The sequence below is a fragment of the Mucilaginibacter sp. CAU 1740 genome, from assembly GCF_039839285.1.
In the GTDB taxonomy this organism is placed as follows: domain Bacteria; phylum Bacteroidota; class Bacteroidia; order Sphingobacteriales; family Sphingobacteriaceae; genus Mucilaginibacter.
This window is the reverse complement of record NZ_JBDOQS010000003.1, coordinates 173015-230685: the sequence shown is the minus strand read 5'-3', so window position 1 is coordinate 230685 and position 57671 is coordinate 173015. Positions and strand designations below refer to the sequence as shown.

General features: G+C 44.4%; 43 protein-coding genes (1 of these 43 cut by a window edge). 24 read left to right on the top strand and 19 right to left on the bottom strand.

Annotated elements, in window-relative coordinates; all coding sequences use genetic code 11:
* The 6 genes from AAFN85_RS08500 to AAFN85_RS08475 form a co-directional block, all read left to right on the top strand.
* On the top strand, positions 1-1051 hold the final stretch of the coding sequence (locus AAFN85_RS08500) for a TonB-dependent receptor (protein ID WP_347526713.1). The gene continues 2447 nt to the left of window position 1, outside the view; the window shows 1051 of its 3498 coding nt (coding positions 2448-3498); its start codon lies off the left edge, out of view; the stop codon is at positions 1049-1051.
* Positions 1052-1067: 16 nt separating this feature from the next.
* Positions 1068-2981: a RagB/SusD family nutrient uptake outer membrane protein gene (locus AAFN85_RS08495; protein ID WP_347526712.1), complete on the top strand. Its 1914-nt coding sequence runs from the start codon at positions 1068-1070 to the stop codon at positions 2979-2981.
* A 37-nt stretch (positions 2982-3018) separates the two neighbouring features.
* Positions 3019-4251, top strand: coding sequence for a DUF4959 domain-containing protein (locus tag AAFN85_RS08490; protein WP_347526711.1), 1233 nt, complete (start codon positions 3019-3021; stop codon positions 4249-4251).
* An 18-nt stretch (positions 4252-4269) separates the two neighbouring features.
* Positions 4270-5499 carry a DUF4998 domain-containing protein gene (locus AAFN85_RS08485; protein WP_347526710.1) on the top strand — a complete coding sequence of 410 codons (1230 nt, stop codon included), beginning with the start codon at positions 4270-4272 and terminating at the stop codon, positions 5497-5499.
* Between the two features lie 664 nt (positions 5500-6163).
* Complete coding sequence (locus AAFN85_RS08480) at positions 6164-9118, top strand: discoidin domain-containing protein (RefSeq protein ID WP_347526709.1); 2955 nt, start codon at positions 6164-6166, stop codon at positions 9116-9118.
* Between the two features lie 130 nt (positions 9119-9248).
* Positions 9249-11528: a glycoside hydrolase family 3 N-terminal domain-containing protein gene (locus AAFN85_RS08475; RefSeq protein WP_347526708.1), complete on the top strand. Its 2280-nt coding sequence runs from the start codon at positions 9249-9251 to the stop codon at positions 11526-11528.
* Positions 11529-11722: 194 nt separating this feature from the next.
* Here AAFN85_RS08475 and AAFN85_RS08470 read toward each other — a convergent pair whose 3' ends face one another.
* The 7 genes from AAFN85_RS08470 to AAFN85_RS08440 all read right to left on the bottom strand — a co-directional run bounded on the left by AAFN85_RS08470 (position 11723) and on the right by AAFN85_RS08440 (position 17178).
* Complete coding sequence (locus tag AAFN85_RS08470; RefSeq protein ID WP_347526707.1) at positions 11723-12322, bottom strand: DUF1684 domain-containing protein; 600 nt, start codon at positions 12320-12322, stop codon at positions 11723-11725.
* 308 nt (positions 12323-12630) lie between these two features.
* Positions 12631-13032, bottom strand: a complete 402-nt coding sequence (locus AAFN85_RS08465) for a nuclear transport factor 2 family protein (protein WP_347526705.1) — start codon at positions 13030-13032, stop codon at positions 12631-12633.
* Between the two features lie 8 nt (positions 13033-13040).
* A complete protein-coding gene (locus tag AAFN85_RS08460) occupies positions 13041-13580 on the bottom strand; it encodes a carboxymuconolactone decarboxylase family protein (RefSeq protein ID WP_347526704.1) in 540 nt (179 codons plus the stop codon).
* 23 nt (positions 13581-13603) lie between these two features.
* Entirely contained in the window at positions 13604-14176 is a 573-nt protein-coding gene (locus AAFN85_RS08455) for a DUF417 family protein (RefSeq protein ID WP_347526703.1), read from the bottom strand.
* A gap of 69 nt (positions 14177-14245) precedes the next feature.
* Positions 14246-15103 carry an AraC family transcriptional regulator gene (locus AAFN85_RS08450; protein ID WP_347526702.1) on the bottom strand — a complete coding sequence of 286 codons (858 nt, stop codon included), beginning with the start codon at positions 15101-15103 and terminating at the stop codon, positions 14246-14248.
* Positions 15104-15375: 272 nt separating this feature from the next.
* Positions 15376-16584 carry an aminotransferase class V-fold PLP-dependent enzyme gene (locus AAFN85_RS08445; protein WP_347526701.1) on the bottom strand — a complete coding sequence of 403 codons (1209 nt, stop codon included), beginning with the start codon at positions 16582-16584 and terminating at the stop codon, positions 15376-15378.
* 315 nt (positions 16585-16899) lie between these two features.
* The gene (locus tag AAFN85_RS08440) at positions 16900-17178 is read right to left on the bottom strand and encodes a GNAT family N-acetyltransferase (protein WP_347526700.1); all 279 of its coding nucleotides are present in this window, start codon (positions 17176-17178) and stop codon (positions 16900-16902) included.
* A 71-nt stretch (positions 17179-17249) separates the two neighbouring features.
* On the opposite strand from AAFN85_RS08440, the gene AAFN85_RS08435 reads away from it, so the two are divergent.
* Entirely contained in the window at positions 17250-18716 is a 1467-nt protein-coding gene (locus AAFN85_RS08435; protein ID WP_347526698.1) for a PLP-dependent aminotransferase family protein, read from the top strand.
* Positions 18717-18791: 75 nt separating this feature from the next.
* A complete protein-coding gene (locus AAFN85_RS08430) occupies positions 18792-20498 on the top strand; it encodes a fibrobacter succinogenes major paralogous domain-containing protein (RefSeq protein WP_347526697.1) in 1707 nt (568 codons plus the stop codon).
* A 62-nt stretch (positions 20499-20560) separates the two neighbouring features.
* Here AAFN85_RS08430 and AAFN85_RS08425 read toward each other — a convergent pair whose 3' ends face one another.
* From AAFN85_RS08425 to AAFN85_RS08415, 3 genes are all read right to left on the bottom strand, one after another.
* Positions 20561-20983: a DUF1801 domain-containing protein gene (locus AAFN85_RS08425; protein ID WP_347526695.1), complete on the bottom strand. Its 423-nt coding sequence runs from the start codon at positions 20981-20983 to the stop codon at positions 20561-20563.
* Between the two features lie 96 nt (positions 20984-21079).
* Positions 21080-21820, bottom strand: a complete 741-nt coding sequence (locus tag AAFN85_RS08420) for a LytTR family DNA-binding domain-containing protein (protein WP_347526694.1) — start codon at positions 21818-21820, stop codon at positions 21080-21082.
* A gap of 3 nt (positions 21821-21823) precedes the next feature.
* On the bottom strand, positions 21824-22945 hold the full coding sequence (locus AAFN85_RS08415; protein ID WP_347526693.1) for a histidine kinase: 1122 nt from the start codon (positions 22943-22945) through the stop codon (positions 21824-21826).
* Positions 22946-23431: 486 nt separating this feature from the next.
* Between AAFN85_RS08415 and AAFN85_RS08410 the strand changes: the two genes are divergently transcribed.
* From AAFN85_RS08410 to AAFN85_RS08390, 5 genes are all read left to right on the top strand, one after another.
* Positions 23432-25894, top strand: a complete 2463-nt coding sequence (locus AAFN85_RS08410) for a TonB-dependent receptor (RefSeq protein WP_347526692.1) — start codon at positions 23432-23434, stop codon at positions 25892-25894.
* Positions 25895-26424: 530 nt separating this feature from the next.
* The gene (locus tag AAFN85_RS08405; RefSeq protein ID WP_347526691.1) at positions 26425-29724 is read left to right on the top strand and encodes a TonB-dependent receptor; all 3300 of its coding nucleotides are present in this window, start codon (positions 26425-26427) and stop codon (positions 29722-29724) included.
* An 18-nt stretch (positions 29725-29742) separates the two neighbouring features.
* A complete protein-coding gene (locus tag AAFN85_RS08400; protein WP_347526690.1) occupies positions 29743-31662 on the top strand; it encodes a RagB/SusD family nutrient uptake outer membrane protein in 1920 nt (639 codons plus the stop codon).
* A gap of 52 nt (positions 31663-31714) precedes the next feature.
* The gene (locus AAFN85_RS08395; RefSeq protein WP_347526689.1) at positions 31715-32941 is read left to right on the top strand and encodes a DUF4959 domain-containing protein; all 1227 of its coding nucleotides are present in this window, start codon (positions 31715-31717) and stop codon (positions 32939-32941) included.
* A 22-nt stretch (positions 32942-32963) separates the two neighbouring features.
* On the top strand, positions 32964-34175 hold the full coding sequence (locus tag AAFN85_RS08390; protein WP_347526687.1) for a DUF4998 domain-containing protein: 1212 nt from the start codon (positions 32964-32966) through the stop codon (positions 34173-34175).
* Between the two features lie 76 nt (positions 34176-34251).
* Here AAFN85_RS08390 and AAFN85_RS08385 read toward each other — a convergent pair whose 3' ends face one another.
* The 4 genes from AAFN85_RS08385 to AAFN85_RS08370 form a co-directional block, all read right to left on the bottom strand.
* Positions 34252-34848, bottom strand: a complete 597-nt coding sequence (locus AAFN85_RS08385) for a hypothetical protein (protein ID WP_347526686.1) — start codon at positions 34846-34848, stop codon at positions 34252-34254.
* Positions 34848-35063: a hypothetical protein gene (locus AAFN85_RS08380; protein WP_347526684.1), complete on the bottom strand. Its 216-nt coding sequence runs from the start codon at positions 35061-35063 to the stop codon at positions 34848-34850. The genes AAFN85_RS08385 and AAFN85_RS08380 overlap by 1 nt, the downstream gene beginning before the upstream one ends.
* A gap of 53 nt (positions 35064-35116) precedes the next feature.
* A complete protein-coding gene (locus tag AAFN85_RS08375; RefSeq protein ID WP_347526683.1) occupies positions 35117-35647 on the bottom strand; it encodes a DUF6886 family protein in 531 nt (176 codons plus the stop codon).
* 64 nt (positions 35648-35711) lie between these two features.
* Positions 35712-36608, bottom strand: a complete 897-nt coding sequence (locus AAFN85_RS08370; RefSeq protein ID WP_347526682.1) for an AraC family transcriptional regulator — start codon at positions 36606-36608, stop codon at positions 35712-35714.
* 237 nt (positions 36609-36845) lie between these two features.
* Here AAFN85_RS08370 and AAFN85_RS08365 point away from each other — a divergent pair, with 237 nt between their 5' ends.
* The 5 genes from AAFN85_RS08365 (at position 36846) to AAFN85_RS08345 (ending at position 46880) form a co-directional block, all read left to right on the top strand.
* Positions 36846-37874, top strand: a complete 1029-nt coding sequence (locus tag AAFN85_RS08365) for an aldose epimerase family protein (protein ID WP_347526681.1) — start codon at positions 36846-36848, stop codon at positions 37872-37874.
* Complete coding sequence (locus AAFN85_RS08360) at positions 37871-39832, top strand: glycoside hydrolase family 97 protein (protein ID WP_347526680.1); 1962 nt, start codon at positions 37871-37873, stop codon at positions 39830-39832. The genes AAFN85_RS08365 and AAFN85_RS08360 overlap by 4 nt, the downstream gene beginning before the upstream one ends.
* A gap of 105 nt (positions 39833-39937) precedes the next feature.
* Positions 39938-41296, top strand: coding sequence for a sugar porter family MFS transporter (locus AAFN85_RS08355; RefSeq protein ID WP_347526679.1), 1359 nt, complete (start codon positions 39938-39940; stop codon positions 41294-41296).
* Positions 41297-41313: 17 nt separating this feature from the next.
* Positions 41314-44652: a DUF5107 domain-containing protein gene (locus tag AAFN85_RS08350; RefSeq protein ID WP_347526678.1), complete on the top strand. Its 3339-nt coding sequence runs from the start codon at positions 41314-41316 to the stop codon at positions 44650-44652.
* A gap of 14 nt (positions 44653-44666) precedes the next feature.
* A complete protein-coding gene (locus tag AAFN85_RS08345) occupies positions 44667-46880 on the top strand; it encodes an alpha-galactosidase (RefSeq protein ID WP_347526677.1) in 2214 nt (737 codons plus the stop codon).
* A 246-nt stretch (positions 46881-47126) separates the two neighbouring features.
* On the opposite strand, the gene AAFN85_RS08340 is transcribed toward AAFN85_RS08345, so the two are convergent.
* Positions 47127-48125, bottom strand: coding sequence for a hypothetical protein (locus tag AAFN85_RS08340; protein ID WP_347526676.1), 999 nt, complete (start codon positions 48123-48125; stop codon positions 47127-47129).
* 150 nt (positions 48126-48275) lie between these two features.
* Positions 48276-49307 carry a hypothetical protein gene (locus tag AAFN85_RS08335; RefSeq protein WP_347526675.1) on the bottom strand — a complete coding sequence of 344 codons (1032 nt, stop codon included), beginning with the start codon at positions 49305-49307 and terminating at the stop codon, positions 48276-48278.
* A gap of 302 nt (positions 49308-49609) precedes the next feature.
* Here AAFN85_RS08335 and AAFN85_RS08330 point away from each other — a divergent pair, with 302 nt between their 5' ends.
* The 4 genes from AAFN85_RS08330 to AAFN85_RS08315 all read left to right on the top strand — a co-directional run bounded on the left by AAFN85_RS08330 (position 49610) and on the right by AAFN85_RS08315 (position 52142).
* Complete coding sequence (locus AAFN85_RS08330; protein WP_347526674.1) at positions 49610-50437, top strand: PAS domain S-box protein; 828 nt, start codon at positions 49610-49612, stop codon at positions 50435-50437.
* A 128-nt stretch (positions 50438-50565) separates the two neighbouring features.
* Positions 50566-50991 (top strand): pentapeptide repeat-containing protein, encoded by a 426-nt coding sequence (locus tag AAFN85_RS08325; protein ID WP_347526673.1) that lies wholly within the window; start codon positions 50566-50568, stop codon positions 50989-50991.
* Between the two features lie 167 nt (positions 50992-51158).
* On the top strand, positions 51159-51761 hold the full coding sequence (locus AAFN85_RS08320; RefSeq protein ID WP_347526672.1) for a DUF998 domain-containing protein: 603 nt from the start codon (positions 51159-51161) through the stop codon (positions 51759-51761).
* Positions 51762-51782: 21 nt separating this feature from the next.
* Positions 51783-52142, top strand: coding sequence for a hypothetical protein (locus AAFN85_RS08315; protein ID WP_347526671.1), 360 nt, complete (start codon positions 51783-51785; stop codon positions 52140-52142).
* 127 nt (positions 52143-52269) lie between these two features.
* Here AAFN85_RS08315 and AAFN85_RS08310 read toward each other — a convergent pair whose 3' ends face one another.
* Positions 52270-52686: a hypothetical protein gene (locus AAFN85_RS08310; protein ID WP_347526670.1), complete on the bottom strand. Its 417-nt coding sequence runs from the start codon at positions 52684-52686 to the stop codon at positions 52270-52272.
* Between the two features lie 118 nt (positions 52687-52804).
* Here AAFN85_RS08310 and purU point away from each other — a divergent pair, with 118 nt between their 5' ends.
* Entirely contained in the window at positions 52805-53629 is an 825-nt protein-coding gene (gene purU, locus AAFN85_RS08305; RefSeq protein WP_347526669.1) for a formyltetrahydrofolate deformylase, read from the top strand.
* 250 nt (positions 53630-53879) lie between these two features.
* Here purU and AAFN85_RS08300 read toward each other — a convergent pair whose 3' ends face one another.
* The gene (locus tag AAFN85_RS08300; RefSeq protein ID WP_347526668.1) at positions 53880-55340 is read right to left on the bottom strand and encodes a glycoside hydrolase family 30 protein; all 1461 of its coding nucleotides are present in this window, start codon (positions 55338-55340) and stop codon (positions 53880-53882) included.
* Positions 55341-55782: 442 nt separating this feature from the next.
* On the opposite strand from AAFN85_RS08300, the gene AAFN85_RS08295 reads away from it, so the two are divergent.
* Positions 55783-56826 carry a quinone-dependent dihydroorotate dehydrogenase gene (locus tag AAFN85_RS08295; RefSeq protein WP_347526667.1) on the top strand — a complete coding sequence of 348 codons (1044 nt, stop codon included), beginning with the start codon at positions 55783-55785 and terminating at the stop codon, positions 56824-56826.
* A 134-nt stretch (positions 56827-56960) separates the two neighbouring features.
* On the opposite strand, the gene AAFN85_RS08290 is transcribed toward AAFN85_RS08295, so the two are convergent.
* Entirely contained in the window at positions 56961-57596 is a 636-nt protein-coding gene (locus AAFN85_RS08290) for a hypothetical protein (protein ID WP_347526666.1), read from the bottom strand.
* Between the last annotated feature and the right edge of the window lie 75 nt (positions 57597-57671).

The following is a 57671-nucleotide window of genomic DNA, read 5'->3' as shown; positions in this document are numbered from 1 at the left end:
TAATTATTCGGACCCTAATGTAACCTGGGAAACATCCAAACAAGCCAACCTGGCCCTGGAGATGACCCTGTTTAAAAATCTGAATATCGTTGCCGAGTTTTATAATTATAACAGGTATAACATCCTGCAAAAACGCTCGTATATTCCAAGTACTTCGGGTTTAGAGGCCGATATCTATGCCAACTTAGGTAAAGCCAATTCAAAGGGTATCGATCTTTCGTTCGATTATAAAAAGAATATCGGTAACTCGTGGATCGTATCAGGTCGTGGTAACTTTACCCTCGCAACCGATAAATACACTTATTACGAAGAGCCGAACTATCCAGAGGCCTACCGTCATTTTGTTGGCCAGCCTATCCGTATTGGATACGGTTATATTGCCGACAGGCTTTTTGTTGACGATGCCGAAGCAGCCGCTTCACCAACGCAAATTTTCTCCACCACTGGTAAAGCCCCCCGTGGCGGCGATATCAAATACCGCGACCTGAACGGTGATGGCATCATCGATAACCGCGACCAAACGTTTATCGGCTACCCTCAAGTACCCGAAATTGTGTACGGCTACGGTGTATCTGCCCAGTACAAAAACTTTGATGTTTCGGCCTTTTTTCAGGGGCAGGCAAGGGTATCCTTCTTTATCAACCCTAATTCGGTTAGTCCGTTTGTGCAAAGTACTGAGCCGTATGTTTACGGTAACACCCAATTACTGCAACAATTTGCCGATAGCCACTGGAGCGAAGAACACCAGGATTTGTACGCAACTTACCCACGTTTGGGTACTACACGTAACATTATCGAAAACAACTTACAGCCAAGTACCTGGTGGTTACGCAACGGGGCCTTCATGCGCTTAAAATCTGCCGAGATGGGTTATACCCTGCCTGCGTCGGTTTCGAAACGGTTGGGCCTGCGCAGCCTGAGGTTGTATGTTAACGGCCTTAACCTGATTACCTGGAGCTCATTTAAACTTTGGGACCCTGAGCTGGGGGGCAATGGCTTTAACTACCCCATTCAAAAGGTATACAATATTGGTTTGAATGTTAATTTATAAGGAGATGAAGAGTATCATGAAATTTAACTATAAACTTTTTTGCCTGCTATTTTTAATGACGGTAGCCGGCTCATGCAAAAAATATCTTGATGTTGTGCCTCCCGATGTAGGTACGATAGATTACGCTTTCAGGAGCAAGAATGAGGCTGAGAACTACTTGTTTACTTGCTACTCATCGGTACAGCAATTAAATGATCTGAACAGGAGTGCAGGCTTCACTACGTCGGGCGAGATCATATTTCCGCTTAACCTGCCCGGCAACCCTATTGATATTACAGGTTTTACGCTGATAACAGGCACACAAAACGTTGGTGAGCCCGGCCTTAACTTTTGGGATGGCCGTGCTAATGGTACCGCGATGTACGTAGCCATCAGGCGCTGTAATACCATGCTGGAAAATATCGATAAGCCGGCCGACCTGACAGCCATTGAAAAGAAACGCTGGATAGCCGAGGTGAAATTTTTGAAGGCCTACTATCACTATTATTTAATGCGGATGTACGGCCCGGTGCCAATTGTTGATGTGAACTTACCGGTTGAAGCATCAACTGCAGAAGTGAAGGTAAAACGCCAGTCGGTTGATGACGTAGTAAACTACGTGGTTGGTTTATTGGATCAGGCCATTCCCGATCTGCCTGCTACTATTGATAACCCTTCGAAAGAGCTGGGTAGGATCACAGCCCCGGCAGCTGCGGCTATTAAGGCCGAGGTATTGATGACGGCTGCAAGTCCGCTGTTTAATGGTAATCCCGATTATGCCAACTTTAAAGATAAAAGCGGTAAAAACCTGTTCCCAACTGTTTTTGATGCTACCAAATGGCAAAAAGCTGCAACGGCTTGTAAAGCGGCTATTGATATGTGCGAGGCTGCCGGTTTGCACCTTAACCAAACATTCATCCCTTCGCCGGCTGTAGCTAATTTGCCCGATTCATTGAAAAGGGTGTTAACTTTCCAAACCGCGCTTACCCAGAAATGGGATACCAACCCGGAGTTGATCTGGTCGTTAAGTAATATCTGGCACGGGCAGGAATATTGCATCCCGAGGTTAACCCAAAAGGCCAACCAAAACGATAACCAGAACCCGGCCTATTACGCGGTGCCTATCTCCACTACCGATCTGTTTTACACCAACAAGGGTGTACCCATCGATGAAGATAAAACCTGGGATTATGCAGATCGTAACCAGCTGCGCACCGGCGATGCCGCTAACTTTTATTACATCAAACAAGGTTATCAAACCATTAAAGCCCATTTTGATCGTGAGCCACGCTTTTACGGCAGCATCGGTTTCGACGGTGGTATTTGGTTTGGCGATGGTATCCTTGACGCCAAAATTGCCCACTACGTACCTGCAAGGGGCGTAACCGCGCTGGCCGGACCGAAAACACTGCAAAAAACAAACATTACCGGTTACTGGCCTAAAAAGCTGGCCAATTATTTAACCGTGTATGATGATGGCTTTACCTGGACGGATTTTTCGATGCCGGTAATGCGCATGGCGGGCTTATACCTGCTTTATGCCGAAGCGCTGAACGAAGCCAATGGGCCAACAGCCGACGCCATCAGTTATGTGGATAGGGTAAGGGCAAGGGCCGGATTGGATGGTGTGGTTAACTCATGGGCTGCTTATTCTAAAAATCCATCAAAGCCAACTACTAAAGAGGGTTTACGTGCCATCATCCACCAGGAGCGCCGTATCGAGCTTTGTTTTGAAGGGCAAAGCGGTTGGGATCTTCGCCGCTGGAAGGAACTGCAAGGTGTGTTAAGCACCCCGCTAACCGGCTGGAGCATTTACGAAGAGCAGGCCATTAACTACTACCGCGCCCGCAACGTGGAGATCCCGGTGTTTAATACCCGCGATTACCTGTGGCCTATCTGGAACAATTCGATAGTGATCAATGATAACCTTGTTCAAAACCCTTACTGGTAGGATTTTTTTGTACAACGATTTTTAAATGAAAGATATTATGAGCAATAATCATATAAAACCGGCCTTCTTTGCAGCTGTGCTGGCGCTTTTAACCGCATGCTTATTTTCATGCTCCAAAAGCGATACTTATAAACTTCCGAACGATACCGATAAAAGCAAGCCCGGCGTGGTTACCAATGTTAAGGTGCGTAACTTTAACGGCGGCGCGGTTTTAACCTATACACTGCCATCATCGCAAAACCTGCTATATGTAGTGGCCGATTATAACATCAACGGCAAAACAAGCCGTCAAACCAAATCGAGCTATTTTTTAGATACCATCAGGGTTGATGGTTTTGAAAGCAGTAAGGATTATACCATTACCCTGCACTCGGTTACAAGGGCCAATGTACAATCAGATCCTATTACGGTTACTGTTCACCCGGATACGCCTTATTACCAGCTGATCAGGAAAAGCCTTACCCTTGCTGCCGATTTTGGTGGCGTGCACTTATCGGCCTTAAATAAAGATAAACGCCCGGTAGGTATTAACCTAATAGCAATAGATCCGGCCAACAATAAATTCGCCATCAGCGACAGGCATTTTACCAGCGCCGATACCATTAGCTATGCGGTGCGTGGTTTCAGCACTACGTCCGCAAAGTTCGGCGCTTTTGTGACCGATCAGTTCGGTAATTCGTCGGATACTTCTATTGTAACACTTACGCCTTTGTATGAAGAGATGCTGGATAAAAAGCTGTTTTTCCCGGCCAATAGTCCAAGTGATGCCTATATAGGCTACGGCGGCATTTTACCTTATTTATGGGATGGGTTCACCAAAGAGGTTGGTGGCGCCGCGCCATGGCAAACTACTATTGGTCCGGTGCAAAAATTGGTACAGGGAACCTTTGGTGTAGGTCGTACTTACAAGCTAAGTCACTTTTTAATGTGGACTCGTGGTTACGGTTATGCCAACCCTAAAGTATTCAGCATCTGGGGATCCAACAAAGATAACCCTGCCGATGCCGTTACGCCGGGAGGCCTTGCCGCCGGAACTACGGCCGGCGATTGGGTGGTACTGGGTACTTACCGCTTCCCTGATCCACCGTCGGGCTTGCCGCAGGGACAAACCAACGCTGCCGACCAGGCCTTTATTGATGCCGGCGTAAACTTCGATTTACCGTTTAACGCCCCTCCTGTAAAATACCTTAGGGTAGTGGTGAAAGAAACCTGGTTTGGGCTGGATTACACCTATATCGAAGAAATGTCGTTTTACGGAATCCCTCAATAACCTAAAAGCCATCAAACAATGAACATCAACATTAAAAATATAGCATGGCTGGTATTATTGCTGGCCGCATGGGGCTGCTCGAAAAAGAACGAGGCCTATAAAGAGCTGATAAAAGGCGGCGAAAAATATTACCCCGGCGTAATATCCAACGCCAATTACAGGGCAGGCAAGCTGCGTACCCAATTGGTATGGAACCCGAGTCCCGACCCTAAAATTGTGAAATACAAAATATACTGGAACAATAAGCAGGATTCATTAACGGTAACTGCCGAAAGCCACGATCCGCTGGATACTGTAAAAGTGATTATCCCCAACCTGGTTGAGGGTACCTATAACTTCATTGTAAATTCGGTTGATAGTGAAGGTCATATTTCTATCGCCAAAACCATTAACGGGGTGCGTGTATATGGTGCTGTTTACGCGGGCGGTATTTTTAACCGCGGTTATAATGCCGATAACCCTTTTACGGTTGATATCACCAGTGGTATAGTTAAACTGAACTTTAACCAGATCACGCTCGATTCGGTGACCATCAATACAAAAACTATTGTAACCTACATCAATACGGCAGGTCAAACCAAAACCACCTTGCTAAAACCCGAAGATTCGATAGTAACTATTAACGATTTTCAGTTTGGTACCGATGTTACCTATCAATCCAGCTACTTGCCGTTCAGAGGCGCTATCGATACGTTTACAGTGGCAACGCCAACGCTTTTCCCAAGAGTTAGGCGGGTAGGCGATATCACAGTGCTGTATGTTAAAAATGCAGGCTATCCATTTCAACGCGGAGATAATGGCAATCAAAAATGGGGTACCCCTAAAGACTGGCAGTATAACAGCAACGTGCTGAACCAGGACGGCGGCAAAGGTGGCGGATGGTCATGGGATAATAACGGCGTGATCCATTTTGAAGCTAAAGACTGGAGCGGCGACGGTGTAAGTAACGGTAAGGTTTACCAAACTATTACCCTGCCTGCGGGTAGCTATGCGTTGGATATAGAAACAGCCGGTTACGGTGGTAACTTCAGTGCTAACGAGATCGTGGCGATTGGTAACTCATTACCGGATATTACCAATCTCGGCAACCCGTTGGCTATTTTCCGCGGCGACCAGAATAATCTGGGTGGTACGCATACGCTCAACTTTACCCTTGGCGCAACTACTACTATTACATTTGGTTGGGTGGTAAACACGCAAAACTATACTTATGTACAGTTCAAAGGTGTTAAGCTAAGGAGTTTGTGATATAATAATGCTTTTTAACGTCCCCTCAGGGGCTCTGGTAGAGGGCTCAGAGGTATGCACCACATGAGGCCTATGGGTTCGCCTTTATCTTTAATTGGTAAAAGATAGTGGGCAAAAATCGGGGCTTTTTGCGAGAGAACCTGAGGGGACAAAAAGCGAACATGGATTTCTACGTTGGCAAGCGTATAGTTTTGCCCCTCTGGGGCAAGGCAAGGTTGTTGGTGTAATATGCTCCAAACCTTTTGCACCTCTGGTGCAACTATATTAATACATAAACGCCTATTCATCAAACTATAAAAATCCCCCAGAGGGGGTAAAGGTTTGTAGAAATAGATAACAAATCGATCCAGAACCCCAGAGGGGTTCAACATACGGTGATTGTTTGAACGTCATTGTTATTTAGGAGTTAGCGTCTCCATAGATAGTCTCACAGGTGATCTGCTGTGGTATATGCAGGGCGATATCGAAGCTATGTATCAGCGCATGGTTATTACATTTTTATTATCAAACACAACAAAGAGATTCAGCAAACAAAAGTATTATCCATCTTTTTATAAGTTTTATCCATTTTGAATATTACCGTACCCATATACATTTACAAAACCAGTATCAATACCCCTAATTAAAATCTACCCCAAAAATCCTACTAAATAATTTAATCCCAATGTTTAAACGTTTTTCTTTATCCCGATTTTTAATTGTCATCCTTACAGGTGTTTGCTCTTTTGCCCATGCCCAAAGCAATGAAGTTTCCCTCAACAGCTCAACCGTGCAACAATGGAAAGTAAAACCACAGGCCGATGTTACCGACGCCTCGCAAATTAAAGATGCCAGCTACAATACTTCCAGCTGGGTTACCGCCGTTGTTCCGGGAACCACCTTCGCATCGTACGTAGCAGCTGGATTAGAGAAAGACCCTAACTTTGGCGATAATATTTATAAAGTTGATAAAGCCAAATATGACCGCAGTTTTTGGTATCGTACCGAATTTGGCATCCCTACAAACTATACTAAAAAAACTATCTGGCTCAACTTCAGAGGTGTTAACCGCAAGGCTGATATCTACCTGAATGGTACTTTATTGGGCTCACTTGATGGTTTTATGCAACGCGGCCATTTCGATATTAGCGTGTTGGCAAACCGCAATGGTAAAAATGTGCTGACCGCATTGGTTTATATCCCAAAACAACCATTGGCCAATGTGGGTAGCCCCAATTATGTATCAAGTGCGGGTTGGGACTGGATGCCTTACGTTCCGGGTCTTAACTCGGGTATTACCGATAATGTTTTCCTGAGCAATACCGGCGATGTAACCATTAAAGATCCATGGATCCGCGCCGAGCTGCCCACCAATGCCCGTGCCGATCTGTCGGTGGCGTTGGAGGTTAAAAACAATGCGGCAAGTTCACAAGCGGCAATTATTAAAGGCATAATTACACCGGGCAATATCGAGTTTCAAAAAAAGGTTTATGTTGATGCAAATGGCAGCACCGATGTAAAACTCACCAAACGCGATTTTGAACAGCTGATGATCAACAGCCCTAAATTGTGGTGGCCAAATGGGTACGGCGAGCCTAACCTGTACAACTGCAAATTGAGCGTTAGCGTAGGGGATGAAGTATCGGATGTAAGGAACATCAAATTCGGTATTAAAAGATATAGCTATGATACCATTGGCCATGTATTGCACCTGGCCATCAACGGTACCAAAGTATTTATAAAAGGCGGCGACTGGGGCATGAGCGAATACCTGCTGCGCTGCCGCGGTGCAGAATATGATTATAAGGTAAAGCTGCACAAGGAAATGAACTTCAACATAATCCGTAACTGGATAGGTTCAACCACCGACGAGGAGTTTTACGATGCCTGCGACAAATACGGTATTATGGTTTGGGACGATTTCTGGCTAAATGCCAACCCTAACCTCCCGGCAGATCTGACAGCATTCAATGCTAATGCTATCGAAAAAATAAAACGCTTCAGAAACCATCCCGCTATTGCCGTGTGGTGCGCGGACAATGAGGGATGGCCTGAACAACCGCTCAGTGCCTGGCTTAAAGAAGACCTTGCCACTTTTGATGGCGGCGACCGCTGGTACCAACCCAACTCGCACGCCGAAAACCTGAGCGGCAGCGGCCCATGGGATGCTAAAGATCCGCGCTATTACTTTACCGCTTACCCAACCGGTTCGGGGGGCAATAAGGGCTGGGGCTTACGCACCGAGCTGGGTACTGCCGTATTCGTGAACTTTGAAAGCTTCAAAAAATTTATGCCGAAAGAAAACTGGTGGCCGCGCAACGAAATGTGGGACCAGCACTTTTTCGGTCCGCGGGCATTTAATGCCGGACCGGATAGTTATGAGGCAAGTGTTACCAATGGTTACGGTGTACCTAAAGGTATAGAAGATTTTTGCCGTAAAGCACAGTTTGTGAGCCTGGAAAGCAACAGGGCCATGTTTGAGGGCTGGCAGGACGCCATGGGCGAGGATGCATCAGGTTTGATGACCTGGATGAGCCAATCGGCCTATCCATCAATGGTATGGCAAACTTATGATTACTATTATGATTTAACAGGTGCCTACTGGGGCGTTAAAAAGGCCTGCGAGCCGCTGCACATCCAGTGGAACCCGCTAACCAATGCCATCAAGGTGATCAACACTACTCGTAAGGATTTGGATGGTTTAACCGCTTCGGCTGATGTTTATAATCTGGATGGTACACTGGTGAAACAATACAGCGTGTCAAAAACTATCGATGCCCCGGCCAACAGTTCCGGCGCAGCCTTCGATCTGAAATTTAACCAATACAAGGCCGATCGGGCAAAAAACAAAAAAGTGGTAAGCTCATCATCAACCAATGGCGATGCCTCGGCTATTAACGATGGTAACTCCGGCACACGCTGGGCCAGCCGTTACAGTGATGGAGAGTGGGTGTATATCGATCTGGGTAAGGAAGAAGTAGTGAACGGTGTTGGCCTCACCTGGGAAGATGCCTATGCAAAATCCTTCAAGATCCAGGTATCAAACGATGCCAACCACTGGCACGATGTGTACAGTACTACCGAAGGCAGGCAAGGTGAACAAAAAATCACTTTTCCGGAGGTTAACGCCCGTTACGTAAAAATGCAGGGTGTTGAGCGTGCTACATACTGGGGCTATTCGCTGTATAATTTTGAGGTGTATGAGGGAGATGTGGCCAACGAAGGTTTATCGGCCGTGCACTTTATCAAACTAAAACTTACGGATAATACAGGTAAAGTAGTATCTGATAATTTTTACTGGAGAGGCAACAAACGTAAGGATTACACAGCGCTAAACACCTTGCCAAAAGTTAACCTGAAAACAGACTATAAAACGGTTAAGGCCGATGGCAAATATTACATCACAGCCCAGGTAACCAATCCGTCATCATCAAAAGCAGTAGCTTTTGGCATACGTGTGCAGGCGGTAAAAGCATCGAACGGTGAACAGATATTACCGGGTATTATGAGTGATAATTATTTCACTTTGTTGAAAGGCGAAACAAAAACAGTGAAGATAGAATTTGATGAGGCGGCGTTGGGGAAAGATGGAATCAAGCTGCTGGCTGAGCCTTATAATAATACTGTTGCTGGAAGATAAGATAAAAAAAAACTACGCAGCCACTCGGATGGAATCAAATGGCTGCGTTTTTTTAATCAACTTTCGCAATCGATTGTAATTTGATGAATCATAATACATTTTAACCCCAGCTATCGCCAATACATTATCAATGAAAATAATAACATTAGGTATACTATGCCTTTCTACGCTGATAATTACCACGTCAGGAACCCTGAAAACCAATCCCGATATTCCCCTGTATAAGGATAAAAAAGCCCCTGTTGCTGATAGGGTAGAAGACCTGCTAAAACGCATGACCCTGAAAGAAAAGGTAGAGCAACTGCAAAACCGCGCATCGGGAAGTGCCGAAGAAATAGACAGGATATTTAAAGGAGAAAGTTACGGTTGCACTCACGAAATGAACCGTAGCGCTGCCGAATGCGCCGATATGTATCAGAAGCTGCAAACCTATATGCTCACCAAAACAAGGTTGGGTATCCCCATTCTTACAGCCGCCGAGGGCATTGAAGGCATCCTGCAAAATAACAGCACCATTTTTCCGCAGGAGCTGGCGCAGGGCAGCACCTTTAATCCGGCTTTAATAAACCGGATGACATCTGCCGCTGGTGATGAAGCGCAGGTGATCGGGATACACCAGATCCTGTCGCCCGTACTGGATATTGCCCGCGAACTGCGCTGGGGTAGGGTAGAGGAAACTTTTGGCGAAGACCCATATCTGAGCGCCGAAATGGGTGTGGCCTTTGTAAAAGGTTATCAAAAAAGCAGCATTACCTGTACCCCCAAGCATTTTATGGCGCATGGTTCGCCGTCGGGAGGGTTAAATTGTGCCAATGTAAGCGGCGGCGAGCGTGAGTTACGGAGCCTGTATATGTATCCCTTTAAAAGGGTAATAGCAGAAACTAACCCGCTGGCGGTAATGTCGTGCTATAGTTCGTACGATGGGGTGGCCATGTCTGGCTCGCCTTATTACATGACAGATATTTTACGTGGGGAGCTGGGCTTTAAAGGTTATGTATATTCCGACTGGGGTTCGGTAGATCGCTTGCAAACTTTCCACCATGCGGTCGATTCGCAGGAAGATGCCGCTAAAATGGCACTGATAGCCGGTATCGATCTGGATATTGATGATGCCTACACCAAACTGGAAGGGATGATAGCCAGCGGCAAACTGGATATGAAATATATTGACCAGGCCGTGCGCCGGGTATTGACCGTAAAATTTAACCTCGGTCTGTTTGAAAATCCTTATGGCGATCCAGCTAAAGTTGCCAGGGTGGTGCATAGTGCCGCAAATGTATCCATGGCGAAAGAAGTGGCAGATGAGAGCGCTATCCTGCTGAAAAACAGTAACAATATCCTGCCATTAAATCTCAGTAAATACAAATCAATAGCCGTAGTTGGCCCCAATAGCGATCAAACCATTTTTGGCGATTACTCATGGACGGATCGTGATACTAAATTGGGTACCACCCTGCTGGCCGGATTAAAAGAAGTGATGGGCAACAAAGGCACTACCCTAAACCATGCCGATGGATGTGATTGGTGGAGCCAGGATAAAAGTCACATTGCCGAAGCTGTTAAAGCCGTTGAGCAAAGCGATATAGCTATCGTAGCGATAGGCACCCGCAGTACTTTTTTAGGCCGAAGCCCAAAAAACTCAACCTCTGGCGAGGGTTTCGACCTTTCATCGTTAGAGTTACCGGGTGTGCAGATGGATTTGCTGAAAGCCATCAAAGCTACCGGCAAACCTATGGTGGTGGTGTTCATAGCCGGTAAACCGTTGGCTATGCCATGGGTAAAAGATAATGCCGATGCCGTGCTGGTACAATGGTATGGAGGCGAAAAACAAGGCCGCACCCTGGCCGATATCCTTACCGGGGCGGTTAACCCTTCCGGGCATTTGAACGTATCGTTCCCGCGCAGCACCGGTAACACTCCATCATTTTATAATCATTATGTAACCGATAGAAATGAACCCTTTGATCAGCCAGGAAGCCCGGAAGAACCTAAAGGACATTATATTTTCGACAGGCCAGACCCGCTTTGGGCTTTTGGTGAGGGCATGAGCTACAGCAACTTTAAATATGTAAGCTGCTCGGTAAAAGATTCGGTATTAAATGCCAACGGAACCATTAATGTTGAGGTAGAAGTTGAAAACACCGGTAACCGCGATGGCAAGGAAGTGGTGCAGCTTTATGTACGCGATAAAGTAAGTTCGGTGGCCACGCCGGTGCAACAGCTTAAGGCTTTTAAAAAAGAGCTGATAAAAGCAGGAACAAGAGTGAAGATTAACTTACAGGTGCCGGTATCCGAATTGGGTTTGTATAATGACAGGATGCAATACTTGGTTGAATCCGGCGAGTTTGATGTACAGATTGGTGGAGCATCAAACCTGATAGCGTTTCATAAAACGGTTACTGTGAGATAAGTGCAAATCGGTAACCTTGCATCGCAATTTGGCTAAAGCCACTCTTTACTATCCATAAAATCCGTCGGTTAAAACCGACGGCAATGAAAAAATTGATTCTCTTTTTTCTTCATTGCCGTTGGTTTCAACCAACGCTGTACAGTCAGCGAGGGAGTAGGGCTTCAGCCCAAATCGCCTTAAAAGGTAAAGTCGTATTAATGCGCCTTCCCAAAATTCTTTTCTCCAGCCGCGATCGCTACATCCAAATTATTCTCATCCGGCGGTTTAGGGCATGAGTAACCGCTGGCAAAGGCACAGTAAGGGTTATAAGCTTTATTAAAGTCGATCACGATGCTGCCGTTTTTGATGTCTTTGGTGGTAAGGTCGATATAGCGGCCGCCGCCATAGGTTTCCTTTCCATTGGTATTATCGTTAAAAGGCAGAAACAGGTAGTTGCTATATGCCGGGTTTGCAGATAAGGCTACGCTTTTGTAAATAGTTAGCTGTAAGGTCTTGTCTTTCAAAGTAAATGAAAGCAGCGCATAACGTACGTATTGTTTGGATGTGCAATCAAAGGCTGGGATCACAAACGGGGTTTGGTTTGTTAGCAGTTCGGCTTTGGCGGTAACCCTGTAAGTACTATCGGCATCGTAAAAGCGGAGATATTGCAGGTCTTCCTGTTTTAGGGGAGAACGCGGATCTTTCAAAAAATCATCCATATAGCTTTTACGGAACTCGGCTATCTGGGCTTTATGATTTTGGGCGAAAGTAGATGTGGTAGTAAGGAGCAGGATTATTGCAGCGAGGTATTTCATTTGATCAGTTATTTGGCTTAAAGTTAATTCGAATGATTGTTTCTTGCAAAGGCGTGGAAGATGTTTGTGTATGCTGCAGATTTTTAGGCACGCAAAGCCGCGAAGACGCAAAGAATTTTGTACATGGTTTGAGAATTTAAGGGCGCAAGGGGAGCAAAGACGCAAAGGAGTTTTATACAAAGTTTATTTCTCAGGTCATCCCGAATTTATTTGGCGAGCCCATTATACAAGCCGCATGCTCAGCAAAGTCGCTTAGCAAGTGGGGTGCTGAAACAAGTTCAGCATGAATTTATTTGAGGTTAAAAGAATCAAATCACTCCCTCAACAAAAAATTGATTGATCCCTTCCACATCACTCAAATGCGTAACTATCCTAATGATCTTGCCGCCGCTGATATCACAAACAATAGCCACATATTCGTCTAAAACAAGATCGCCGCGGGTGGCTGTATTGTGCAGCGAAAGTGCCACGCTGTTAAGTCCGTATAAAATATGGTTCAGTTTAACCATCACCCCAAAATCACGAAGTTGGTTTGCCCTTTTAATAACAGCATCAGCACCAATCGCCGGGCCAGAAAGTAGACTGGTTCCTGGTAATGTCCAGGTTACATCCTCAGCCAATGCCGAGCGCATCAGGTCCCAGTCGCGGTTTCTTAAACCGTTCAAAAATTTGTTGGCCAATTGCTCTTTGAGCTCTTCTGTAGTTTTCATGTTGGCTATTAGTTAATAGGTTCGGCAGCAGGGAAATCAACCGGGATCTCGGTGTTCACAAATACATAGTTGGTGAAAATGCGCACGGTAACCAGGCCTATTAGTTCCATTAAAGCGGCTTCGTCAAAACCGGCTGCGTAAAAGTTTTCCAGGTCGGCGGCATCACCTTTGCCTTTATTCAAGGTGATCGATTTCGCTAAGGCGATGATGGTATTCAGTTTATCATCGGCAGTGTGGCCTCTTCTGATGTCTAAAGTTTCTGCTTTGGTAAAGCCACGTAATATGGCTGCGGCGGTGTGGCCTGCTAAGCAGTAAGCACAACCGTTTACTTCAGATACGATTAACGCTATAGCCTCACGTTCTTTAGCGGTAAATAAACCGGCGTTTAAAGTGCCTTCAAAATCTAAAAAGGCTTTTAACGCATGGGATGAATAGCCAATGGTGGCGTACAGGTTAGGCATTTTGCCTACGCGTTTTTTCAAAGTATCAAACAGTTCCTGCGATTCGGCGCTCACCTCTTCGCGGGTAGGGACATTTATAGTTTTCATGATGGTTTTATTTATTGAGATGATTATTTATTAGTTGATTTACGTTTTAGGTAGAGTTGGGCGGTTTCGTTCATGGTAATGATAGCGCCACCCAGGATCACGATATCCTTAATAACCAAACGGCCACGACCAGATAGGTAAGGGAAACCAAAGTTTACATCGGTTAAATGCGGAACCCAGGCTTCGGGCGTAGTGATCAGGAAGGAGAGCGTACCCAGTGTCATGATGAAGATGAGTCCGCTGCCTATCATGCTTGGTATTGGCGCTACTTTATAAAGGGCTACCAAAATACCCAGTGCTACCAGCATTATGCCCAGGCCTACAGAGAAACCGTAAGTGTTATTCTCGATATTCCATTGGTGATTGGTGGCTATCAGTTCACCTTCTTTATTCTGGTGGGTTTTGTATTCTGTGGGATGGTTGTAGAAGAATGACATTACCGGACTGTTAGCTACAAACGGAACCACGCCATCGGCCTCATAACTGAAAAATTTAAGACCGCCTATCCATAAAAATACGATTACTATGCCGAAACGAATTGCTTTTTTACCAAGCTGATCAAGGCCGGCTATGGTATTTATGATTGAAGTTTTCATACTGTGTTGTTTTTTGATAAAGCAAAACTACAGCAGTACGAGGCCTTACAACATGGACAAATCCGGGTTTCATTTGTACAAATCCGCTACGATGGAAATGCCCGTTTTATCGCGAAAGGTTTGCGGAGATACTTTAGTGAATTTTTTAAATACCCGGCTAAAATAAAACTCGTCCTGAAACTTAAGGTTATAGGCTATCTCCTTGATACTTTGCCGGGTAAGGTGAAGTTGTTTTTTTGCTTCGAGGATAAGCCGCTCCTGGATGAGTTGCGAGGGTGATTTACGAAAATATTTGCTGCAACGCCGGGTAAGGGTGTCGGGCGATACGTTCAGCAACGAGGCGTAATCTGATGGTTTATGCAGATCAAGAAAATGCTGGTTCAGCAACTGTTGGAAACGTTCCATCATCTCGTCTTTCTCGGGCTTATCCTGGTCGGTGCTGATGGCGTTCATTTTAATAGTACTCGCTTTAGCTAAAAACAGTTGGAGAAAAGCACGGAGCACAATATCTGATGGGGATGGCTGCATGAACTCATCATTGATCTGCCCTAACAGCAAATCAAAAATACCAGCCTCGCGGTCGGTGAGCACAACCACCGGATCGAGGTAGATGTTATTGAACAGCAGGCCATTGCAGGCAACTTCCTCGCGGTGGTATTCTATACAATAAAAATCGCTGTGAAACTGGATGATATTGCTTTTGGTGATGCGGCAATCATCTATATAAATAACCTGCAGCGGAGTGGAGAATAATAAAACCGGGCCTTGAAACGGAAAAGCGCCAAAATCGGCATGAAAAGTTCCCTGTCCTTCGGGGATAAAATAAACAGTGTATTCTGAAAATTGGGCAGGTTTGCATAAAAAATCGTCCTGTGGTTCTTTTAAACCCAACAGGAATTCTCCTGATTTATCGCGGATCTCTTTCAAAAGGGTAGAGGTTTTGATGCCGCTAATATAGGTAAAGGGTGTTTAAGTTTTTAAGCACGCAGAGTTGCGAAGAAGCAAAGTTTTCTTGTGTGCTTTACAGAAGGAGTTAGGCACGCAAAGGCGCTAAGACGCAAAGTTTCGTTTTAATGGAAAAGTTCATTTCAAGATAAGGAATAATTAGAATGGTACAGGGCGATCATTTTGCGCCTTTGCTTACTTAATATCTACGCCATTTATAAAAAAAACTTTGCGTCTTAGCGCCTTTGCGTGCCTTATTTAACAGATTGGTGTGTGGTTAACCCCCTCAATACCTCACACAAAACCTCAATCTCTTCCTCCGTATTATAGTAATGCACCGAAGCCCGTACAATATCGCCCAGGTGGTTTTTATTCATGTAGATGAGTGTGGATACAGCTTTAGCAACCGATACATTGATGTGCTTCTCGGCCAGTTTGTTTTTTACATCAACGGCAGCCAATCCCTCAACCGAAAAAGTAACTATTCCGCATAACTGATTGCCAAAATCATGAACGGTGATACCTTCAATAGCATTCAGTTTTTCGCGCAGCAAACCCGCTAAATATTGAACACGCTGCCAGATGCGGTCAACTCCAATATTCAAAGCATATTCAACCGCTTTGCCGAGGCCAAGCGTTAAAGCCCTGCTTTTTTCATAAACCTCAAAGCGGCGGGCATCATCGCGGGATTTAAAATCAGTTTCGGTTACCCATTGGGTGGTAAAACCATCCAGGAAAAATAGTTTCAACTTATCCTGAACCTCTTTCCGAACAAATAAAAAGCCGGTGCCCCGCGGTGCGCGTAAGTATTTACGTCCGGTCACGGCCAGCATATCGCACCCTATTTGTTGTACATCCAACGGCACATGGCCAACGCTTTGGCAGGCATCAAGCAGATATAATATATTATGCTTGCGGGCTATTTTACCTATTTCTATTACTGGGATCATGCCACCTGCCGATGAGGGAACATGGGTAACAGCTATCAGTTTAGTTTTAGGGCCAATAGCGGCTTCAAACTTATCGAGTTGAAAATTGCCGTTTTCATCATTCGGGATCACCTTAAACTCAACCCCTAATGTTTTTTGAGCATGCAGCAAACCTATCAGGTTGCTTACATATTCCATTTCGCAGGTAATGATCTCGTCGCCGGGCTTAAAGTTGATGCCGTTAAAGGCCAACCACCAGCCTATGCTGGCATTTTCAACTATAGCAACTTCGTCTTTACGTGAATTGATGAGTTTGGCTATTAGGCTGTAGGTATTATCAAGTTCCTCGCGGTAGGTATATTCGGTTTCGTAGCCGCCGTTCAGGGCCTCGTAATAAATGTAATCGGTAACGGTATCAACTACCACATCCGGCGGAAGCGATGAACCTGCATTGTTGAAATGGATGGTTTTGGCTGTTCCGCGGGTTTCGGCGCGGATTTGTTGTATTTCTTCGTTTGTTAGTATGTTGTTCATGGGGTGTTTTCCGAATTAATAAATAAAGCCGTCATTGCGAGGTACGAAGCAATCCCCGACTTACAGAGCCGCCCTGTATGGTTCGCGATTGCTTCGTACCTCGCAATGACGTGGTTGGTGAAGACGTTAATTATCACTAAAATTTATCTCCATCATAATATCGGCGCGTTTATAAGTTCCCGGTTCAACAGGTATTTCAACAAAGCCTAATTTATGATAAATGTGGATGGCGTTTTTAAGCACCCGGTTTGAAAACAGTACCAGTTTCTTTACACCCAGCTCACGGGCTTTGTCAATACCCGCCTGGCATAAAAACTAACCTGCACCTGCTCCGCGGTGATCGCGGTCTACTGCCATTTTGGTAAGTTCGTAAACGCCATCTTCAATGCGGCGCAAAGCTACGGTGCCTATGATCTTTTCATCTTTAGTAATAAAATATATGCTGCCGCCATCTTTGATCAGGGCTTCTTCCGGGTTTTCCAGTACCCATTTGTCAAAAGGTTCAACCACAAAATGCTCTTCCAGCCAGGCCTTGTTAAACTTATCAAAGTAGGGGGCATATTGCGGCTGATAATCGATAACCTGTAATTCCATGTGTTTTATTATTTGATCGATACAAAATAAAAGTATTGGCAAATAGCAAAACAGATGCAGTTTTATTAATTTTGAGCATAACAGATTTTGATATGGAAAGTCCGGCAAGCACAACAGATAACGATTTTTTATATGCGCAGATAGCCGACAGGATAGCAAAGCAGATCAAACAAAACCTGCTTAAGCCCGGCGACAAACTGCCATCGGTAAGGATGCTGAGCCAGGAGCAGGGTATTAGTCTTAGCACTGCCTATAAAGCTTACGTTGAGTTGGAAAACATGGGACTGATTGAAGCCCGTACCAAATCAGGCTATTATGTAAAATATTTGCCGGCAAGGTTTGCAAGCGTACCCGAAACAAAACCACCTGTTAAAAAAGCCGGGGATGCAAGTGTGGCCGAAATGATAGCCATGGTGTACCGCAATATGTCGGAAGATAGCGTTTTGCAGTTATCGCGCTCATCGCCGCCGTTGAGTTTGATCCCGTTGGCTAAGCTGAGCAAATCCATGCTGGAGTCTATCCGCAACAGCCCGTCGGGTAATATTACTTATGAGAATTTACAGGGCAACCTCGCTTTGCGTAAACAGGTAGCCAAAAACGCGTTTAACTGGGGCGGTAATATTACTGAGGATGATGTGGTGACCACCCAGGGCTGCCTCGAGGCGTTGATATTTTGCCTTCGTGCATTGACCAAACCCGGCGATACCATCGCTATTGAAAGCCCAACCTATTTCGGTATTTTCAACGTAATGCTCAGCCTCGATCTGCGCGTAATAGAGATCCCGGTTAACGCGGAGACCGGCCTCGACCTGGAATATCTTCAACATGTTATTGATACCGAACCTGTAAAAGTATGCCTGTTTGTTACCAATTTCAGTAACCCCATAGGCGTTTGCATGCCTGACGACAGGAAACGCCACCTGGTACAAATGCTGGCCAAAAAACAGATCCCGCTTATTGAGGATGATATTTACGGCGAGATCTACTTTGGTAAAAGCCGACCGCATACCTGCAAAAGTTATGATAAGGAGGGGTTGGTGATCCTTTGCTCGTCGATATCAAAATCGATAGCGCCGGGGTATAGGGTGGGCTGGTGTATTCCGGGAAGGTTTAAGGAGCAGGTTTTGAATATCAAAATGATGCACTCCATTGCCTCGGCCACGCCTACGCAGGCCGCCATTGGTCATTTTTTCGAAACTGGGCGGTACGATCTGCATATGAGGCACCTGCGCAAGGCACTGCATACCCAATGTTTAAGGTACACACAGGCCATAGCCCAATACTTTCCGGAGGGTACAAAAATAAGCCGCCCCGAGGGAGGTTACGCACTTTGGGTTGAATTTGATAAACGGGTAAACGCCTTCGAACTTTATCAGCTGGCCATCGAACAAAATATCAGCATAGCCCCCGGCCAGATCTTTAGTATCGACGGGCGATTTACAAATTTTATCCGCATCAGTTTCGGTTTGGCTTTTGATGATGTGGTTGAAGAGAGCTTTAAAGTGCTGGGCGGATTGGTGAAGGGTTTGTGCAAATAGTGTGATGCTTTATTAATAGTAAATTAATAAAAATAACTGGTTGGTAATATTTATCTTCGCGGCAAATTATTGTTAATGAAACCTTTAATAACCTGCCTTATCATCATTGTGGCTTTTGCTGCCGGTTGCAGTAAAAGCGATAAACCCGCGCCCATTGCGCCTGTAGCGCCTACGTTTGGTAGCTTCACCTTACCATCAAAAGAGTTTGGTGATGCCGCTTTTACAATAACCGCCCCGACAAGCAACAGTGATGGTGCAATTACCTATACCAGCAGTAATGACAAAGTTGCCACCATTAGCGGCGAAACTATCACCATAAAAGGCTCCGGATCGTCGGTAATTACGGCGCACCAGGCGGCTACCAGTAAATATCTTGCTGATTCGGTTAAGGCTACCTTTGCGGTAGGTTTATCCAAGCCCACCCTAAGCGACTTTACCATTGCTGATAAAAAGACAGGAGCAGCGGTATTTACTCTCGTAAACCCTAAAAGTAACAGCACCGGGGCTTTTACATTTCAAAGTAATAATCCGGCTGTAGCCACAGTATCGGGCAATAAAGTTACTATAGTAGGTGCGGGGCGAGGTTCGATCAAAGCTATCCAGGCGGCAACGGCCAATTTTAAATCTGATTCGATCACGGCTCTGTTTACTGTTACGGCTGCCAGTTTGCCAAAGCCAACGTTAGGGCCGCTTATTCTGCCAACAAAAAAACTTGGCGAAGCTACTTTTGTTATCACCAATCCAACCAGTAACAGTACAGGGCTTTTTACTTATAAAAGCAGTAATACGGCGGTTGCTACGCTTATTGGTAATAACCTTACTATTAAGGGGATCGGTACGTCGGTTATCACTGCTATGCAGGGTGCTTCAAGCAATTATAGTGCTGATTCGGTTAAGGCTACGTTTACCGTAACAGGTGGTGCTATTGCGCCATATATTTATGGTTTTACCATGCCCGATAAACGTGTGGGCGACGCTCCTTTTACTATCACTGCGCCTACCAGCAACAGCACTGGGGCGTTTACTTATACCAGCAGCAATACAGCAGTTGCCGCCATAAGCGGTAACACGATAACCATAAAAGCAAAAGGACAAATAACCATAACCGCCAACCAGGCTGCAAAAGGCAACTATACGGCAGGAAGCATAACCGCCACATTAACTATTGAAGATAAAGCAGTAACAGGCACAGTTACAGATGTTGACGGCAACGTTTATAAAACCATTAAAATAGGCAATCAAACCTGGATGATGGAAAACCTTAAAGTAACACATTATAATGATGGTACAGCCATTAACAATGTTTTAAGTAATATCGATTGGAAAGGGCTTACCACTGGTGCATACGGTGATTATAATAACGTTCCGGCTTACGGCGCTACTTATGGCAAATTGTATAACTGGTATGCCGTAACAGATTCACACAAGCTGGCGCCTAAAGGTTTCCATATCCCAACCGATGCTGAGTGGACTACCTTGTATAATTACCTGGGTGGTTACCGCGAAGTTGGTATAAAGATCCAGGAGCAAGGCACCACACATTGGGCTGCCAACACAGGCGCTACCAATAGCACGTTGTTTACCGCTTTACCCGGTGGTGGCTTAAACTTTCAAAGTACCAGAACACCATGGAATAGCATAGAATACGATGGCTATTGGTGGAGCGCAACCGCCAACGGCGCTTCAAATGCCTGGTATATGGATCTGTACGTTAAAGGGTATTTTGAAAGGCACGATAGCCCTAAATACTTTGGTTATTCGGTGAGGTGTATAAAGGATTAAGCGCAAAAAACGTTTCGTCGAGCCAGACTTACGAAGTTTTTAAAACTTCGTAAGTCTCCGCGTTATACCCCATGCACTATCTTTGCATGCTCAAATGCATCCCTCAACAACTGCTTTAGCACAGCCATATCCACATCACTTAGTTTAACAATATGCGTACATCCACCACTTTGCTTATGCTTACCGAGTTTTTGCAGTAACTGTTCCTTGCCGTCGAAGCCGGCCAAATAAAGCGTCAGTGAACTTTTACGGGGCGAAAAGGCTATCAGCGGGGCATCGCCCTCGCGACCGCTTTCATACTTATAATGATAACTGCCGAAACCAACAATAGCTGGTCCCCACATTTTGGCGGGGTGGGACGAGGCTGTTTCCATCAGTTCAACCAGTGTAAAGCAATCGGCGCGTTTGGTTTCCTCGGCAACGGTATTGATAAAATCGGCCACGCTGGCTTCGTTTTCTGTGGTTTTGTTGGTGTTTTTGGCCATTGTTTTGGAGCTAAAGGCTGAAAGCATAAGGCTTAAAGCTGGTTTTTCAGAGTGGTGATACTTAACTGAACGCTATGTAATCTCTACATAAATATATCACGAAAATTTGATCTTATCCCAAAGTTTATTGGTTACCACTTGCTGGATCACCTGATCGCGATAGTTACGGCTGATGGGGATGCGGTGTTCGCCCATGAATATCTCGTTACCCTCAATGCCGTCAATTTTTCCTGTGGATACAATGTATGATTTATGCACCCGGATAAACAGTTTGCTATCCAGGTTTTGCTCCAGGCCTTTGAGGTTAAGCAGGGTCATGTATTTTCCTTTAATGGTGAAAATGGTGACATAGTTTTGCATGCCCTCTACATAAAGTATCTCATCAAAATAGATCTTTTCGTATTTGTTACCACATTTAATAAAGAAATAACCTTCATCTGTTTCGGTTTTTGGTAATCCCGGTTGGGTGGAATTATTAAGCAGTCGGTGATAATCCCTTGCTTTATTGGCCGATTTAAAAAATCTGTCGAAAGTGATCGGCTTCAGCAAGTAATCGAGCACGTTGAGTTGAAAACCTTCCAGCGCGTAACTGGGGTAGGCGGTGGTGATGATTACCATGGGCGGTTTCGGGAAGATCTTCAGAAAATCGATTCCATTCATTTTGGGCATTTGAATATCGAGGAAGATGAGGTCGATAGCTTGTTCATCAAGTAGTTTGATGAGTTGCAACGGGTTCTCGCAGGTTCCGCTGAGGTTTAGGAAATCAACTTCGCGCACGTAGCTGGCTAAACCCTCGCGGGCCAATGGCTCATCATCAATTATTACGCAGTTCATCATAGGTTAAGCCATTTGCAGGATTGTTGCCGGTTGTTGGAGCGGGGCCAAAGTTAATTGCAGGTGTACTTCGAAACGGTTATCGCCGGGTGTTATTTTTAGTTGATGCTGTTCAGGGTAGATGAGATCAAGGCGGCGTTTTACATTATTGAGGCCGATGCCACCATAGTTTAATGTTTCTGTCGAGGCTTCGGGCGATGTACTGTTGGCGATATGCAGATCGAGCAGGTTGTCTTTAACGCTTAGTTTGATCCCTATCCAGTTAGGGCTGTCCGTTTCTTTAGATACATGCTTAAAGGCATTCTCCACAAAGGTCATCAGTATAAAAGGGGCTATACCGAGGTTATCGGTGAAATGGTCATCCGCCTCAAAAGTAACGTGCACGTTATTGTTTTGGCGGAGCCTTTCCAGTTCGATAAAGTTTTCGAGGTAGCTGATCTCTTTACCGAGGGGTATCTGCTGATCGTTACATTCGTAAAGCTGGTACCTCAGCAACTCCGAAAATTTAGCCAGCGAAGCCGATGCCATATCCGGATTTTTATGGATGAGGAAAAATATAGAGTTGATGCTGTTGAACAGAAAATGCGGGTTAAACTGGTATTTCAGGAATTTGAGTTCGGTTTCCAGTTTTTCATTTTCGAGCAGTTGTTGCCGGTGCTGTGTTTGCAGCCAGTTTTTGGTGAGTTTAATACTCATAGCCAAAGTAGTACTGGCCAGGGTAGATGGAAGCGAGTTGTTGTAAAACGACGCGAAATTATCAACGCCATACATTTTTTGTACAGTACACCCCGCGAAGAATGAGCCAAGATAATATCCGCAGTTAATAAGCGATGAAGTGCCGAGCAATATTACTGAAAGGTAGATCACATACCGTGCAAGGCTGCCCTTTTTCATATACTTCGGCATCAGGTAGTACAGGTTAAAATAAACAGCGAAAGCCTCGAAAACCACATAGCCAAACATCTTAACCGTATAAGCCGAAAAGAACATGGATTTTGCCGCAACCACAGGATTGGCCACCGCTATGGTAAACCAAAAGTAATGGTACACACACCAAAAGGGGATGTGGTACAGCTTGTATTTAAACAGCCAGTTTTGGTTTAATGTATCTACGGATAGCGTGTTCATTAGTTTTGCCTGAGGTTGATTTTATCTCTTTCTCAATATATTTCATAAGTAGGCCATAGGTAAAAGAGCGGGGGATGTGTGATTCCCTCCCTTGGGAGGGTGTAGGGAGGGGTTTCTCAGCCATGCATAGGTTAGCAAGGCGTATAAACCCCTCCCTGCCACCGCGCTGTCCATCGCACCCCTCCCGAGGGAGGGAATTAAAAACAGAAGCACGGTTATTTAATCCATTACACTCAACAACCAACCCTAAGATACGCCAATCCCACTCATTTTCAACTACCTTTATATCAATCAACCTAAATAATTGACCAAATGCAACCCTTAAGGTATAACCGGTAAATCAACCGTTTTAATCGCCTCTATTGAGTTTTTAACAGCAATTCCTGCATCTCATCAATAATCATCAACCGCTTATCACACAGGTTTTTTAAGCCGATTATCACGCTCTTTATTTGCCTCAACGGTAACTAAAACGCCGGTAAGCTTATGAAAACGTTATGCATCAGTATGCTGTTTATTTGCCTGCTCCAAACAGCAAAAGCCCAGGTATCGGGCAAGGTAACTACCATCGGGGGGCAGCCTTTAGCTTATGTAACCACTGCGCTGATTAAAATGGCCGATTCATCATCAGTAAAAAGTATGCTCACTACCGAGCAGGGCGGCTACCTGTTTAACAATATCCAACCCGGTAATTACCGACTTAAACTAAGCAGCGTAGGTTATCAAACCTGGGTATCGGCACCATTTAAAGTTAACGCCGATAGCGGGGCAAAATACCTGGCTGTTATAGTGATGAAAGAGGATACCCGCCAACTGGGCGAGGTTGTGGTAAAAGCCAGCAAGCCACTGTACCAGCAACGTGCAGATGGACTGGTGGTGAATGTGGAGAATAGTTTGCTTACCAAAGGTAGTACCGCTTTGCAAGTGTTGGAACGATCGCCGGGTGTGATTATTGATCACCGGGATAACGGGATCTCGCTTAATGGCAAAAGTGGCGCTACCATCATGATCAACGGTAAACTTGTGCGCATGCCGGCGGCGCAAATAACCGCTTTGTTGAATGGTACCAGCGCCGATAATATTGAAAAGGTAGAACTGCTCAGCACCCCACCAGCGGGTTACGATGCCGAAGGCAGCGCCGGGATCATCAACATTGTAATGAAGAAAAGCCGGAAGCAGGGCACCAACGGCTCATACACCTTAACAGGCGGATATGGGCAAGGCGAAAAAGCTACCGCCAGCGTCAACCTTAACAGCAATACCAAAAACGTTAACCTATACGGCTCATATATTTTTTCGCACGACAGGACTTATACCGATCTATTCATTACCGGTAGCCAGTACATGCCTTTTTTAGGCGGTAATACCGAGGTTGAATTTTATACCAAAGCCAAACGCATCAGCAATAATCATAATGCAACTATCGGCGCTGATATCAAACTAAATGATAAAACCACCTTAAGTAGCAGTGTGCTTTATAATAACAGCACATCACCCAATTATACTTACAGCAGGGCCGGTTACAATGTACTGCCCGATTCATTGCTCACCTACACGGGCAACATCAACGGCACCGATAAGTGGAACAGTGTTATCAGCTCGGCAGGGTTGGAGCGGGTTTTAAAGCAAGGGGAAAAGATCAGCTTCGATGCCGATTATATCCGCTACAGCAATAACAGCCCCAAACAGGTGCAATCATCTTTCATCAATAAAAACGGTGAACAGGTTTATGCCGATAACTCGGTAAGCGCCGAAAGTCAGCGCGGTTTTGCCAATACTACCATTAATGTTGGGGTGATCAAGGCAGATTATAGTAATCAATTGTTGGAGGCGTTGAAATTGGAAACGGGCGTAAAAGGTACACGCACCGGTAGTTCAAGCTCGTCGGGCATTGAAAGTTTTGAGAACGGGGCTTGGGTGCGCAATATGCAAACCTCGGCCAATATTTATATGAAGGAGGAGATAGGCGCGGCATATCTCTCATTCAACTGGCAGCTGAGCAAAGTCTTAAATGTTGTTGCCGGCGCTCGCTACGAATACTCTTACACTAACATGGACGATCCTAAAACCGGCAGCAACATCGTAAACCGTAAGCTTGGCAAGCTGTTCCCAACCTTGCTGTTAACCAATAAAGTAGGAGAACAATCCGAACTGCAACTATCCTACACCAAACGCATCGCCCGGCCAACTTATGATGACCTGGCCTCATACTTTGCCTACAGTGATCCAACCGCGGTTTATACCGGTAACCCTTTCCTGCAACCAACCATCACCAACAATATAAAATTGGGTTATACTTACCGCGATTACAGTTTTTCATTGCTGTACAGTCATGATGCAAACGCCATTTCCCGTTACCAGCTTACCGAAAATGCCTCGCACGATATTTTGTTTATCTCGCCGCAAAACTTGCCTTATCAACGCTACCTTACCTTCCAGGCCAACCTGCCTTTCAAGGCTACCAACTGGTGGGATATGACTTACAGCTTTACCGGAGGCTTGAGGCAGTTTAAAGAAACCTATACCTCGTCGCCGTTAACCAAATCGTACATCGGCTATTCGTTCAATTTTAACCAAACGTTTAAGTTGCCGAAGGATTTTTCGGCAGAGGTTTCGGGCGTTTATAACTCCTTGTTTTATAATGGTACCACCCGCATTGATGGTTACAGTACAGTTAACGCGGGCATAAAAAAGGAACTGAAAAACAGAGGGAGTTTACAACTTTCGGTGGCCGATGTATTCAGCACCCTGCAGATCCATCCCCGGTATGGCACCCTTACCCGCGAGGCTTTTGATATTAAAAGCCATGTTATTGTTAATACCGAATCAAGGCGCTTCCCGATCATTAAGCTGAGTTACACACGCTCGTTCGGAGGTTCGGGTACATCGGCCAAAAATAAATCAACAAAGAGTGCTCCCGACGAGAGTGAAAGGATCAGGAATAACTAAAAGGTTTTTGCAGGGGCAAAAAAGCATTATTGTTCATTGATGAAGCGGCCGCACGTAGGCCGCTTTTGTTTTTAGGGTTGATTGGATATGCTTGCAAACGATTGTTTGTGTTGTTTAACTGTTTGATGCACAGCTAAACAGATTGTAATTGATGGTAATATTATCCATCTTTTTATATGTTTTATCCATTTGAAAATTTGCCGCACCCATATACATTTACAAAACCAATTAGTAAAATCAAGAACCCAAATAATGAAAAAGATTACTCACCTCCTTCAAACGGCGAAACTGTCGTTGGTACAATTAAATTCCACATAAATCGAGCAAACTCATTGGCTGGTTTCATTACCACCACCAAATGATACTATTAGCTATTATTTAATGTCCCGCAATTGTTGCCTTTTAGGGTTTTAACTACCGGTTAAAATTAGGGCAACGTGATAATGTTATGGGCTTAAAGTGCTAATTGCTACTCATGTGTGTACAAGTGTACAATTATAACCCTCAATAAATATTATGAACCCAACTTTATGAAGCAATTTTACTTTTACGATCAATCACACCTAAAAAACTACAGGCAGCAAGGCCGTAATTTGATAGGGAGGTTCCTTCTGCTGCTCGTATTATCCTGCTTTGGTTTCGCCGCGAAGGCCCAAAACAAGATCACGGTAGTGGGTACGGTAACCGATACGCTTGGCGTTAAAATAACCGGCGCCAACGTTGCTGCCGAAAACCAAAAAAACGTTGGTACTACTACTGATAACAACGGCAGGTTTGTGCTGGATGTAACGCCAGGTACCAGTCTCCGTATCTCGTACGTAGGTTTTATCGATCAGCACATTATTATTACTGCCGATAACCGCACGCTCAACATCCGCCTTAAAGAGCAAAAACTATTGGCCGAGGAGGTGGTAGTTACTGCCTTTGGTAAAAAGGAGCGTAAAGAGGCATTGGTAGGTTCGGTAACCACCATTAAACCTGCCGAATTGAAAATACCGGCAAGTAACTTAACAAACGCTTTAGCCGGTCAGGCGGCGGGTATCATCGCGTATCAGCGCAGCGGCCAGCCGGGGCAGGATAACGCCTCGTTCTTTATCCGCGGTGTAACCACATTCGGTTACAAACGCGATCCGCTTATTTTGATCGATAACGTGGAGCTTTCTACCAATGATCTGGCCCGCTTAAATGTGGATGACATTGCCAGTTTCTCTATCCTGAAGGATGCGAGCGCTACCGCATTATACGGTGCCCGCGGTGCTAATGGTGTTATTTTGGTGGCCACTAAAGAGGGTAAACAAGGAGCGGCCAAGTTGAATTTCCGTTCGGAGTTTTCATCATCGCAGGCAACGCAAACACTAAACCTGGTTGATCCTATTCAGTACATGAACCTCTATAACGAGGCTTTGCTTACCCGTAACCCTACCTTGCCGCTTAAATATCCGCAAAGTAAGATCAATAATACCATTAACACCATTAACGGTACTCCGGGCAGCAACGCCTACGTTTACCCTGCGGTTGATTGGTTTGGCATGTTGTTTAAAAAACGCGCTACTACCCAGCGTAACGATCTGAACATAAGCGGCGGTGGCCCGGCTGCCCGTTATTACATTGCCGGTTCGTATAATATTGATAACGGTGTTTTGCGTACCGATATCCGCAACAACAATAACAACAACGTTAACTTTAAAAACTACCAGTTACGATCTAACGTAAACGTAACGCTTACCAAAACCACCGAGATTGTGGTTAGGTTATCGGGTACTTTCAGCGAGTATAACGGCCCTATCACTACCGATGGTTCATTCGCTTCCGATCTGTACAACGTAGCCATCCACACCAGTCCGGTTGATTTTCCTGCCTACTACCAGCCCGATGCTGCTAACGCCAACGTACAGCATATTTTATTTGGTAACGTAGGTTTGGCAGGTAGCAGCGATAACAATATCCAGTTCAATAACCCGTACGCGTCATTATTACGCGGGCATAAAAACTCGTCGGAGTCAAGAATGTCGGCGCAGTTTGAGTTGAACCAGGATTTGCGTTGGCTTACCGATGGTTTAAAGTTCAAAACCATTTTCAACACCAACAGGTACTCGTATTTTGATTCGCAGTTATCGTACTCGCCATTTTACTATAACATCGCCAGTTATGATAGGGATGCCAACCAGTACACCCTGCAATGGCTCAACCCTAAACCAACAGGCAATAACGTACCAACCGAATACCTGAGCTACAACCGCAATACGCCAAACGCCAATACTTTCTTCTATCTGCAAACAGCGTTAGAGTATAATAAACCTTTCGGTAACGGGCATAACATCAACACCACACTCATCGGTACCGCGCAGCAAACGCTTTACTCAAGCGCTATCGATCCTAAAACGGGCACAACCACACTGCCTTACTCGTTGCCATTCCGCAATTTAGGCTTGGCCGGCAGGTTAACCTACTCGTACAAAAGCAGGTACTTTATTGAAACCAACTTCGGTTACAATGGTTCCGAGCGTTTCTCTGCTAATCACCGTTACGGTTTCTTCCCAACCATTGGTGGTTCGTGGGTGATCTCGAACGAGAAATTCTGGGATCCTTCGATCATCGATCGTTTAAAAATTCGTGGTAGCTATGGTAAAGTAGGTAATGATGCCATTGGTTCGCAAAGGTTCTTCTACCAATCAGATGTGCAATTGAACGAGGGTTACAACTATGCCCAGTTTGGTATCAATAACCAATACGAGCGTAAGGGTGTTACCATCCGCAACTATGCCAATCCCGATGTAACCTGGGAAACATCCAAACAAACCAACTTAGCGGTTGAAGCCACGCTGTTTAAAAACTTCAACTTTGTGGCCGAGTTTTACCGCAACAACCGTTACGATATTTTACAGACCCGCAGCAACACCCCAACCAGCGAAGGTTTGGAATCGCAAACCAGCGCCAACTTAGGCAAGGTTGATTCAAAAGGTGTGGACTTGTCGTTAGACTATAAGCAAAGCTTCAGCAATACCGGCTGGGCGCAGATCCGTGCTAACTTCACGTACTCAACCAATAAATACAAATACATTGAAGAGCCTGATTATAAAGAGCCATGGAGGCACTTTATAGGCCAGCCAATAAGCCGTGGTTACGGTTACATTGCCGAGCGTTTATTTGTTGATGATCAGGAGGCCCGTAACTCGCCTACGCAAATATTTAGTGGTGCCGATGCTTATGGCAATAAGGTTAACGGCATTTTACCACAAGGCGGCGATATCAAATACCGCGATTTGAATGGCGACGGAAAGATCGATTACCTGGACCAGGCATTTATTGGTTACCCAACCACGCCAGAGATCGTTTACGGTTTCGGTTTCTCGGGAGGCTTTAAAGGGTTCGACTTATCGGCCTTCTTCCAGGGCCAAGCAAGGGTATCCTTCTTTGTCGACCCGAACAAAGTAAGCCCATTCATCCCAAGTAATGAACCATACATTTACGGTAACACGCAGGTATTACAGGATTTTGCTGATAGCCACTGGAGCGAAGAGCACCAGGACCTGTACGCCCTGTACCCACGCTTAGGTACCACGCTATCATCAGAGTTGAACAATCTGCAGTCAAGCAGTTGGTGGTTGCGTAATGGCGCGTTCCTGAGGTTGAAATCGGTGGAGTTGGGTTATACGCTGCCAAAAGGCGTTGCAAAAACCTTGCACGTAAACAATTGCCGCATCTACTTTAACGGCTTAAACCTGGTTACCTGGAGCCCTTTCAAAGCCTGGGACCCGGAGCTTGGCGGCAACGGCTTTGCTTACCCAATTCAAAAAGTGTTTAACCTGGGCTTAACCGTTGGTTTATAACCCTAAAACAAGTTTGAAATGAAAAAATTAAGATCATACTATAAACTGATGCTGCTGGTAGCCTTGGCTACATCGGGGCAATCGTGCAAAAAATACCTGGATATTACGCCGGATAACGTAGCTACGCTGGATTACACTTTTCGCAACCGTAACGAAACGGAAGATTACCTGTTTACCTGCTACTCAACCATGCAGCACTTAAACGATGTGGTAAACAACCCCGGTTTTGTTTACTCGGGCGAGATCGTTTATCCAAACAACCTCAATGACCACTTTTTTAACGAATCGGGCTTTAACCTTATCAGGGGATTACAGCTAAGTTCTGATCCTGCTTTAAACTACTGGGACGGAACCAACGGCGGCCAGGCCATATTCCAGGCCTTAAGGCGCTGTAATATCATGTTGGAGAACATCGATAAGCCTATCGACCTGAGTGCTTCAGAAAAAGTACGCTGGATAGCCGAAACCAAATTCCTGAAAGCGTTTTATCACTACTATTTGATCAGGATGTACGGCCCGATGCTGTTGATCAAAGAAAACCTGCCTATCAATGCCTCGGCCGAGGAGGTAAAACGCAAACGTGCTTCGGTTGATGAGAGCTTTGATTATGTGGTATCACTGCTGGATGAAGCTATCCCAGATCTGCCACCGGTTATCAGCAACCAGGCCTTAGAGTTTGGCCGCATCACCAAATTCATGGCCATGTCTGTTAAAGCCGAGGTTTTGGCAACACAGGCAAGCCCGCTGTTTAACGGTAACCCCGATTATGCCAATATTAAAGATCATGACGGCAAAGCGCTGTTCTCTGCTACATTCGATGCTACCAAATGGCGTAAAGCTGCCGATGCTGCCAAAGCCGCCATTACCGAGTGCGAAGCGCAAGGTTTGAAATTATACACTACGCCGCCAACGGTTAACATCGGTACCATATCTGATAAGTTGAAGAATGTACTGGTGTTACAGAACGACATCACCGAAAAATGGGAGCAAAACCCTGAGCTGATCTGGGCCTTGAACTATGGTTTCGGTTACCAAAACTTCTGTATCCCGAGGTTAACATCTGATGCCGCGAGTTTGGCATCAAGTAACCCAGGTACGTTTGCGGTGCCAATTCAAACTGCCGAATTGTTTTATACCGATAAAGGCGTGCCTATTAACGAGGATAAAACCTGGGATTATGCAGGTCGTTTCAATATCCAAACCGGCGATGATTCGAGCGCGCCTTTGATCCAAACCGGTTACGCTACTGCCAAAGAACACTTTAACCGCGAAAGAAGGTTTTATGCCGATATCGCTTTCGACGGCGGCATCTGGTTTGGTAACGGTAAACGGAACGAGAACGAAGCATATTATGTTAATGCCCGTGGCCCATACGCATTGGCCGGACCGAAAAGCTTAACAGCTACCAATATCACCGGTTACTGGCCTAAAAAACTGGCTAATTACTTAACGGTTTACACCAACCTGTTCACTACCGAAAACTACCATTTACCGGTAATGCGCTTATCAGGATTATACCTGTTATATGCCGAGTGTGTGAACGAGGCCGATGGCCCAAGCGCTGAAGTTTACACCTACATTGATAGGGTAAGGGCACGTGCCGGACTGGAAGGCGTGGTAGATTCATGGTCGAAATATTCTAAGAACCCGGCAAAACCAAGCTCTAAAGATGGTTTACGCCAGATCATCCACCAGGAGCGCCGTATCGAACTTTGTTTTGAAGCGCAAAGCGGCTGGGACCTGCGCCGCTGGAAAGAGTTGCAGGATGTGCTGAGTCGCCCGCTACAAGGCTGGAAGGTTGATGAGGGTACGCCAGAGAATTACTACCGCCCGCAAACAGTGGTGCAGCCGGTATTCGGGTTAAAAGATTACCTGTGGCCTATCTCAACCAACGACCTTATTGTTAACAACAACCTAACCCAAAACCCATACTGGTAGGGTATAGCTTTTGTGACAGATTTTTAAGATGATCAATATTGAAAAAAGATATATGAAAAAGATTAATAACCGCAGATGGCTTGCCGCATTAGTAATGGTGCCGGTTTTGCTGATGTTGCTTATAGCATCCTGCAAAAAAATGGAATCGCCAGTTGAAGTAGTATCAAACGATACTACCAAACCAGATGTTGTTAGCAATATAAAAGTGGAAAATTTGAATGGCGGGGCAAGATTAACTTACACGCTGCCCAATTCAAAGAACCTGCTGTATGTACTGGCCAGCTACAAAATTAATGATAAGGTAACCCGCGAAACTAAATCCAGCTACTATAGGGATACCGTTATTGTTGATGGTTTTGCAAGGGCACAGGAATACGAGGTTACTTTATACGCTGTAAGTCGTGCCAACATAAAATCAGACCCGGTGGTGGTTAAGGTAAATCCTAAAACACCCAATTACCTGTTGATAAACGATAACCTTACCATTACGCCCGATTTTGGTGGTGCAAACTTCTTCGGCTTTAATCCCAATAAAGTGCCGGTTGCCGTACATGTAATTGCATTTAACGAAAAACGTAATGCGTATGATGAGGAGGAACCTCAATACCTGACCACCGATACGGTAAATGTTTCGGTACGTGGTTATGATGCGGTGCCTAAAAAGTTCGGTGTGTTTGTTACCGATAGGTTCGGCAATGTATCTGATACCGTATTTAAAACTTTAACCCCGCTGTACGAAACGATGCTGGATAAGAGCAAGTTTTCTGTTTATCACCTGGCAAGCGACAGCCCGATAGGCTACGGCTGGGAGCTTAAATATTTCTTCGATGGCAATACCGGCGATCCTGGATGGCATACTTTGGGTGCGCCAACCAAACAGGGTACGTTTGCTTTAGGCACCAGTGCTAAACTAAGCCGCTTTGTATTGTGGGAAAGATTAAACAGTATTTTTACCTATCAAAACGTTAGGCAGATGACACTTTGGGGAACCAACAGTGATTCGCCGGGCGATTCAACGTTACCCTTGAGCTCGGCCCCTGGTACCGTATCCGGCGATTGGGTTAACCTCGGTAATTTTACCTACCCTAACCCGCCATCGGGCTTACCGCCAAACCAGGCCAATGCCTCCGACCAGGCTTTTGTTGCCGCCGGTGTAAACTTCAAGATCTCCATCAACGCCCCTTCAACCAAGTTTATCAGGTTTCAGTGTACGCAAACCTGGGGCGGTTTGGATTATGTGAACGCCATGGAGATCTCCTTATATGGCAACCCATTGTAACACCATTTAAATAGCGAAAAAAATGAAGATCACATATAAAATAGCCGCTTTCTTTTTAGCCTGTGTTACTGTAATGGGTTGTAAAAGATATGACGAAGACTATAAAAACTATCTCAATAATCACGAAGTTACCTATCCCGGTTTAGCCGGGAAGGCAACTTTTCATCCGGGCAATTTAAGGGCCGCATTGGTATGGCACCCAAGTCCGGATCCAAGTATCACCACCTACAAAATAACCTGGAACAATGGTACCGACTCGCTGATAGTTAATGCCACATCGCACAGCCCGTCCGATTCCATTACGGCTATAATCCCTAACCTGAAAGAGTATGTTTACAGTTTCAGGCTGATAGCGCGCGATAACGCGGGCAACAGTTCGGTAGGGCAGGATATCAATAATGTGCGGGTTTATGGCACATCGTATCAATCGTCGTTATTGAACCGCCCGTTCAATGCTGCCGCGCCGTACCAGGTGAATGATGATAATTCGGTAAGGTTGTTTTTTAATAAGGCCGATAGTTTGAATGTTAGCACCACCATTAAATACACCAATACTGCGGGTGTTGAAACTACCGTAGAGTTAAGTCCGGATAGCGCAGGTATCACCATCAAAGACCTGAAATTTAAAACCGCGCTGCAATTCCGCTCATCATACAAACCAACCGCCGATGCTATCGACGCGTTTAACGTAAGCGCCTTTGAAGATTTTCCGACGGTTTATGGTATTGCCGTTTGTGATAAATCGCTGTTTAAGGCATACAACCTGCCAACCGATATTCCATCTGCCTATGGTTGGGAAACCTATTACCTGTGGGATAATAAAACCGGCGAACCAGGCTTCCATACGGGCGGATCGGGCATGCCGCAATGGTTTACGTTTGATATGGGCCAATCGGTATCATTAGCTAAAATGAGGATGTGGCAACGCACATCTGCATTATACAACATTGGTAACCCTAAACGTTTTGAGGTTTATGGTAGTAACAGCCCTGCCGCGGATGGTAGCTACAGCAGCTGGACAAAACTGGCAAGTTTTACATCGGTAAAACCGTCGGGCTTACCTGTAGGTCAAAACACCCAGGCCGATGCCGATTTCGCAGCCGCGGGCGAGCCGTTTAACTTCCCGCCTAATACCGGCGAGTTCCGCTACGTCAGGATCAAAGTACTTGAAACCTGGGGCGGCACCAGCTACCTGCACCTTTGCGAACTTACCATGTACAAAGTGGATAAATAAAAAGACCTTGGTTTGGTTTAATAAATGACAAATTCCCGTGGCCTTGTAAGGCGCGGGATTTGTTTTTTAGGAGGGATTAACGCGTGAGTTTGTTTTGGATAAATGGTTTTATGTCGTTTTTAAACCAAGCCCCGTTTTCACTAAGTATTGTTAAGTCATTGCGCTGTTTATCATAATTTGCTATTAATGAGAGGCCGGTTTCGTTGTCTGAATCCAGTAGAATAAGTTCATCAACGCGGTCAAAATTGTTCTTTAACAGGCGGATAGTGTTGATGTACATTTCCTTTATTATTGAGGGCTTAACCAAATGCCGCCCATTTGCATGTCGTTCTTTGGCGCGGATAAGGCATAATTTAACATCATCAGTAAAGAAAAGAATGATATGAAGCCTATTTTCGGGATTGAAGTTTTTAACAGATAAAATATATTCCCATTGATGCTCATATCCGAGGTTCAACTCGAGTGCAAAATTTTCGTTTCTGATTAGTTTTTGGCGAATAGTATTTCTAACGCGATGAATAGAATATTCATTATAATCTGCGTAGCCCTGCGCTTTATATTTAAAACGCATTTCATCTTCGTTTAAGATTTCGAGATCGGGGTCAATAAACTCATCGCCTCGGGTACTTTTACCTATTCCTGGTGGACCGGCGATGATATAAATATCAGCCATTATCCGAGCTGTTTAACGCTGCCATCGGCATACTCAGCTATGTAATGCCCTGCTTTTTTGTAAACCAATGGCTGTCCGATAGAAAAAAGATATTCTTTGGCTTCGTTCTGCATTTTTAAAGCCCATTCAGTCCTTTCGGCAGGTGTCATTAACCATGGCTTTTTAGCCATTTTGCCTTTTTTTAACATCAAATCTAACGGAATGTCCTGCTCCATAACAAATGCGGATATATTCAAAAATAATAAAAAGTAGTGATAGTTTATAAATGTTATAGCTCCGTTTTCGCTTTCCTCATCCTGATCAACGAAAACTGCAAAGTCGATTCTTTAACAGCATCTGCAATCTCAGTTAACGAAGGCGTAAACCGCAATTCAATCCCTCTGTTTAATAACGCGGCCATGATATCGTCAATAACAGTAATCGCTATCGGCATAGCCGGTTTGTAGGATACGTAATATCCCGCGCACTCATCTATCAGCATAAAATCATCGGGCGCAAATTCATAACAATACAAGGTGGTTTGTTTGATTCGTTTATACCATCCGCTTTCAACAATAACAATGTGGCTGGCAGATGTATTACCCATAAACTTTTGTTTATCGGCATTTGTTGTGTTCGGCCCTGCATAAAATGTTACCCGTGGGCAGTCCCTCGGCAGCAAATAATTGTGCAGCAATTCCTCGCTGATGGCAAAAACAACATCGCCGGTAATATTATCAAAATGCGATGGGGAAGGGCGGGGATTGAATATGCTGATACCCGGCTGTTCGCTGATGTGAAAGAGTTTGGGTTGAGGCATGGTTTTTCTGTATGTTCAAACTTACGAAGTTTTAAAAACTTCGTAAGTTTTGAGGGATGGAGAATTACCGCTTATGCGTTTTCCTATACTTCGATGGCGACATTCCTATCAATTTAGTAAACAACCTCGAAAAATAATAAGGATCATCAAAACCCAGATCAGAGCAGATCTCCTTGATACTTCTATCGGTAAAATATAAATACTGGCATGAGGCCTGGATCTTCAATAAATTAAAATAATTGATAGGTGATGAGCCGGTTTTTTGCTTAAACAACCGCAAATAATGTGATGCCGAAATGCCCTGTTGCTTAGCCAGGTGCATCACCTCGAATTTGTTGCTGATGTGCTTTTTCATGTAAGCGATGGAGTTGCTTACAAAATCGTTATCATAATCAACCGGGTTAGTTTGCTTGTAGTACACCAGCGAAGAGATAAAATTGAGGAGGTTGATGTTTACAATTTCCATTTCCTTTTCGTGATAGCTGTGTTCAAGCACGGCGTAGATCTGTTCGTATAGCTTGATCCGGCTGCTGTCGTAAGGTACAGATTGCACCACCGGTTGCCCGTTATCCAGCGAGCGCTCGTAGATCAACTGCGAATTTAAGCCGCTGAAATGCACCCAATAAATACTCCATGGGTTGGTTTCCGAACTTTTGTAGCGGTGCGCTACGTTACGGGGGATGATGAAAAAAGTATTAGGTTTTAAAACGTGGTCCTCCCCGTTCAGATAAACATAACCTTCTCCATCAATGCAGTAAAGCAGGATGTATTCGCTGCTGCCTGTACGGCGTTCGCGGTCGTGGTAGGCAGCTTTGGGGTAATAGCCTATCGCCGTTAAATAAAAACCTTTAATAAGGGCGTTGTTGGTGATCTCTTTTTTGATGTTTGGGGGCAATACGATCATTTTTTGACCGATAAAGCCTTCTTTTATCTTTTTTTTAGGTTCGGCTATCGCGTTCATAGCTTCATGAATTAATTGGTATTTAAAGGTATCGATTTTTTTATGGGATGCAAGTTTTTTAAATGGGTTAACCAATGATAGTATTATCCATTACTTTTTAAAATTTATCCATTTTTTTAACGATGCTTTCATAGTAGGTTTACCAAAACCAATTAAATGCTAAACAGGTTGCCGCACCGCCCGCTTGTTTAAACGAAACTGATTAAATGAACAAACAAATTAAATACCGATACACGCATGGCTGTTAAATCGCGCTTATGGGGACAACATAATGGGCAGGACGTTTACCTTTTCAAAATTGAAAGCACAACGGGCGCCTATGTCGAGCTGACCAACTACGGCGCGGCCGTTGTATCTGTTGTGGTGCCGGATAAGCAGCAGCATTTGGAAAACGTGGTGGTAGGTTTTCCTGAACTGGAAGGCTATTTGAATGATACCTGCTATATCGGCTCAACCATAGGTCGTTACGCTAACAGGATCAGCGGGGCAAAGTTTAACCTTGATGGAGAAACTTATCACCTGGATGCTAACGATGGCAAGAATACCAATCACGGTGGAAAAAGTGGTTTTAATTACAGGGTATTTGACACAGCCACAATAGATAACGGCGTAGTAATGACCTTAACCAGTGCCGACGGTGACGGCGGTTATCCCGGTACCCTCGAATTGAGTGTAACTTACACCTGGAGTACCGATAATGAATTGCTGATCAGTTATAAAGCAACCACCGATAAAACTACCATTGCCAATTTTACCAATCACGCTTATTTTAACCTTTCGGCATTTAAAAGCAAGATATATAACCACAGGCTTACCGTTTTATCGGGAGAGATAGTTGATTCATACGAAGATTATACGCCGAGTGGTGCAATTAATCCTGCAAAAGATAAAGCGTTTAATAATAACAGGCTTAGCGAGAAATTTAAAATAGATGAAAGCCACGTAGAAGGCCTCAATCTGTTCTACATTATCGATACCGAAACAGAGGATAACGCGCTGGCGTATGCTGCCATATTAACTGATGAGGTATCCGGTCGCAGCCTGAAAGTTTATACTGATTACCCCGGCGTGTTCCTCTACACCGGCGATTATCTGAGCAGCACCGAAGCAACGCTTACCGGCAAACAAGCCCGGCCTTTTGATGCCCTTTGCCTGGAGTGCCAGCATTATCCGGATAGCATTAACCACCCTAATTTTCCGCAGGCTATTTTGCAGCCGGGCGAAGTTTATAACCAAAACATTTTATACAAGTTCGGCACTATATGAAAAAATACGCCCTGATATTTTCTATACTATCTGTTTTCTCGCTTGCTGCTTCGGCGCAAACTTATACGGTAAAATCGCCGGATAATAAGCTAAAGCTGGTGCTTAATGTAAAGGATAGCATTACCTATTCGGTAAGCTATAAAAATAACGAACTTATTTCGCCTTCGGTTATTGGCCTTAAGCTGGATAAAACTACTATTGGTGCAGGTGCCAAAGTTTTAAACGCCAAGCCATCTACAGTAAATAAAAACATCCGCCCTTTGTATGGTAAAGATGCTGTATTGACGGATAATTATAACGAATTGCTGATCAGCTTTGCGGGTGATTATAAATTATTGTTGCGCGCCTACAACGAGGGGGTAGCTTACCGCTTTGTAACCGATTTGAAAGATTCAGTAAAAGTTATGAGCGAGCAAGCCGGTTTTAACCTGAAAGGCTCACCCGGCACAACCATTGCCGAAACTGATAATTATACCGCCTGGGAACTATCTTACAACCAATACAAATCGATAGATGAAGTTAAGGAAGATAAACACGCCATTACCCCGGCTTTATACAGCTACAAAAACGGTGTAAAACTGGTAATTGCCGAAGCTGATCTGTTTGATTATCCCGGCATGTACGTAAGGAAAAAAGGCGGCAATATCATTGGCGAATGGGCAGGCTACCCGGCAACAACCAAAATGGGCAGCTGGGGCGATTTTGTATCGGTAGTAACCTCGCGCGAAAACTATATCGCTAAAGAACCCGGCAAAAAAGAATACCCATGGCGCGTGATCATCGCTACCGATGACGATAAAACTTTGCTGAATAACCAGCTGGTTTATAAATTATCTAAATCATCCGTACTGGAAAATACCTCATGGATAAAACCAGGCAAAGCGGCCTGGGAGTGGTGGCATGATGCTATCCTGCCCGGTGCACCGATCCCATCGGGTATGGAAAACCGCAGCACGCAACTGTATAATTTCTATACTGATTTCGCGGCCAAAAATCATTTGGAATACATGATGATAGATGCCGGCTGGAGCGATAATTACGATGTTAAAAAACCGCTTAAAAGAACTGATATCCGCGCGGTGATTCAGCATGCTAATGAAAAGCATGTCGGCATTTTTGTTTGGTGCGTGGCTGCGCCATTGTTAAAAGATCTGGAAGCTAACATGGATTATCTGAAAGATATCGGCGCGGTTGGTATCAAGGTCGATTTTTTTGACAGGGACGATCAGTTGGCAATCAAACAGTTGCAAACCATTGCTGAGGCTGCTGCTAAACGCCATTTGATGGTTGATTTTCATGGTTGCTCAAAACCAACCGGTTTACAGCGTACTTATCCAAACATTGTTAACTACGAGGCCGTGCGCGGGCAGGAGTGCTCGAAATGGGATTTGACCACCAACCCGGTACATCATACTACTTTCCCTTTTATCAGGATGCTGGGCGGTCCGCTGGATTATACGCCGGGCTCAATGCGTAATAAATCAAAAGATACCTTTAAGCCGATAGCCGAGGGCTTGCCATCTACACAAGGTACCCGTTGCCATGAACTGGCCATGTTTGTGGTATTTGATCAACCATTAGCGGTATTCTGCGATTCGCCTACCGAGTATGAAAAATACCCGGATCTTGAAGAATACCTGTCGGCCGTGCCAACCGTATTCGACGAAACCAAACCACTTGATGGCAAACTTGGCGAATACATCGCGTTAGCAAAAAAGAAAGGTAAAGACTGGTACGTAGGTGCTATGACCAACTGGGATGCAAGGGATATCAATGTTGATTTCTCCTTCCTGCCAGCCGGTGCCACCTACACCGCTGATCTGTACACCGATGCCGCCGATGCGGATAAGAACGCAGAAAAATACGAGCATAAAACCATTACCGTAAACCGCTCAACAAAACTGAATTTGAAACTGGCTCCGGGTGGTGGCGCGGTGGTACATCTGCACGGAAAATGAGGTGAAAGGATAAAGGTGAAAGGCAAAAGGTAGGAAAACCGAATGTTTAAACTAAGAGACTTATAAAGTAGATTTATAGAAAGAGAAGAAGCTAACCATTATAAAATGATCACTGATTTAAAAAAAGAAATTAAGTTTAACAGCGGCTATATCATAGGGATCTCCTTTATATCGGCGCTGGGCGGCTACCTGTTCGGCTTTGATTTTGCCGTGATATCAGGGGCGTTGCCGTTCCTGCGCAAAGAGTTCGCGTTGGATCCTGTTTGGGAAGGTTTCCTGACCGGCTCATTGGCACTTGGCTGTATTGTGGGCTGTATCATTGCAGGTCGCATAGCCGAAAAGTTTGGTCGTAAACCGGGATTGCAGGTTGCCGCGCTCATTTTCGCTATTTCATCTGTAGGTATCGCCTTTTCAACCGGGCTTACTTATTTCCTGGTGCTGCGTTTCGCGGCCGGGATAGGGGTGGGGATGGCCTCGATGCTTTGCCCTATGTACATTGCAGAAATTTCACCGGCGCAGGTGCGTGGTCGTAATGTGGCCATTAACCAGCTTACGGTAGTGTTGGGCATCCTGATCACCAACTTATGTAACTACTTTTTAGCCGATGCCGGTGATAATGCCTGGCGATGGATGTTTGGTTTAGGTACGGTGCCTGCCGCTATTTTCCTGATAGGCGTGATCGCCTTACCCGAAAGCCCACGCTGGCTGATCAAAGCGGGTAGACATGAAGAAGCCGAAAAGGTACTTTACAAAATAGGTTCCGAAGGCTTTGTTACTTCAACGCAGGAGGCTATCGAAAAATCATTAAAAGGCGGCGCAAAGAAAGAATCATACCGTGCCGTGTTTGAAAAAGCCGTACGGCCTGCTGTATTGGTTGGTATTACACTTGCCGTGTTCCAGCAGTTTTGCGGTATCAATGTGGTGTTTAATTATACCTCAACCATTTTTGCTTCAGTTGGTTCAAGTTTAAATCAGCAGCTTTTCGAAACCGTTTCTATCGGTATAGTTAACCTCGTGTTTACACTGCTTGCCATGTGGCAGGTGGATAAGCTGGGCCGTAAGCCGTTGATGCTGATCGGTTCCCTAGGTTTATCTATCCTGTACATTGTATTGGCTTACCTGTTGCAAAATCAGCTCTCGGCCAAATTAGTATCCATATTTGTATTGCTGGCCATCAGTACCTACGCGCTTTCATTAGCCCCTATAACATGGGTATTAATTGCCGAGATTTTCCCGAACAAGATCCGCAGTGTGGCATCAACCGTGGCCATTGTATCGCTATGGGCTGCCTACTTTGTGCTGGTGTTCACCTTCCCAATACTTGCTAAAGTGCTGGGTACCTACGGACCGTTTTACATGTACGCGGGCATCTGTTTCCTGGGCTTTTTATTTGTGCTGAAAAAGGTGAAGGAAACCAAAGGCCAAACCCTCGAAGAATTAGAAGACAATTTAATAAGACATTAATATAACCATTAGCTAAAATGAATGATTTGTTTGTAAACGTTTGGGAAGAAAAAGTAACCATTCCAACCTACGCTATAGGTAAGCCTGACAAAAACCCTATGTTTTTTGAAAAGCGCGTTTACCAGGGCAGCAGCGGCAAGGTATATCCTAACCCTGTTATCGAAAAAATTTACGACGAAAAGGAAGATAAAGAATACACAGGCCTGTATCTTGAGAATAAATACCTCAAAGTGCTGATCCTGCCCGAGCTGGGCGGCCGCATCCAGATGGCTTATGATAAGATCAAGCAACGCCATTTTATTTACTACAACCAGGTGATTAAACCAGCGCTGGTAGGTTTAACCGGTCCGTGGATCTCCGGCGGGATCGAGTTTAACTGGCCGCAACACCACCGCCCAAGTACTTTTGAAGCGGTTGATTATAAGATAGAAGAAAATGCCGATGGCAGCAAAACCGTATTGGTGAACGAAGTGGAGCGCATGTTCCATACCAAAGGCATGGCCGGTTTTACACTGCATCCCGATAAAGCATACATCGAAATAAAAGCTAAACTGTACAACCGCTCGGCCCTGCCGCAAACCTTTTTATGGTGGGCTAACCCGGCTGTTAAGGTAAATGACGATTACCAATCGGTTTTCCCGCCTGATGTGAACGCTGTATTTGACCACGGTAAACGTGATGTATCTACCTTCCCGATAGCAACCGGTACTTATTATAAAGTTGATTACTCGCCGGGTACCGATATCTCGAGGTATAAAAATATCCCCGTGCCAACATCGTACATGGCCATCAACTCCAATTATGATTTTGTAGGTGGATACGAGCATGACAGCCAAGCTGGTTTGTTGCACGTAGCCAACCACCACGTATCCCCCGGTAAAAAACAATGGACCTGGGGCCACAGCGATTTCGGCCTGGCCTGGGACAGGAACCTGACCGACGAGGATGGCCCATACATCGAACTGATGACCGGTATGTTTACCGATAATCAGCCCGACTTTACCTGGTTGATGCCGCACGAGGAAAAGCATTTTACCCAATACTTTATGCCATACCGCGAGCTTGGTGTAATTAAAAATGCTACTAAAGATATCTTGCTGGCCTTAGATTATACCGATGGCAAACTGCTGCTAAAAGTTTATGTAACGGGCAATCAAAACAACCTGAACATTAAACTACAGCACGACGGCAAAGTATTGCTAAGTGAAAAGATCAGCATTGTACCCGAGCAGGTATTTGAAAGGGAGATAGCCGTTAAAAATATCGACGAAAACCTTTTACTGCTTACCGTACACTCGGAAGCCGGCAAGGAGCTCATCAAATACGATGCTGCCAGCAACAAGCTGAACAACATTCCCGAAGCTGCCAAACCTGCCCTGCTACCTGCCGATACTGAAAATAACGAACAATTGTTTTTAACCGCCCAGCACCTGGAGCAATATCGCCATGCAACCTATAGCCCGGTACCATATTACGAAGAAGCGATCCGCCGCGACCCCAAAGATATCCGCAATAACAATGCTTTAGGTTTATGGTATTTACGCCGCGGCCAGTTTGCCAAAAGCGAGCCTTACTTCAGGAGGGCGGTTGAAACAATTACCCAGCGCAACCCTAACCCTTACGATAGCGAATGCTATTATAACTTAGGTTTGGCGCTGAAATTCCTGGGCAAAAAAGATGAAGCTTACAAAGCATTTTACAAAGCCACCTGGAGCAATGCATGGAAAGATAGCGGCTATTTCTCGGTAGCACAGATCGATCTGGAAAACGGCGATTATGAACTGGCACTTGACCATGCGTTGTCATCGTTGGATAGGAACGCCAATAACAGCAAAGCTTATGTTTTGCGTTCGGCAGCCTTCCGCAAACTGAACAGGAACGAAGAAGCTATTGAAGTTGCCGCTTCAGCTGTAAAACGCGATCCTTTCAATTTGGGCGCTTTGTTCGAGCTTAATTTGGCTTACAAAGCTTTAGGTAAGAATGAAAAAGCGGCTTCAAGCTTTGAGCAACTGGTAACACTATCGCGTGGTTACTATCAAAATTACATTGAGTACGCTTTGGATTATGCTAATGCAGGCTTGTATGATGAAGCTTCAAGTTTATTAAGCAACGCTGTTACAGGCAATACTACCAGCCCGATGGTGTATTATTACCTCGGCTATTTCGCCTGTCAGCTGGGTAATAACGAGCAGGCTGCCCAATACTTTAAACTGGCCTCGGTAGCCGATTCATACCTGTGTTTCCCTGATCGTTTGGAAGATATAAGTGTATTAAAACTGGCTGCCGCATTGATCCCTACGGATGCTAAAGCGCCTTACTACTTGGGTAACCTGTTTTATGATAAGCTGCAATATGATGATGCCATTGCCGCCTGGGAAACATCGGCACAGCTGGATGATCAATTTCCAACCGTGTTCAGGAATTTAGGTATCGCTTACTACAACAAACGTAACGATCCTACTAAAGCTTTAACCTGCTTTGAAAAAGCTTTCGAGCTGGATAGAACGGATGCCCGCATATTGATGGAACTTGATCAGCTTTATAAAAAACTGAACTATACTGCTGATGCCCGTTTGGCATTCATTGAAGCTAATTTGGATACTGCCGAACTGCGCGATGATGTTTATTTGGAGCGTGCAACCCTGTATAATTTCCTTGGCGAACATGAAACCGCTTTCGGGCAGGTTTCAGAACGTACCTTCCACCCATGGGAGGGAGGCGAAGGCAAAGCTTCGGGCCAGTATGTTGGTGCTTTGGTTGAATTGGCAAAGCAAAACATTAACGATGGTAAATACCAGGAGGCTATCGATAAATTAACGCAAGCCCAAACGTACCCGCATAATTTGGGTGAGGGCAAACTGTTCGGCACGCAGGAAAATGATATTTTTTACTGGCTTGGTAAAGCTTATAAAGGCCTGCAGGAAACTGAGAAAGCGGCCCTTTATTTTGACAAGGCGAGCACCGGTTTGGAAGACCCAACAGCGGCTGTTTTTTACAACGATCAGCAGCCGGATAAGATCTTTTATCAAGGTTTAGCTAAAAAATGTCTCGGTGACAGTACATCAGCAGAGCGTATCTTTAAAAAACTGCTTAAATATGGTATAGAGCACATGGATGATAATGTAAAAATTGATTACTTTGCCGTCTCGCTGCCAAATCTGCTCATTTTTGAGGATGATCTGAAGGCAAGGAACCAGGTGCATTGTCACTTTTTACAGGGCTTGGGATACCTTGGTCTGCATGATGTTGAACGTGCGCAAAAAGCCTTTGCCGAAGTATTGAAACTTGATGCCGGGCATTTTGGAGCGAGGATACATCAAAACATGATAAACCAAATTACCGAAGTAGCCGGTTAAACCAAAACTTACACGTGAGAACTACTCAAAAAAAAACTTTACCACTGGGCCTGCTTTTCGCAGGCTCAATGCTGTTTGTCGGTAGGGCAGCAGCGCAGGATGTAACCATCCCTGTAGAAACGCAACACAACGCCATCGTACTGCAAACCGATGCCGAAAAACACCTGAACATGGTGTACCTGGGTGCTAAACTGGCCAACAGCGCCGAGTATGCCCGCATCCAAAAAATGTACAAACAGGCCGATGATTCGGGCGTGCAGAATGATGTTTACACCCCATCAGGTTCGGCCAGCCTTGGCGAGCCTGCCATTACCGTTACCCATGCCGATGGCAATAAGTCATTGAATTTGGCTTATGTGAGCCATACGGTAAGCAAGGTGAGCGACGATGTTTCGCTGCTGGTGGTTACCCTGAAAGATCCGGTTTATGATTTTGAGGTAAAGCTGTATTATAAAACTTATTACAAAGAGGATGTTACCGAGCAATGGTCGGTTATTAAGCATAACGAAAAGGGCGTTGTTATCCTTAATAAATATGCTTCGGCCAATTTAAACCTGAAAGGCAATACCTCAGGCGGTTTCTGGTTGAAACAATACCACGGCAACTGGGCTATGGAAGTACAGCCGGAAGAAGCTCGTTTAACTCACGGCATCAAAACCATTGATAGCAAGCTGGGTACCCGTGCAAATTTGTACGAGCACTCGATGTTTGCCGTATCGCTGGATAAACCTGCTACCGAAGATGAAGGTAAAGTACTTTACGGCGCGTTAGAATGGTCGGGTAATTTCAGGGTTGATTTTGAGCTGGATGTGGCCAACAACCTGAAAATTATTGCCGGTATAAACAATGCCGCTTCCGAGTATCATTTAAAGCCTGGTGTTGAGTTTACTACGCCTGCATTTCTGTACACTTATTCGGATCATGGTAAAGGCGATGCAAGCCGCAAGCTGCAAAGCTGGGCACGTCAATACAAAATTGTTGACGGTAACGGTTCAAGGCTTACCCTGCTGAACAACTGGGAATCTACCTATTTTGATTTCAACGAGACTAAACTCGCCGGTTTGTTAAAAGATACCAAGAAATTAGGTGTAGACCTGTTTTTACTGGATGACGGTTGGTTTGGTAACAGCCACCCGCGCAACGGCGATAATGCCGGTTTGGGCGATTGGCAGGAAAACAAACAGAAACTACCAAACGGCATCAGCTCCTTAGTGAAAGAGGCGCAGGCCAATGGTGTAAAATTCGGTATCTGGATTGAGCCGGAAATGGTTAACCCGGCTAGCGATTTATACAAAGCCCATCCTGATTGGGTGATCAAGCAACCAAACCGCCCTGAAAAATATTTCCGTAACCAGCTGGTGCTTGATTTGGCCAACCCTAAAGTACAGGATTTTGTATTTGGCGTAGTTGATAACCTGTTCACCAAAAATCCCGACCTGGCTTATATTAAATGGGATTGTAACGCGGTGATCTATAACGCTTACTCGGCCTATTTGAAAAAAGACCAGTCGCATATTTATGTTGATTATGTAAATGGTTTGTATAACGTGTTAAAACGCGTACGTGCCAAATACCCTAAAGTGCCTTTAATGCTTTGTTCGGGCGGTGGCGGTCGTGTTGATTATGGCGCGTTGCAATACTTTACCGAGTACTGGCCAAGCGATAACACCGATCCGCTGGAGCGCGTGTTTATCCAGTGGGAATATTCGTTCTTCTACCCGGCAATCACCAGCTCAAATCACGTAACTGATTGGGGCAAACAACCTATCAAATACCGTGTGGATGTAGCCATGATGGGCAAAATGGGCTTCGATATCGTGATTGGTAAATTAAGCGATAACGAACTGGCCTTCTGTCAATCAGCCCTTAAAAACTATGATGGCCTGAAAGACGCCATCTGGCACGGCGATCAGTACCGTTTAGCCTCTCCTTGGGATAACGATGCGGCATCTATCATGTATGTAAACGCAGATAAAACGAAAGCGGTAATGTTTAACTATTTGGTGAATAATCGCTACGGCTCGGGAACTAAAGTTCCGGTACGTTTAAAAGGGCTTGATCCTAATAAAAAATACCGTGTTAAAGAGATCAATGTGTTCCCGGGTACAGGTTCTGTACTTGGTAACGAGGACTTAACTTTTACAGGCGATTTCCTGATGAATGTTGGTATTAATCCAGAAACCAATACTTACCATACCAGTGTAGTATTGCAGTTGGAAGCGATTTAATAAAAGCGATTTATCATAAATGAAAAAGGGAGTGGCAAGCCACTCCCTTTTTCATTTTATAACTCACTGGTTGAAGTTTAGCGATAGCGTAACTTCGACCTAAACTGGATTAAGCTTCCAGCTTAACTTTATGATCAAGTTGCCATTCCGGTCTCGGAAGCAGAATGCTTCCAAAAGTTTAGGACGAAGTTACGCTATCGCTAAACTTCGACCAGTAGTTGATTGTTTTAGGAGAGTTAGCTAACTCTACCTCAATTTATCCACCATATCAAAATGCGCTACAGTGCCGTTGCCAGCCGGCGACTTTTCGCATGCCGAATAAAAGATGTACTTTTTATCTTCATCAATTCCCGGAAACATTTTACTAATTGCCACTCTTATTTCCATGTTCTGTTTTTTCACAGCCGTGGTATCCTTAATGTTGATCCTGGTTACATAGTCAATAACCGGGAACCAACCGTCATCGCTTTTTTGGTTGGTCATCCGGAATATTCTCGGTTGTCCGGCTACATTATCTATTACTACCGGGAATTTGTATTTATCCATTGTAATGTTCACGGCTTGTTGATAAAGCTTCCCTACATTGTCTAAATGGTTGTAACGCCAGTAATCATTTGGGGCGTTGCATTGTAAGGCCAGTTCGAGGGTAAGGCGTGCATCGACAAATTTATTTTGGTTGAATTTTGCTTCTGCAACGGCATAAAGCTCGGGCGCGGTTTTGCCGTTTATGCGGTAGGGGTTAACACTTACCGAAGTGATCTTCCATCCATAATTGTACTTAGAATACAGCACGGTTATCATATCCTGGTTTGCCAGTGCGCGGCTTTTAGGGGTAAAAAGCGCGATGTACATTTCGTGCTCAATACCATTATAGATCATTGTATAGCTATTGATCCCCGCCGAATTATTAACTACAGTATCGCCCGAGCGATATTTGTTCACAATGTAGTACTCATCGTAAATGTCATAGTCGGCAGCTTTTAACCTGTTGCCAACCTGTTCCATCTCGCGCAGGGTGTACGGGGTGCTTAACATCTCCTTCGATTCGAGGAAGCGGATATCGTTTTTATTATCGGTTTTTAGATCGTTAAATAATTGCTGGTTAAGCTTGTGGAAATCGTTGCGTTTATCTGTGGGGATTTGTCCGTTTCGCCATGCACCGGATTTTTTAAGGCAGCTTTGAAATAACAGGGCCAGTAAAAGGCAACCCAGTAGTTTAATTGTGTTAGGGAATAGGGGTTTCATATCGGTTGCAATAATAGGAAAAAGGCAGGGGATTTATCGGCTTGCTTATACTGCTTTGTTCAGGATAAATAGCTTTAGCTCTGCTATGTTTAAGCCGGTCGAAGTTTAGTAACAGGGGGAACCTCGACCGGCAAACATACTGCAGGGTACTTACTTCAATCTTTCCACCATATCAAAATGCGCTACCAAAGTTGCCTTCAGCGGCAACTTATTACAAGCCGAATAGTAAACATACTTTCTCCCCTCATTAATACCCGGAAGGATTTTGCCTATTACCTTCTGCATCTCCATGTTTTGCTTTTTTACAGCCGCCGTGTCTGTAATATCTATCTTGGTTACATAAAAAACAGCCGGGAACCATCCTTCGCTGCTCCGCTGGTTTTTTAAATGAAAAATCTGGGGCGAGCCTGTTACTTCATCAACTGTTAGCGGGAAGTGGTATTTATAAATGCTTTCTGATCGCGCCCTTTTAAACATATTATCAAGGTTATCTACCTTGTCGTCGTTTAAATGAATGTATTCCCAGTTTTCTACAGGGTTAACACATTGCTGCGCCAGTTCAAACAGCAGTTTGGCGTTCGCGTAATACCCTTTATCAAATTGCGCCTTTCCTGCCTTGAAAAGTTCGGGAGCTGTTTGTCCGTTGATCTTATAAGCGCCAACTTCTGCCGAACATAGCTTCCAGCCATAGTTAAATTTGGCATATGTGGCCACTATGAGGTCCTGGTTGGCCAATTTTTTGTCTGCTGGGATAAGTAAGGCTACGTAGCTTTCCTGTGCTATCCGGCTATAAATAAATTGATAGCCATTAATGCTTGCTGATGTGTTGGTGAGGGTATCATATCTGGCGGTATCGGAATTGGGTACAAAAGATTTAACTACATAATACTCGTCAAGTACCTTATAATCTGCTGTTGCTACGCGGTTGCCAACAAGTTCCAGCTTGCGCAGGTTATGCGGATCGTCCAGCATCTCTTTCGATTGGAGATTTTTTAATTCTTCTTTGTCTTTGCCGCGCAGCGCGTTAATTAATTGCGTGGTAAGATTGTGAAACTCGCCGCGTTTACTGCTGCTGATCTCGTCATTTTTAAATGTTCCGGATTGGGTGCCGCAGCTTTGAAATAATACGGCTAATAAAAGGCCACAAGCCAGCTTGATCGTGTTAGGGAATAGGTTTTTCATAATGGCAGTAATTATAGTAAAAAACGTTGAAATGAGGATAGTGTTGTTCCCGAACCTTTAGAATTTGTATCAAGCTAAACCCTCAAAAAGGGTACGTCGAATTACAAATGTTACATAAAAGATAAGTGCTTTTCTGAAAGGTTAACAGAACTGACATTTTTCAGAAAAATCCTGCCAAAACGTGCTTTAGACTTACTGATGTGGCAAAAAATAACGTCATTTGAATAAGCCTTTCTCAATTTATAGTTGTATTACTTATCGGTAAACCTGCAAAGCCGGTGGCTGGTACGAGAGGGATTTATATGGAAAATTTCGACAAGATTTTTGATTTAGAGCATTTCTTTCACCTGTCGCCCGATTGGCTTTGCATAGCCGGGTTTGATGGGTATTTCAAAAAAGTTAATCCGGCTGTTGCAAAAACTTTAGGCTATACCGAAAGCGAATTGTTTTCGAGGCCTATCGATTCGTTTGTTTACCCTGAAGACAGAAGTATTACTGCCAGTAAACGCGAAAGCATTAAACGGAACAACCCGCTTATTGATTTTGAAAACAGGTATGTAACCAAAAGCGGTGAAGTAGTTTGGTTATCCTGGAAATCGATGCCGGTGCCCAATAAGCAATTGGTTTTTGCCATAGCCCGCAATATCACCGAACGAAAAAAACTGGAAGAATACAGCAAAACATCGCTTATTAACAATAAGGTAAATAACGGCATACATGTTCTTCAGCATAAAGAAACGGCACAAGCAGCAACACAGGATGTTTTTGATATTGCCAGGCCGCCTAAACCAATAAACGAACTTTCTATAGTTGATCAGTTATGGCTTTATCAGCTTGAAACCCTGGTACGGAAATACATTGGCAAGCACGATCTGGGTATTGTTTTACTTAGCAGCGAAATGGGCCTGAGCGAACGGCAGCTGCACCGCCGGATAAAAAGCGCGACCAATTTAACGCCCAATAACTATATCCGCCGCATTAGGCTACTAATGTCTATGGAGGCTATTAACAGTGGCAGGTACCGTACCGTGGCCGAAATATCATACATAGCCGGTTTTGAAACACCTGCATATTTCCGGAAGCTGTTTAAAGAGTTTTACGGCCGCGATGTGATGGATTTTTTGCAATAGCGTAATTGGCGTAAAGGAGGGGGGATAACTGAAAATGATTGTCGCAAATGCCCCTGTCTATTGTCATTTATAAAACCCTGGTTTATTATTCTTTTTCATGAAATTTGGTTAAAGCCAATAACAAAACCATGGAAAATCCAGCCAGCAAACCAGAAGTTATTATCATTAAAGAAACCCAAAAAGTACTTGATGTAAAATGCGCGGTGATTGATGGTACAACGCTTGAGCAGGTAATGATGAACAATGCCAGCTTTAGGGATGTGTGTATCACTAATCTTAAAATTGAAGATGCCAACCTGAGCGACCTTGAAATACGATACGCACAGCTTGGCGGGGCTTATATTCATGATATAGGTATGCCGCCCGAAGGTCACCCTGCTTATGATCCCGACATAAAACAACGCCCCCTTAAATTTGAAAACTGTTACCTGGCCGGCAGTACCATTACCAATTGCAACTTAAGCAATGTTGAAATTGAGGATTGTAACCTAAGCGGGATGAAGATTGATGGGGTAGAGGTAGCGGAATTACTGCGGATTTTCAGGCAGCGATAACTGCCGATTATCTTCATTTAAAAATGAAAAGCCCTGCCATCACCGGCAGGGCTTTTTTTATCCCCAAAAATAAATTTTAATTTTTATAGTACTATGTATTGTATAGTACTGTGTTTAATACTACCTTTGTTTCTATCTAACAGAAAAACCATTAAGCATTTAAAAAAATGGACACTAAACCGTTACTATATACAGGCATCATTATCCCAATAGTTTTTTGGCTGGCAACTATCATATGCGGTTTTGTGCATGGTAACTACAGCCATATCAGTGGTACAATTAGCGATCTGGGGGCCATCGGCACCAGATCCGAAACTTTGATGGAAACTTTTACCCTGCTTTGTACGGTGTTGAGTGTGTTTTTTATGGCAGGTTTGTTTATAGCCTGCAGTCAGCTCAAATTGAATATCCTTCCAGTGTTTGGAATAATAGGTTTCCCCATCATGTTTGGCTGGGCTGCTATATTCCATTCTGGTAACCCGCTCCATTCGGCATCGGGCCCTGTATTCTTGCTTATTTATATAGGCGCGTTGTTGGCTGCTATTTTATGGAGAGGGAAGGAGTTTAAGCAGCTGAGGTTACAATCGTTATTAAGCCTGGGCGTTATGCTGCTCATTTTTATTCGCTTTATTCCATCTCCTTCACTTCAAAATAATTATACAGGGCTTATTCAACGATTTGCGCATGCGGGCTGGTCAGTTTGGTTTATCTCTTTAAGTATCAACTTTAATAAAATGCTCAGTTTAAAGGAGCAACATCAGTTAAAATAATCATCATAAAAAATAATTAAAATGAAAACATTAGGATACATATTGGTAGTAATAGGCATAATTGCCTTGTTAGATGCTTGCCACATAGGCGGCAGGCACACCGTAATTGTTGAAAACGCCAACGGAAAAGAGCGCAGGATAGAATACCGTGGCTACACTTACTTTACGCCGGATAGCACGGCAATAAGCCGTATTTCTCCCAATGGAACCATGATATACAAAACCAACGACCTGGAGATCCAGGCCGAGAGCGACCATGCGGGCAAAATTACCTATCAGTTTAATGGCGGCGAAAAGCATACCGATTTAGATAACAACGAGAAAGTATCATTAGCTCGCGCTGTTAAGGATATGATGAAGGTGGAGCATGGTACTAAATAGAGTGCTGCTACGGTCGAGAAAAGTAGAAGGCTTCGGGCTGCAAAGAAACAACAAAGCTAAAATCCCCTCTTTGCGCAGCAGAGAGGGGGGACAAACGTAGCGAAGTCGGGGTGAGTAGCCGCCGCCGTTATTTTATCCGCACATAAACGCTGTTAAAGCCATCAGCAATAAAAATGTCATCAAAGTACAGGCTATCATGTCTCACCACATAAGCTACCTGTGTTGAGTTTGTTTCTATCTTAAGCAGATCAACAGCAGGCATGGATGCATCATACTTGTAATTTTTGCTGATATGGTAGTTGGATTGTAAAAGCAGTTTGTCGTTCTGGTAATCTTTAAATACGCTATCGGCCCCAAATTCAAAGCGGTAAGTATAACCATCGGTTTGAGGCGTAACAGTAGTGCCGCCAATACCGCCTACCGATTTTACCCAACGCCATTTACCTACTATACTGGGATTGCCGGGGCCGGGATCATTGTTTTTTGTACAGGCGCTGATGCTGCACAGTATGGCAGCGATAAGTATTAATACTATTTTTTTCATGATTATAGGTTTATATCATACTTTACGCAAAGGCATAAGGCTTTGCTACAGCAGGTTATAAAATAATTTTAGCTGCATGCGCTTGTGTATTCAGCAAAATTCTTTGTATCATTAAAGCATGATTATTGTAATACAATGCCAGGATAAGGTAGGCCTTGTAGCGGCCATTGCGTCAACATTGGCCAAGCACCTGCTTAATATAGTTTCCATGCGAGAGCATGTTGATCATAACGAAAATGTTTTTTTTACCCGTTTAGATGTGGAAGACGGCGATACAACCGGAGTGGAGGAGTCATTACGTAAGATACTACCCGATGGCGCTTACATAGCTGTAAACCCCGAGCCGGTAAAAAAGGTAGTGGTACTGGCCACCAAAGAGTATCATTGTTTAAGCGATATCCTGATCCGTAATCATTTTGGTACCCTGGGTGCAAGCGTACAGTGTGTTATTGCCAATCACGATAAACTCAAAGATATCTGTGCGCGTTTTGATATTCCCTTTTATTACATCAGTCATGAAGGTTTGGATAAGGCTGATTTTGAAGAGCAGGTAATCGGTGCCATTAAACAATACCCGCACGATTATGTAGTGCTTGCCAAATACATGCGCATCCTGTCGCCTCGGTTTGTGGCCGAGTTCCCGAAAAAGATCATCAACATTCATCACTCATTTTTACCGGCTTTTATTGGTGCCAACCCATATAAACAGGCCTTTGAGCGCGGTGTTAAGCTGATAGGTGCCACGGCGCACTATGTATCCGACGAATTGGACGAAGGTCCGATCATCGCGCAGCAAATTGTTCCGGTAAACCATTCATACAGCTGGAAGGATATGGTAAAAGCCGGTCAGGAAGTTGAAACATCAGTACTGGCCAAAGCCCTGAAGCTGGTTTTTGAGGATAGGGTGTTTGTACACAAGAACAAAACGGTGGTGTTTGGGTAGAGGTTATAAGTGCCTTAAAAAAAGCAGGGAAAAGTGCGATTCCCTCCCTTGGGAGGGTGTAGGGAGGGGTTTCTTAAGCGGCTTTTCTATAAGCTGGGCATATAAACCCCTCCCTGCCACAACACTTACCAGCGCCCCCCTCCCTTGGGAGGGAATTGAAAAAAAATCCCCATAAATGATAATGGTGAGCCATAAAATGACCCACCATACCAGAGATTTAGTTGATTGATTAACTAAGATCGTTATATAATTACTCCACAATAAGTGTAGCAATTGAATGCGGCAATGCGGTTGTGTTTGCCGCTTTTCCTTTTATCCAAAGGCTGTAATCTATTTTTTCGTCGGTTTTGTTCATCACTACTACGGCAACTGAGCCATCTGGGTTTTGATAGGCGGTGGTTAAGAGTTTATCGCGACTGGCTACAGCTGCAATGCGTTTTGCGCCCGGGTGAATGTATTTAGAGAAATGACCGATGTAATAGTATGAGCTGGTGTAGATAAGGCTACCGTTGCGCAGATCGGCATGTATAGGCGCGAAACAGAAGTTACCAACGTGGTTTGGCCCGCCTTTTTCATCAAGCAGTACGTTCCAATCTGTCCAGGCTACAGTGCCAGCGTTAAAATCGTTGATCATTGATAAGCCATAACGCTCACCAAGCGACCAGTCATTGATCTTATTAAAATCAAATTTCTCGATACAACCCTCAGTAAATACAAGGTTTTTACCCGGGAATGCTTCGTGCGTGCGGCGGGTTGCCTCAAAGTTTTGACCGGCACCTGTCCATGTTTCATACCAATGGAAACCGATACCCCAGATGTATTTGGCAGCAGCCGGATCTTCCAAAATAGTGCTTGCACGTTGGTAAAGCAGATCACGGTTATGGTCCCAAACAATCAGTTTTTTGCTGGCTAAGCCTTGTTTTTGCAAGGTTGGGCCTAAAAAGTTTTTAACAAAGTCGCGCTCTTCTTCGGCAGTGTACATACACGATTCCCAGGTTTGTTTAGCCATAGGTTCGTTTTGTACCGATAGGCCCCAAACAGGGATACCTTCTTTTTCGTAAGCCTTAATGAATTTTACGTAGAAGTTTGCCCAGCTTTGGTCAAACTCTTTTTTAAGCTTGCCGCCGTGCAATACATCGTTATTATCTTTCATAAAAGCCGGAGGGCTCCATGGCGATACAAACAAGGTTAATTTACCACCAGCAGCAGCTGTAGCTGCTTTAATAAATGGAATGCGGTAAGTTTTATCGTGGCTGATATCAAATGTTTTCAGCTCTTTATCACCTTCTTTAACATAGCTGTAGCTCCCGCTCGAGAAATCGCAGCTTTGGATATTGGTGCGGCCGAAAGCGTAACCGATACCCTTGGTTTTATCATAATAAGCGGTTAAAAACTCTTTTTGCTTATCTTTTGGCAATTTGGCAAAGGTCTCGGCCGAGGCATCAGTTAGCGCGCCGCCAATACCTATCATGGTTTGGAAGGTTTTAGCCGGATCAACAAAAATGGCTACTTCGGTTTCGGCAGGTTGCGGTTTTGCAGCAAACTTAAGGGTTTCAGTTTCCTTAAATTTGTAACCGGCATTTTGCTCAGATACGATCACCTTAACAGATTTATTGGCAACTGAATAAGCTGCTTTGGTTTGCGCACCGGCAAAGCCAACCCTCAATAATCCGCCCGCAATGAAACAGGCAATTAAATACTTTTTTTGCATGGTTTAAATAAATAGGCTTTCCGGCTTGGTTATCAGCCTGGACTATGGCTAACCGGAGTTTTCAAATTTATTAAACTTAATTAAAAAAAAGCAAAAAGTGCAATATAAATTATTCACTAACCGTAGCCTGTATGTAAAAATGATACGCATTAATACCAATTCAATTTTTTATTTAAATATTTGATTTTGAGTTTTTTATGTTGATTTTATTTTTGAAGTTCCTTTATTTTGATGCGCTAAAATGCATTGAAAATAATAGTGTATTTGTTACACGGAAGGCGTTGGCATAGTGTAAAATGTACATCAGTATCAAAACCGGCTATTTGCACGAAAAACTTTGCATTGTAGCGCCTTTGGATATTTTGGTAATTAATGGTTGATTTATAACGCTATGCTTAGTGTAACGTTTGTGCAACGCGCATCAAAATGCTAACTTCGCGCCATGTATCAGCTCATCAAACCCATCCTGTTTAAGTTCGACCCCGAAAATGTGCATTACTTTGTTACCCGTAACCTGAAACGCTTTAACCGTTTTCCGGGTGGTAAAGGTTTGAGTAAGGCGATATGGGATGTTGAAAGCCCAAAATTGGAGCGCGAGGTATTCGGCCTTAAATTCAGAAACCCGGTTGGCCTTGCTGCCGGTTTTGATAAAAATGCCGAAATGATGGGCGAGATGGCTAACCTCGGTTTTGGTTTTGTGGAGATAGGTACGGTAACCCCATTGCCGCAACCAGGTAATGATAAGCCCCGCATGTTCCGCCTGCCGCAGGATAGCGCTCTGATCAATCGGATGGGCTTCAATAATTTCGGCGTAGATGTAGCTGCTGAGCGCATAGCCGCTTTCCGCCGCGACCCGAAGAATGCCAACAAAAAACTGATCATCGGTGGTAACATCGGTAAAAATAAAGTAACCCCTAACGAGGATGCTGTAAGCGATTACATCAAATGCTTTGACCGTTTGTTTGATGTGGTTGATTATTTTGTGGTGAACGTAAGTTCGCCAAATACACCGGGTTTGCGTGCCCTGCAGGAGAAAGGCCCCCTAATGGAGATCCTGAACACCCTGCAGCAACGCAATAGCAAAAATGGCATCAGTAGGCCTATCCTGCTTAAAATAGCCCCCGATCTGACAGATTCGCAGCTGGATGATATTGTAGAGATCGTTCAGGAAACGGGTATAGCAGGATTAATTGCTACCAATACTACCATTAGTAGGGATAACCTGGCATCGCCATCGAAACTAAAAGATGAAATGGGTGGTTTGAGCGGTAAGCCGGTAACTAAACGTTCAACCGAAGTAATAGCTTATCTACATAAAAAATCAAATGGCTCGTTCCCTATTATTGGGGTGGGAGGGATCCACTCGGCCGAGGATGCTTTGGAGAAGCTGGAAGCTGGAGCTTCATTGGTACAATTATATACAGGCTTTATTTATGAAGGGCCTGGATTGATTGGTAGGATTAATAAGGCGTTATTGAATCGTTGATTTAGATGACTGCTTTGAATGCGCTGATTTGATTCTTTTCTGATTATCTGTCCGTGTCTCCACGGACAGATAGATATAAAGTGGGTAAGGAAACATGTGCGCAGGCTTCATGCCCATTGTTCAATCTCAAAAAATCATCGTTTATACTGCGTCGTCATCGCATATCGGCCAAATATCTCGTCCACGTTTTGAAATTTCAGTTTTTTATCCTGTATCAGGGTTACCACTTCTGGCGCATCGGCAAAGGCCTTACTTAATACCTCTATGTAATTTCTTTTACTAAGTTCGAAGGTTGTGCCGCCATCTGCATACATCAGGATCGGATTTACCGACGGATCTATCCCGGAGCCTGGCTTCCACGAAATATTATTGCTTACCCCGCCCGAACTACCAGGTCCACTGTTAATGACCATTGATGGTCCCGATCCGAAGTGGTTAAATTTGTATTTATAATAAAAGCGCATAACAGGTGTAGCCAGCCTGAGTTTGGCGAAATATTTTCTGTTAACTTTATTATCCTCGGTCATTACGGTAAGGCTGTCGTCATTTGTTACCACAGCGCTTACTTGTTCTATTTTTATTTTTTCAGAAAGAGGCCCGGGTTGAGCCTTGAAAAAGAACCAATCGTTAAAGGCGTTCAATTTGATGGTACCGGTAAACTTTTTACCATCATTATCAAAATAATAACCAGGAACGTAGCGAGTAGAAGTTTGGGCTTTTGCGGATAAGGTAAGTATCGTTAATGATAATAGCAGAAACGTTTTGTACATAAGGTTTTGAAAATTACGCCATAAATATAACATGAATCATGTTAACACAAAAAGACTATTAGGTTAAGATAGCTG

What these genes read in the sequence shown, in the direction of transcription:
- AAFN85_RS08455 (WP_347526703.1), bottom strand. Translation starts at nt 14,176, where the DNA reads ATGAAAACTTCAATCATAAATACCATAGCCGGCCTTGATCAGCTTGGT.
- AAFN85_RS08300 (WP_347526668.1), bottom strand. Translation starts at nt 55,340, where the DNA reads ATGCAAAAAAAGTATTTAATTGCCTGTTTCATTGCGGGCGGATTATTG.
- AAFN85_RS08420 (WP_347526694.1), bottom strand. Translation starts at nt 21,820, where the DNA reads ATGATGAACTGCGTAATAATTGATGATGAGCCATTGGCCCGCGAGGGT.
- AAFN85_RS08395 (WP_347526689.1), top strand. Translation starts at nt 31,715, where the DNA reads ATGAAAAAGATTAATAACCGCAGATGGCTTGCCGCATTAGTAATGGTG.
- AAFN85_RS08385 (WP_347526686.1), bottom strand. Translation starts at nt 34,848, where the DNA reads ATGGCTGATATTTATATCATCGCCGGTCCACCAGGAATAGGTAAAAGT.
- AAFN85_RS08310 (WP_347526670.1), bottom strand. Translation starts at nt 52,686, where the DNA reads ATGAAAAAAATAGTATTAATACTTATCGCTGCCATACTGTGCAGCATC.
- AAFN85_RS08295 (WP_347526667.1), top strand. Translation starts at nt 55,783, where the DNA reads ATGTATCAGCTCATCAAACCCATCCTGTTTAAGTTCGACCCCGAAAAT.
- AAFN85_RS08340 (WP_347526676.1), bottom strand. Translation starts at nt 48,125, where the DNA reads ATGAAACCCCTATTCCCTAACACAATTAAACTACTGGGTTGCCTTTTA.
- AAFN85_RS08475 (WP_347526708.1), top strand. Translation starts at nt 9,249, where the DNA reads ATGAAAATAATAACATTAGGTATACTATGCCTTTCTACGCTGATAATT.
- AAFN85_RS08390 (WP_347526687.1), top strand. Translation starts at nt 32,964, where the DNA reads ATGAAGATCACATATAAAATAGCCGCTTTCTTTTTAGCCTGTGTTACT.
- AAFN85_RS08430 (WP_347526697.1), top strand. Translation starts at nt 18,792, where the DNA reads ATGAAACCTTTAATAACCTGCCTTATCATCATTGTGGCTTTTGCTGCC.
- AAFN85_RS08440 (WP_347526700.1), bottom strand. Translation starts at nt 17,178, where the DNA reads ATGGAATTACAGGTTATCGATTATCAGCCGCAATATGCCCCCTACTTT.
- AAFN85_RS08355 (WP_347526679.1), top strand. Translation starts at nt 39,938, where the DNA reads ATGATCACTGATTTAAAAAAAGAAATTAAGTTTAACAGCGGCTATATC.
- AAFN85_RS08445 (WP_347526701.1), bottom strand. Translation starts at nt 16,584, where the DNA reads ATGAACAACATACTAACAAACGAAGAAATACAACAAATCCGCGCCGAA.
- AAFN85_RS08320 (WP_347526672.1), top strand. Translation starts at nt 51,159, where the DNA reads ATGGACACTAAACCGTTACTATATACAGGCATCATTATCCCAATAGTT.
- AAFN85_RS08360 (WP_347526680.1), top strand. Translation starts at nt 37,871, where the DNA reads ATGAAAAAATACGCCCTGATATTTTCTATACTATCTGTTTTCTCGCTT.
- AAFN85_RS08465 (WP_347526705.1), bottom strand. Translation starts at nt 13,032, where the DNA reads ATGAAAACTACAGAAGAGCTCAAAGAGCAATTGGCCAACAAATTTTTG.
- AAFN85_RS08380 (WP_347526684.1), bottom strand. Translation starts at nt 35,063, where the DNA reads ATGGAGCAGGACATTCCGTTAGATTTGATGTTAAAAAAAGGCAAAATG.
- AAFN85_RS08325 (WP_347526673.1), top strand. Translation starts at nt 50,566, where the DNA reads ATGGAAAATCCAGCCAGCAAACCAGAAGTTATTATCATTAAAGAAACC.
- AAFN85_RS08375 (WP_347526683.1), bottom strand. Translation starts at nt 35,647, where the DNA reads ATGCCTCAACCCAAACTCTTTCACATCAGCGAACAGCCGGGTATCAGC.
- AAFN85_RS08460 (WP_347526704.1), bottom strand. Translation starts at nt 13,580, where the DNA reads ATGAAAACTATAAATGTCCCTACCCGCGAAGAGGTGAGCGCCGAATCG.
- AAFN85_RS08330 (WP_347526674.1), top strand. Translation starts at nt 49,610, where the DNA reads ATGGAAAATTTCGACAAGATTTTTGATTTAGAGCATTTCTTTCACCTG.
- AAFN85_RS08370 (WP_347526682.1), bottom strand. Translation starts at nt 36,608, where the DNA reads ATGAACGCGATAGCCGAACCTAAAAAAAAGATAAAAGAAGGCTTTATC.
- AAFN85_RS08315 (WP_347526671.1), top strand. Translation starts at nt 51,783, where the DNA reads ATGAAAACATTAGGATACATATTGGTAGTAATAGGCATAATTGCCTTG.
- AAFN85_RS08335 (WP_347526675.1), bottom strand. Translation starts at nt 49,307, where the DNA reads ATGAAAAACCTATTCCCTAACACGATCAAGCTGGCTTGTGGCCTTTTA.
- AAFN85_RS08415 (WP_347526693.1), bottom strand. Translation starts at nt 22,945, where the DNA reads ATGAACACGCTATCCGTAGATACATTAAACCAAAACTGGCTGTTTAAA.
- AAFN85_RS08485 (WP_347526710.1), top strand. Translation starts at nt 4,270, where the DNA reads ATGAACATCAACATTAAAAATATAGCATGGCTGGTATTATTGCTGGCC.
- AAFN85_RS08400 (WP_347526690.1), top strand. Translation starts at nt 29,743, where the DNA reads ATGAAAAAATTAAGATCATACTATAAACTGATGCTGCTGGTAGCCTTG.
- AAFN85_RS08425 (WP_347526695.1), bottom strand. Translation starts at nt 20,983, where the DNA reads ATGGCCAAAAACACCAACAAAACCACAGAAAACGAAGCCAGCGTGGCC.
- AAFN85_RS08290 (WP_347526666.1), bottom strand. Translation starts at nt 57,596, where the DNA reads ATGTACAAAACGTTTCTGCTATTATCATTAACGATACTTACCTTATCC.
- AAFN85_RS08480 (WP_347526709.1), top strand. Translation starts at nt 6,164, where the DNA reads ATGTTTAAACGTTTTTCTTTATCCCGATTTTTAATTGTCATCCTTACA.
- AAFN85_RS08350 (WP_347526678.1), top strand. Translation starts at nt 41,314, where the DNA reads ATGAATGATTTGTTTGTAAACGTTTGGGAAGAAAAAGTAACCATTCCA.
- purU (WP_347526669.1), top strand. Translation starts at nt 52,805, where the DNA reads ATGATTATTGTAATACAATGCCAGGATAAGGTAGGCCTTGTAGCGGCC.
- AAFN85_RS08410 (WP_347526692.1), top strand. Translation starts at nt 23,432, where the DNA reads ATGAAAACGTTATGCATCAGTATGCTGTTTATTTGCCTGCTCCAAACA.
- AAFN85_RS08405 (WP_347526691.1), top strand. Translation starts at nt 26,425, where the DNA reads ATGAAGCAATTTTACTTTTACGATCAATCACACCTAAAAAACTACAGG.
- AAFN85_RS08495 (WP_347526712.1), top strand. Translation starts at nt 1,068, where the DNA reads ATGAAATTTAACTATAAACTTTTTTGCCTGCTATTTTTAATGACGGTA.
- AAFN85_RS08490 (WP_347526711.1), top strand. Translation starts at nt 3,019, where the DNA reads ATGAGCAATAATCATATAAAACCGGCCTTCTTTGCAGCTGTGCTGGCG.
- AAFN85_RS08365 (WP_347526681.1), top strand. Translation starts at nt 36,846, where the DNA reads ATGGCTGTTAAATCGCGCTTATGGGGACAACATAATGGGCAGGACGTT.
- AAFN85_RS08470 (WP_347526707.1), bottom strand. Translation starts at nt 12,322, where the DNA reads ATGAAATACCTCGCTGCAATAATCCTGCTCCTTACTACCACATCTACT.